52 protein-coding genes, 1 pseudogene and 1 riboswitch (1 of these 54 only partly in view) are annotated in these 56724 nt (G+C 62.5%); of the genes and pseudogenes, 29 read left to right on the plus strand and 24 right to left on the minus strand.

Annotated elements, in window-relative coordinates; all coding sequences use genetic code 11:
• Positions 1-436: IS630 family transposase (locus A3722_RS22155; protein ID WP_150120580.1), on the plus strand; the 436-nt coding region annotated here is incomplete at its 5' end.
• Positions 437-451: 15 nt separating this feature from the next.
• On the opposite strand, the pseudogene A3722_RS22160 reads toward A3722_RS22155, so the two are convergent.
• From A3722_RS22160 to cobU, 3 genes and pseudogenes are all read right to left on the minus strand, one after another.
• Positions 452-667, minus strand: a pseudogene (locus tag A3722_RS22160) (glutathione S-transferase N-terminal domain-containing protein); the annotation flags it as partial.
• A 57-nt stretch (positions 668-724) separates the two neighbouring features.
• Positions 725-1306, minus strand: a complete 582-nt coding sequence (locus A3722_RS22165) for a histidine phosphatase family protein (protein WP_067626283.1) — start codon at positions 1304-1306, stop codon at positions 725-727.
• Positions 1303-1824: a bifunctional adenosylcobinamide kinase/adenosylcobinamide-phosphate guanylyltransferase gene (gene cobU / locus A3722_RS22170; RefSeq protein WP_067626288.1), complete on the minus strand. Its 522-nt coding sequence runs from the start codon at positions 1822-1824 to the stop codon at positions 1303-1305. Before cobU ends, A3722_RS22165 begins: the two co-directional genes overlap by 4 nt.
• Positions 1825-1922: 98 nt before the next feature.
• On the opposite strand from cobU, the gene A3722_RS22175 reads away from it, so the two are divergent.
• The 5 genes from A3722_RS22175 to A3722_RS22195 all read left to right on the plus strand — a co-directional run bounded on the left by A3722_RS22175 (position 1923) and on the right by A3722_RS22195 (position 7636).
• Positions 1923-2801 (plus strand): RNA polymerase factor sigma-32, encoded by an 879-nt coding sequence (locus A3722_RS22175; RefSeq protein WP_067626281.1) that lies wholly within the window; start codon positions 1923-1925, stop codon positions 2799-2801.
• An 81-nt stretch (positions 2802-2882) separates the two neighbouring features.
• A complete protein-coding gene (coaBC, locus tag A3722_RS22180) occupies positions 2883-4076 on the plus strand; it encodes a bifunctional phosphopantothenoylcysteine decarboxylase/phosphopantothenate--cysteine ligase CoaBC (RefSeq protein ID WP_067626279.1) in 1194 nt (397 codons plus the stop codon).
• 9 nt (positions 4077-4085) lie between these two features.
• The gene (gene dut / locus A3722_RS22185; RefSeq protein ID WP_067624570.1) at positions 4086-4538 is read left to right on the plus strand and encodes a dUTP diphosphatase; all 453 of its coding nucleotides are present in this window, start codon (positions 4086-4088) and stop codon (positions 4536-4538) included.
• Complete coding sequence (locus A3722_RS22190) at positions 4538-5575, plus strand: HesA/MoeB/ThiF family protein (RefSeq protein WP_067624567.1); 1038 nt, start codon at positions 4538-4540, stop codon at positions 5573-5575. Before dut ends, A3722_RS22190 begins: the two co-directional genes overlap by 1 nt.
• A gap of 48 nt (positions 5576-5623) precedes the next feature.
• Positions 5624-7636, plus strand: coding sequence for a M3 family metallopeptidase (locus A3722_RS22195; protein WP_067624564.1), 2013 nt, complete (start codon positions 5624-5626; stop codon positions 7634-7636).
• 19 nt (positions 7637-7655) lie between these two features.
• Here the strand turns inward: A3722_RS22195 and A3722_RS22200 are convergent, their stop codons facing one another.
• The 6 genes from A3722_RS22200 to A3722_RS22225 all read right to left on the minus strand — a co-directional run bounded on the left by A3722_RS22200 (position 7656) and on the right by A3722_RS22225 (position 14255).
• On the minus strand, positions 7656-8594 hold the full coding sequence (locus A3722_RS22200; protein ID WP_067624561.1) for a 2-hydroxyacid dehydrogenase: 939 nt from the start codon (positions 8592-8594) through the stop codon (positions 7656-7658).
• Positions 8595-8597: 3 nt separating this feature from the next.
• Positions 8598-9737, minus strand: a complete 1140-nt coding sequence (gene rodA / locus A3722_RS22205) for a rod shape-determining protein RodA (protein WP_067916467.1) — start codon at positions 9735-9737, stop codon at positions 8598-8600.
• Positions 9734-11683 (minus strand): penicillin-binding protein 2, encoded by a 1950-nt coding sequence (gene mrdA, locus A3722_RS22210; RefSeq protein ID WP_067916470.1) that lies wholly within the window; start codon positions 11681-11683, stop codon positions 9734-9736. The genes rodA and mrdA overlap by 4 nt, the downstream gene beginning before the upstream one ends.
• 15 nt (positions 11684-11698) lie before the next feature.
• Positions 11699-12238 (minus strand): rod shape-determining protein MreD, encoded by a 540-nt coding sequence (locus A3722_RS22215; RefSeq protein ID WP_067916472.1) that lies wholly within the window; start codon positions 12236-12238, stop codon positions 11699-11701.
• A complete protein-coding gene (gene mreC, locus A3722_RS22220) occupies positions 12235-13137 on the minus strand; it encodes a rod shape-determining protein MreC (RefSeq protein WP_067623318.1) in 903 nt (300 codons plus the stop codon). The genes A3722_RS22215 and mreC overlap by 4 nt, the downstream gene beginning before the upstream one ends.
• A 71-nt stretch (positions 13138-13208) precedes the next feature.
• On the minus strand, positions 13209-14255 hold the full coding sequence (locus A3722_RS22225) for a rod shape-determining protein (protein WP_067623410.1): 1047 nt from the start codon (positions 14253-14255) through the stop codon (positions 13209-13211).
• A 190-nt stretch (positions 14256-14445) separates the two neighbouring features.
• Between A3722_RS22225 and A3722_RS22230 the strand changes: the two genes are divergently transcribed.
• Entirely contained in the window at positions 14446-15027 is a 582-nt protein-coding gene (locus tag A3722_RS22230) for a VOC family protein (protein WP_067623321.1), read from the plus strand.
• A gap of 279 nt (positions 15028-15306) precedes the next feature.
• On the opposite strand, the gene A3722_RS22235 is transcribed toward A3722_RS22230, so the two are convergent.
• Positions 15307-16875, minus strand: coding sequence for a 2-isopropylmalate synthase (locus A3722_RS22235; protein WP_067623324.1), 1569 nt, complete (start codon positions 16873-16875; stop codon positions 15307-15309).
• 299 nt (positions 16876-17174) lie between these two features.
• Here A3722_RS22235 and A3722_RS22240 point away from each other — a divergent pair, with 299 nt between their 5' ends.
• Both A3722_RS22240 and A3722_RS22245 read left to right on the plus strand, forming a co-directional pair.
• Positions 17175-17843 (plus strand): SDR family NAD(P)-dependent oxidoreductase, encoded by a 669-nt coding sequence (locus tag A3722_RS22240; RefSeq protein WP_067623327.1) that lies wholly within the window; start codon positions 17175-17177, stop codon positions 17841-17843.
• On the plus strand, positions 17840-19366 hold the full coding sequence (locus tag A3722_RS22245) for a cryptochrome/photolyase family protein (protein WP_201722094.1): 1527 nt from the start codon (positions 17840-17842) through the stop codon (positions 19364-19366). Before A3722_RS22240 ends, A3722_RS22245 begins: the two co-directional genes overlap by 4 nt.
• 6 nt (positions 19367-19372) lie before the next feature.
• Here A3722_RS22245 and A3722_RS22250 read toward each other — a convergent pair whose 3' ends face one another.
• The 3 genes from A3722_RS22250 to A3722_RS22260 form a co-directional block, all read right to left on the minus strand.
• On the minus strand, positions 19373-19738 hold the full coding sequence (locus A3722_RS22250) for an antibiotic biosynthesis monooxygenase family protein (protein ID WP_067623334.1): 366 nt from the start codon (positions 19736-19738) through the stop codon (positions 19373-19375).
• A 127-nt stretch (positions 19739-19865) separates the two neighbouring features.
• Positions 19866-20546: a DUF1236 domain-containing protein gene (locus A3722_RS22255; protein WP_067623340.1), complete on the minus strand. Its 681-nt coding sequence runs from the start codon at positions 20544-20546 to the stop codon at positions 19866-19868.
• A gap of 229 nt (positions 20547-20775) precedes the next feature.
• Positions 20776-22266, minus strand: coding sequence for a nitrilase-related carbon-nitrogen hydrolase (locus A3722_RS22260; RefSeq protein WP_067623343.1), 1491 nt, complete (start codon positions 22264-22266; stop codon positions 20776-20778).
• Positions 22267-22470: 204 nt separating this feature from the next.
• On the opposite strand from A3722_RS22260, the gene A3722_RS22265 reads away from it, so the two are divergent.
• Together A3722_RS22265 and gltX are read left to right on the plus strand one after the other, a co-directional pair.
• Complete coding sequence (locus A3722_RS22265; RefSeq protein WP_067623345.1) at positions 22471-24069, plus strand: MORN repeat-containing protein; 1599 nt, start codon at positions 22471-22473, stop codon at positions 24067-24069.
• A 65-nt stretch (positions 24070-24134) separates the two neighbouring features.
• The gene (gltX, locus tag A3722_RS22270) at positions 24135-25472 is read left to right on the plus strand and encodes a glutamate--tRNA ligase (RefSeq protein ID WP_067623348.1); all 1338 of its coding nucleotides are present in this window, start codon (positions 24135-24137) and stop codon (positions 25470-25472) included.
• A gap of 73 nt (positions 25473-25545) precedes the next feature.
• On the opposite strand, the gene A3722_RS22275 is transcribed toward gltX, so the two are convergent.
• The gene (locus tag A3722_RS22275) at positions 25546-26136 is read right to left on the minus strand and encodes a gamma-glutamylcyclotransferase family protein (protein WP_067623350.1); all 591 of its coding nucleotides are present in this window, start codon (positions 26134-26136) and stop codon (positions 25546-25548) included.
• Between the two features lie 98 nt (positions 26137-26234).
• Positions 26235-26321, plus strand: a riboswitch (glycine riboswitch).
• Positions 26322-26470: 149 nt separating this feature from the next.
• On the opposite strand from A3722_RS22275, the gene gcvT reads away from it, so the two are divergent.
• The 3 genes from gcvT (at position 26471) to gcvP (ending at position 30944) form a co-directional block, all read left to right on the plus strand.
• Positions 26471-27604: a glycine cleavage system aminomethyltransferase GcvT gene (gene gcvT, locus A3722_RS22280; protein ID WP_067623353.1), complete on the plus strand. Its 1134-nt coding sequence runs from the start codon at positions 26471-26473 to the stop codon at positions 27602-27604.
• Between the two features lie 21 nt (positions 27605-27625).
• Positions 27626-27985 (plus strand): glycine cleavage system protein GcvH, encoded by a 360-nt coding sequence (gcvH, locus tag A3722_RS22285; RefSeq protein ID WP_067623356.1) that lies wholly within the window; start codon positions 27626-27628, stop codon positions 27983-27985.
• 112 nt (positions 27986-28097) lie between these two features.
• Complete coding sequence (gcvP, locus tag A3722_RS22290; protein WP_067623413.1) at positions 28098-30944, plus strand: aminomethyl-transferring glycine dehydrogenase; 2847 nt, start codon at positions 28098-28100, stop codon at positions 30942-30944.
• Positions 30945-30976: 32 nt separating this feature from the next.
• Here gcvP and A3722_RS22295 read toward each other — a convergent pair whose 3' ends face one another.
• Both A3722_RS22295 and A3722_RS22300 read right to left on the minus strand, forming a co-directional pair.
• Entirely contained in the window at positions 30977-33508 is a 2532-nt protein-coding gene (locus A3722_RS22295; protein ID WP_067623359.1) for an ABC transporter permease, read from the minus strand.
• Positions 33505-34173, minus strand: a complete 669-nt coding sequence (locus A3722_RS22300; protein WP_067623362.1) for an ABC transporter ATP-binding protein — start codon at positions 34171-34173, stop codon at positions 33505-33507. The genes A3722_RS22295 and A3722_RS22300 overlap by 4 nt, the downstream gene beginning before the upstream one ends.
• Positions 34174-34222: 49 nt before the next feature.
• On the opposite strand from A3722_RS22300, the gene A3722_RS22305 reads away from it, so the two are divergent.
• Positions 34223-34879, plus strand: a complete 657-nt coding sequence (locus A3722_RS22305) for an arylesterase (protein WP_067623365.1) — start codon at positions 34223-34225, stop codon at positions 34877-34879.
• Positions 34880-34929: 50 nt separating this feature from the next.
• Here the strand turns inward: A3722_RS22305 and A3722_RS22310 are convergent, their stop codons facing one another.
• Complete coding sequence (locus A3722_RS22310; protein WP_067623368.1) at positions 34930-35136, minus strand: cold-shock protein; 207 nt, start codon at positions 35134-35136, stop codon at positions 34930-34932.
• Positions 35137-35467: 331 nt separating this feature from the next.
• On the opposite strand from A3722_RS22310, the gene A3722_RS22315 reads away from it, so the two are divergent.
• Positions 35468-36799, plus strand: a complete 1332-nt coding sequence (locus A3722_RS22315) for an NAD(P)-dependent oxidoreductase (protein WP_067623371.1) — start codon at positions 35468-35470, stop codon at positions 36797-36799.
• A gap of 25 nt (positions 36800-36824) precedes the next feature.
• A complete protein-coding gene (preA, locus tag A3722_RS22320; protein WP_067623374.1) occupies positions 36825-38138 on the plus strand; it encodes an NAD-dependent dihydropyrimidine dehydrogenase subunit PreA in 1314 nt (437 codons plus the stop codon).
• A gap of 21 nt (positions 38139-38159) precedes the next feature.
• Here the strand turns inward: preA and A3722_RS22325 are convergent, their stop codons facing one another.
• Both A3722_RS22325 and A3722_RS22330 read right to left on the minus strand, forming a co-directional pair.
• A complete protein-coding gene (locus A3722_RS22325) occupies positions 38160-38375 on the minus strand; it encodes a hypothetical protein (RefSeq protein WP_067623378.1) in 216 nt (71 codons plus the stop codon).
• A gap of 97 nt (positions 38376-38472) precedes the next feature.
• Entirely contained in the window at positions 38473-39111 is a 639-nt protein-coding gene (locus A3722_RS22330) for a TetR family transcriptional regulator C-terminal domain-containing protein (protein ID WP_067623381.1), read from the minus strand.
• A 156-nt stretch (positions 39112-39267) separates the two neighbouring features.
• Here A3722_RS22330 and A3722_RS22335 point away from each other — a divergent pair, with 156 nt between their 5' ends.
• The 6 genes from A3722_RS22335 to A3722_RS22360 all read left to right on the plus strand — a co-directional run bounded on the left by A3722_RS22335 (position 39268) and on the right by A3722_RS22360 (position 45619).
• On the plus strand, positions 39268-40518 hold the full coding sequence (locus tag A3722_RS22335) for a Zn-dependent hydrolase (protein ID WP_067623384.1): 1251 nt from the start codon (positions 39268-39270) through the stop codon (positions 40516-40518).
• Between the two features lie 73 nt (positions 40519-40591).
• Positions 40592-42052 carry a dihydropyrimidinase gene (hydA, locus tag A3722_RS22340; protein WP_067623387.1) on the plus strand — a complete coding sequence of 487 codons (1461 nt, stop codon included), beginning with the start codon at positions 40592-40594 and terminating at the stop codon, positions 42050-42052.
• A 74-nt stretch (positions 42053-42126) separates the two neighbouring features.
• Entirely contained in the window at positions 42127-42912 is a 786-nt protein-coding gene (locus tag A3722_RS22345) for an ABC transporter ATP-binding protein (RefSeq protein WP_067623392.1), read from the plus strand.
• Positions 42912-43772, plus strand: a complete 861-nt coding sequence (locus A3722_RS22350; protein WP_201722095.1) for an ABC transporter permease — start codon at positions 42912-42914, stop codon at positions 43770-43772. The genes A3722_RS22345 and A3722_RS22350 overlap by 1 nt, the downstream gene beginning before the upstream one ends.
• On the plus strand, positions 43772-44611 hold the full coding sequence (locus A3722_RS22355; RefSeq protein ID WP_067623417.1) for an ABC transporter permease: 840 nt from the start codon (positions 43772-43774) through the stop codon (positions 44609-44611). Before A3722_RS22350 ends, A3722_RS22355 begins: the two co-directional genes overlap by 1 nt.
• Positions 44612-44638: 27 nt before the next feature.
• The gene (locus A3722_RS22360; protein ID WP_067623398.1) at positions 44639-45619 is read left to right on the plus strand and encodes an ABC transporter substrate-binding protein; all 981 of its coding nucleotides are present in this window, start codon (positions 44639-44641) and stop codon (positions 45617-45619) included.
• A gap of 314 nt (positions 45620-45933) precedes the next feature.
• On the opposite strand, the gene A3722_RS22365 is transcribed toward A3722_RS22360, so the two are convergent.
• Together A3722_RS22365 and A3722_RS22370 are read right to left on the minus strand one after the other, a co-directional pair.
• A complete protein-coding gene (locus tag A3722_RS22365; protein WP_067623420.1) occupies positions 45934-46485 on the minus strand; it encodes a L,D-transpeptidase in 552 nt (183 codons plus the stop codon).
• 142 nt (positions 46486-46627) lie between these two features.
• On the minus strand, positions 46628-46834 hold the full coding sequence (locus A3722_RS22370) for a cold-shock protein (RefSeq protein WP_067265226.1): 207 nt from the start codon (positions 46832-46834) through the stop codon (positions 46628-46630).
• A 376-nt stretch (positions 46835-47210) separates the two neighbouring features.
• On the opposite strand from A3722_RS22370, the gene A3722_RS22375 reads away from it, so the two are divergent.
• Positions 47211-48188 carry a response regulator gene (locus A3722_RS22375; protein ID WP_236627510.1) on the plus strand — a complete coding sequence of 326 codons (978 nt, stop codon included), beginning with the start codon at positions 47211-47213 and terminating at the stop codon, positions 48186-48188.
• 170 nt (positions 48189-48358) lie between these two features.
• Here the strand turns inward: A3722_RS22375 and ettA are convergent, their stop codons facing one another.
• Entirely contained in the window at positions 48359-50014 is a 1656-nt protein-coding gene (gene ettA / locus A3722_RS22380; protein WP_067623402.1) for an energy-dependent translational throttle protein EttA, read from the minus strand.
• A 356-nt stretch (positions 50015-50370) separates the two neighbouring features.
• Here ettA and A3722_RS22385 point away from each other — a divergent pair, with 356 nt between their 5' ends.
• The 3 genes from A3722_RS22385 (at position 50371) to A3722_RS22395 (ending at position 53043) form a co-directional block, all read left to right on the plus strand.
• A complete protein-coding gene (locus A3722_RS22385; RefSeq protein ID WP_067623405.1) occupies positions 50371-50808 on the plus strand; it encodes a universal stress protein in 438 nt (145 codons plus the stop codon).
• Between the two features lie 11 nt (positions 50809-50819).
• On the plus strand, positions 50820-52367 hold the full coding sequence (locus A3722_RS22390) for an alanine/glycine:cation symporter family protein (RefSeq protein WP_067623408.1): 1548 nt from the start codon (positions 50820-50822) through the stop codon (positions 52365-52367).
• Between the two features lie 82 nt (positions 52368-52449).
• Positions 52450-53043, plus strand: a complete 594-nt coding sequence (locus A3722_RS22395; RefSeq protein ID WP_067623426.1) for a nicotinate-nucleotide adenylyltransferase — start codon at positions 52450-52452, stop codon at positions 53041-53043.
• On the opposite strand, the gene A3722_RS22400 is transcribed toward A3722_RS22395, so the two are convergent.
• Positions 53035-53868, minus strand: coding sequence for a DMT family transporter (locus A3722_RS22400; protein WP_067916474.1), 834 nt, complete (start codon positions 53866-53868; stop codon positions 53035-53037). The genes A3722_RS22395 and A3722_RS22400 overlap by 9 nt on opposite strands.
• A gap of 100 nt (positions 53869-53968) precedes the next feature.
• Between A3722_RS22400 and dacB the strand changes: the two genes are divergently transcribed.
• The gene (gene dacB, locus A3722_RS22405; RefSeq protein ID WP_236627511.1) at positions 53969-55564 is read left to right on the plus strand and encodes a D-alanyl-D-alanine carboxypeptidase/D-alanyl-D-alanine endopeptidase; all 1596 of its coding nucleotides are present in this window, start codon (positions 53969-53971) and stop codon (positions 55562-55564) included.
• Positions 55565-55571: 7 nt separating this feature from the next.
• Here the strand turns inward: dacB and A3722_RS22410 are convergent, their stop codons facing one another.
• Positions 55572-55994, minus strand: a complete 423-nt coding sequence (locus A3722_RS22410; RefSeq protein ID WP_067622015.1) for a tellurite resistance TerB family protein — start codon at positions 55992-55994, stop codon at positions 55572-55574.
• A 122-nt stretch (positions 55995-56116) separates the two neighbouring features.
• On the opposite strand from A3722_RS22410, the gene A3722_RS22415 reads away from it, so the two are divergent.
• Positions 56117-56724, plus strand: partial view of a lysine--tRNA ligase gene (locus tag A3722_RS22415; RefSeq protein WP_067622018.1) — the start only. The gene runs 973 nt beyond the window's last position; only the first 608 of its 1581 coding nucleotides appear in the window; its start codon is at positions 56117-56119; its stop codon lies off the right edge, out of view.

The following is a 56724-nucleotide window of genomic DNA, read 5'->3' on the forward strand; positions in this document are numbered from 1 at the left end:
TGTGAAATCAGGCACCGTCATTGGCGATTGCATGCCACGCCATCGTGCGCAGGAGTTCCTGAAATTCCTCCGACAGATCGACAAGGCTGTGCCCACGCGGCGCGATGTGCATCTGGTGCTCGACAACTACGCCACCCACAAGACGCCTGAGGTAAAGGCCTGGCTCGAAAAGCATCCGCGCTTCAAGCTGCACTTCACGCCCACCAGCGCGTCATGGCTGAACCTGGTGGAGCGCTTCTTTGCCGAGATCACATCAAGGCGCATCCGGCGCGGCAGCTATTCCAGCGTCGATGATCTTGAGGCCGCGATCTACGACTATCTGGCCCACCACAACGAGAAGCCAAGGCCCTTCAAATGGACCAAAACCGCAGAGGATATCCTCACCCGGGAACGTCGCGCGCTGGACAAGCTCGATGAAACTCGCGGAAACAGGTAGGAAGTGTCAGACTCAGAGCACTAGCGTCTCTCCCACCACAGTGCCGTCGGGCAGACGCAAGGCAGGCACCAACCGCGCCGGGGCGAGGGGGGCAAGGTCTTGGGCCATGGTCCCACTGTAGAGGCCGACCAGATGCGCGCGGTAAGGAAGATCAAACTTCTCAAGCATCAGCCACCCCCTGAGGGACCAGCTGGAGAAGGTGCGATCGCCGATATAAAGATCATATGTCATAGGCGAAATTAGGCAGAAGCGGGCCGCCAAGCAAAGCCCTTTGTGCGGCGGTGCAGGCTAGGGCGTGTGATTAATGCCGTTGATCCGCCAAGTGCCGCTTTCATGTACCAAATGCGTGACCGAGAGATTGTCGATCTTATGGGCCATTGCCTCAAGCGGGCCGCCGCCTTGGGCCTGTTGGACCTGCGTGAGGATCACCCCGAAATGCGCCACGGCGATCACATGGGCGTTGGGGTGGGCCGCGTTGATCCGTGCCACCACTCGGTCGACGCGGGCCTTGGTCTGGTTCCAGCTTTCCCCTTCGGGGGCCGCGACATCGCCGGGCGTCTCCCAATAGGCGCGGCTGAGGTCGGGGTCACGCGCGGCAACCTCGGAAAAATGCAGCCCGTCCCAAGCGCCGAAATGCAGTTCGCGCAGCCCGTGTTCATGGGGCAAGCGGCGGCGCTTGGGCTGGGCGAGCGCATCCGCCGTATCCACCGCGCGCATCAGGTCCGATGAGAAAAGCAGCGCGTCGTCAGGCAGGTGCAGGTTCAAACGTGCCAGACGGGGGGCATCGGAAAGGTCAGCCGGGACATCGCGCCAGCCGACAAAATTTTTCTCATGGGTCGGGCCATGGCGCACCCAGTGCCAGATGGTCACGGCATCTCCCCTTTCAGCAGTTGCGGCAGGCCCACGACGACCTGCACCACGGTATCCGCCTCGGCGGCCAAGGCCATGTTGAGCCGCCCCTGCGCCTCGCGGAATTGCCGCGCCATAGCGTTCTCGGGCACGATGCCTTGGCCGACCTCGTTCGAGACGATGACCCAATGCGCGGCACAGGCGCGCAGAGCCGTCAAAAGCTGTGCCTGCGCGGCCATTAGATCGCTGTTTTCCATCAGGTGATTGCTAAGCCACATGGTCGCGCAGTCGATCAGCACAATTTCGCCTGCGGGCAATTTTGCCAGCGGTTCGGTCAGATCGAGCGGGCATTCAACGGTGCGCCATCCCGCATCACGTCTTGCTTGATGCTTTTTCACGCGTTCTTGAACTTCGTCATCCCAAATGCGTCCGGTGGCAAGGTAAGTCTTTGGCAGGCCGCTGGAATTTACGAGGCTCTCAGCCCATTCCGACTTGCCCGAGGCCGCCCCGCCTAGGGCAAAGGTAGTTCTAGGCAACATCTTCTCACCAAATATTTGAACCAAATGGCATGTCTCTGCGTATCTCCACCAACGGCCCATCACAAGGTGCGCCACGCATTTCTCAAGGGGGATACCAAATGTCATTGCAGACCGCTCGCGAATTTTCACTCACCCGCACCGCAATGAAGGCCGAATTGCTCGACGCCGAGACAGAGTTGGAATTGGCCTATGCGTGGCGTGATCAGCGGGATGAGGCCGCTCTGCATCGTTTGATCACCGCCTACATGCGTTTGGCGATCTCAATGGCGGGCAAATTCAAGCGTTACGGCGCGCCGATGAACGACCTGATCCAGGAGGCCGGTCTGGGTCTGATGAAAGCTGCCGACAAATTCGACCCCGACCGCGGCGTGCGGTTCTCGACCTATGCGGTCTGGTGGATCAAGGCGAGCATTCAGGACCATGTGATGCGCAACTGGTCGATGGTACGGACCGGTTCGACCTCCTCGCAGAAATCCCTGTTTTTCAACATGCGCCGCGTGCAGGCCCGGTTGGAGCGCGAAGCCACGGCCATGGGCGAGACATTGGACAAGCACCAGTTGCGCCAGATGATCTCGACCGAGATCGGCGTGCCGTTGCATGATGTCGAGATGATGGAAGGGCGTCTGTCGGGCTCTGACTATTCGCTGAACGCCACGCAATCGGCTGAGGACGAGGGCCGCGAGTGGATCGAAGCGCTGGCCGACGAAAGCGCGCAGGCCGCGGAACGTGTCGAAGAAAGCCACGACACCGCGCAACTGCGCAACTGGCTGCTGACGGCGATGCAGGGGTTGTCCGAACGGGAGCAGTTCATCGTGCGCGAGCGCAAATTGCGCGACCCTGCCCGCACCTTGGAAAGCCTCGGGGATGAGCTGAGCCTCAGCAAAGAGCGGGTGCGCCAGCTTGAGGCCGCGGCCTTTGGCAAAATGCGCAAGTCGCTTGAACTGCAATCGCGCGAGGTTTTTGCCTTTCTCGCCTGACCCCCTTCAGCGATGCCCACCGGGGCTGGCAGATTTCGCCGCCCCGGATTAAGGTCTCCCGAACGCAAACGGGGGGCCTTTATGCTGTCGGGCAAACATATTCTGCTGATCATCGGCGGTGGCATTGCCGCCTATAAATCCCTCGATCTGATCCGCCGCCTGCGCGAACGCGGGGCCAAGGTGACCCCGGTTTTGACCCGCGCAGGCGAAGAGTTCGTCACCCCGCTTTCCGTCTCTGCCCTGACCGGGGTGAAGGTGTTTCGCGATCTTTTCGATCTGGGGGATGAGGCCGAGATGGGCCATATTCAACTTAGCCGCGCGGCAGACCTGCTGGTGGTCGCCCCCGCGACGGCCGATCTGATGTCCAAGATGGCGCAGGGTGCGGCGAATGATCTGGCCTCGACCCTGCTGTTGGCCACTGACACGCCCGTATTGCTGGCACCTGCGATGAATGTGCGCATGTGGCAGCACCCCGCGACACAGCGCAACATCGCCACGTTGCGCGGCGATGGCATCACCATGGTGGGCCCGAATGACGGTGACATGGCCTGCGGCGAATTTGGACCGGGGCGCATGGCCGAACCGCTTGAGATTGTCGCCGCTGTTGAGGCGCAGCTTGGTAACGGACCCCTCATGGGCAAACGAATCCTCGTTACCTCCGGCCCGACCCATGAGCCGATCGACCCGGTGCGCTACATCGCCAACCGCTCTTCCGGTGCGCAGGGCACGGCCATCGCGCGCGCGCTGAGGGCTTTGGGGGCAGAGGTGACCTTTGTCACCGGCCCGGCAGAGGTTGCGCCGCCCGAGGGGGTCAAGGTGGTGCCCGTGCAAACAGCGCAAGAGATGATGCAGGCGGTAGACGCCGCACTGCCCGCCGATGCCGCCGTCTTTGCCGCTGCGGTGGCCGATTGGCACGTGCAGGGGGCAGGGGACCGCAAGCTGAAGAAATCCAAAGACGGGCTGCCCAGTCTCAAATTCGCGGAAAATCCCGACATCTTGAAAACCATCAGCCAGCGCAGCGAAGGCCGCCCCGCGCTCGTCGTGGGCTTCGCGGCAGAGACCGACGATGTGCTGGCCCATGCCACCGCGAAACGCGCGCGCAAGGGCTGTGACTGGATCGTCGCCAACGACGTTTCCCCCGCCACCGGCATCATGGGCGGGCGCGAGAATGCCGTGACGCTGATCACCGACGCGGGCGCAGAGGACTGGCCGCGCATGGGCAAGGATGCCGTGGCCGCCCGTCTGGCCGAACGCATCGCCGCAGCACTTGCCTAAGGGGAAGCTATGACCACGATCAAACTCTGCTGGGCCGATGGCGCGGACCGCAGCCTGCCACTGCCCGCCTATGAAAGCGCAGGCGCGGCCGGCGCGGACCTGCGGGCCAACCTGCCCGAAGGTCCGGTCACGCTGGCCCCCGGCGCGCGGGCGCTGATCTCGACTGGATTGCATATGGCGATCCCGCAGGGATTCGAGGTGCAGGTCCGCCCGCGCTCGGGGTTGGCGCTGAAATATGGGATCACCTTGATCAACAGCCCCGGCACCATCGACAGCGATTATCGTGGTGTGGTTGGGGTGATCCTTGGCAATACCGGAGAGGCGCCGTTTACCGTCGAACACGGCATGCGCATCGCGCAGATGGTCGTGGCCCCGGTGATGCAGGCGGGGTTCGATCTGGCCGACAGCCTTGACGAAACCCCGCGCGGCGCGGGCGGTTTCGGCTCGACGGGGGCGCTCTGATGCTGGCGGTTTTAATCATCGCTGCCGCTCTTTGGTTTGGCGGCGGGTTTCTCGGCCTGCCGCGCGGGCTACGTGCGGGGCTGGTTGCGGTTATGTATCTGGCTTTGGTGGGGCTGCATCTGGTCTTTCCGGCCACGCACCCGCTGCGGCTGGCCACCGGGGGCAGCGCCGCGCCTTGGCTGCTGCTGGGCGGCTTCGTTGTGCTGGTGATGCTCTACCGGCAGGGGCTGGCAACCCTGCGCGCCCGCGCCACACCGCGCGAACCGGCAGAGGTCCAGACCTCGGGCCGTTTCTCGGACAGTGAACTCAGCCGTTATGCCCGCCATATCGTACTACGCGAGGTCGGCGGGGCCGGGCAAAAGGCGTTGAAAAACGCCAAGGTGCTTGTCGTGGGGGCGGGTGGCCTCGGCGCGCCGGCGCTGCAATATCTCGCGGCGGCGGGCGTTGGCACCATCGGGGTGATCGACGACGACACGGTCGAGAACGCGAACCTGCAACGGCAGGTAATCCACAAAGACGCGGCCATCGGCACGCCCAAGGTCTTTTCGGCCCAAGCCGAGATGCTGGCGCAAAACCCCCATATCACCGTGCGCCCCTACCACCGTCGCCTCAGCGACGAGATCGCCGCCGAACTGGTGGCCGACTATGACCTCGTGCTCGACGGGACTGATAATTTCGACACCCGTTACCGGGTCAATGCCGCCTGTGTCGCGGCTGGTAAGCCACTGATTTCAGGCGCGCTCAGCCAGTGGGAGGGGCAGCTCAGCATCTTTGATCCCGCGCGCGGTGCGCCCTGCTATCGCTGCATTTTTCCGCAAGCGCCTGCCGCGGGGCTGGCACCCTCCTGTGCCGAGGCCGGGGTGATCGGGCCGCTGCCCGGCGTGATCGGCACGATGATGGCGCTTGAGGCGGTGAAGCTGATCACCGGCGCGGGCAGCGTGCTGCGCGGCGAGATGATGATCTATGACGGGCTTTACGGTGAGACCCGCAAGATCGGGCTCAAGCGGCGGGCGGGCTGCGAAACCTGCGGCGGGTGATTGCAAGTCTCCGCCCCGCGCCCCATCTAGAGCGCAAAGGAGATTTACATGACAAATCCGCTGCTCGCTGACTGGAACACGCCCTTCGGCATCGCCCCCTTTGACCGCATTTCAGACGATGATTTCGCCCCCGCGCTTGAGGAGGCATTGACCGCCCACCGGGCCGAGATCGACGCCATCGCAGAGAACCCCGCGGCGCCCAGCTTTGCCAATACGATCGAGGCGCTCGAAGCATCCGGCGACGCGCTCGACAAGGTGCTGAGCGTGTTCTTTACCGTCGCGGGGGCCGACAGCAACGGCGCGCGCGAGGCGTTGCAGCGCGATTTCTCGCCCAAGCTCGCCGCGCATCAATCGGCGATCTCGGGCAACACCAAGCTCTTTGCCCGCATCGCTGCCATCTGGGAGGCCCGCGACACGCTCGATCTGACCGAGGAGCAGGCCCGCGTGCTGATGCTGACACATCGCGGCTTCGTCCGCTCTGGCGCGGCGTTGACCGGGGCGGCCGCCGAGCGGATGAAAGAGATTAAGGCGCGGCTGGCGGTGCTGGGCACGCAGTTCACGCAAAATCTGCTGGCCGATGAGCGGGATTGGTTCATGCCGCTGTCGGAGGGCGATCTGACCGGCTTGCCGGATTTCGCGCTCGACGCCGCCCGCGCGGCGGGCAAGGAGAAGGGCGCGGATGGCCCGGTGGTCACGCTCTCGCGGTCGCTGATCACACCCTTCCTGCAATTCTCAGACCGTCGCGACCTGCGCGAAAAGGCGTTTCGTGCGTGGGAAGCACGCGGTGCGAATGGCGGGGAAACCGACAACCGCGACATCGCTGCCGAAACGCTGGCCCTGCGCAAGGAGCGGGCGGAACTTCTGGGCTATGAAAATTTCGCCGCTTACAAGCTGGAAACCGAAATGGCCAAGACGCCGGATGCCGTGCGCGACTTGCTGATGTCGGTTTGGAAACCTGCCAAGGCGCAGGCCGACGCCGATGCCGAGGTGCTGACCGCGCTGATGCGCGAGGACGGCGTGGACGGGGCGTTGGAGCCATGGGATTGGCGCTACTACGCCGAAAAGCGCCGTGCGGCAGAGCATGACCTCGATGAGGCGGCGCTGAAGCCCTATTTCCAGCTCGATCGGATGATCGACGCGGCCTTCGACTGCGCCAACCGGTTGTTCGGGCTGGCGTTCGCGCCGCTCGACGTGCCGCTGTACCATCCCGATTGCCGGGCGTGGGAAGTGACGCGGGACGGCCAGCATGTGGCGGTCTTTATCGGCGATTACTTCGCGCGCGGCTCGAAACGTTCGGGCGCATGGTGTTCGGCTATGCGGAGCCAAGCGAAGTTCCCCCGCGCGCAGGCGCCGGTGGTGATCAACGTCTGCAATTTCGCCAAGGGCGACCCGGCGCTGCTGTCCTATGACGACGCGCGCACGCTGTTTCACGAATTCGGCCATGCGCTGCACCAGATGCTGTCGGACGTGACCTACGAAAGCGTCAGCGGCACCTCGGTGGCGCGGGACTTTGTGGAATTGCCCAGCCAACTTTATGAGCATTGGCTGGACCAGCCGGAGGTCTTGCAGAAATTCGCGACCCATGCCCGCACGGGCGAGCCGATGCCGCGTGAGATGTTGGACAAGGTGCTGGCGGCGTCGACCTTCGACATGGGGTTCCAGACGGTGGAATATATCGCCTCGGCCCTCGTCGATCTAGAGTTCCACGACGGTAGCCCGCCCGCCGATCCGATGGTGAAACAGGCCGAGGTGCTCAGCAGCATCGGCATGCCTCAGGCGATCCGGATGCGCCACGCCACGCCGCAATTCGCGCATGTCTTCTCGGGTGACGGATATTCCAGCGCCTATTACAGCTACATGTGGTCCGAGGTGATGGACGCCGACGCTTTCGCCGCCTTCGAAGAAGCGGGCGGCGCATTTGACGCGGAGCGCGCCGAAGCGTTGGAGACCCACATCCTGTCGACCGGCGGCAGCCGCGATCCGGCAGAGCTTTATACCGCGTTCCGGGGGCGACTGCCGGGGGTGGAGGCGCTGCTCAAAGGGCGCGGGCTGGCGGCCTGAGCCTTGACGCGGCCGGGGGTTAGTACCCCCGGTCGCGGTCTACCAGATGTAGCAGAGGCTCTCCGGCCTCACTGCGGCGGATGTTCTCGGCGATGACTTCCGAGGCGGTCTCATTGCGCGTGGCCGCCGCGAGATGCGGGGTCACGGTGACGCGCGGATGCGCCCAGTAGGGGTGATCCTCAGGCAGCGGTTCCACGCGGAAGACATCCAGCGTAGCATGGGCGATCTGCCCGCTGTCGAGTGCGGCAAGCAGGGCGTCATCATCGATCAGCGGGCCACGTCCGGGGTTGATGATAAACGCGCCTTTGGGCATCTGCGCCAGTGTCTCGGCATTTAGCACGTCTCGCGTGGCGGGGGTGTCGGGCATCAGCAGCACGGCGATCTCGGCCCGTTTCAGCGTTTCTGTCAGGCCCGCATCGCCATGCAGGCAGCGCACGCCCTCGATCTGCTTTTCGCTCCGCGACCAGCCGGTCACGTCGAAGCCCAGACCCACCAACGCCGCGGCCACCGCTTGGCCGAGCGCACCGACGCCCAGCACCGCCACGCCCCGCTCGCGTGCCAGTGGCGGGGTGCGCGGCTCCCATTTAGCGTCCTCGCGCAGAATGTCCGCATCCATCCCTAGATGATGGCGCAGCACATGGCCCGTGACCCATTCGACCATGCCGTGGGTCAGGCCGAAATCGACCATCCGTGTCAGCGGGATATTCAAGGTCTCATTGCCGGTGATCGCCTCCACCCCGGCCCAGAGGTTCAGCACCGCTTTGGCGCGGGTGTAGGGGGTGAAATCCTGCAAGTCGCTGTTGGGGGCATAGACGATATAATCGACCTCTTCGGGCGGCAGGTCGGTGGCCAGTGTGAAATCCCGCCCCGGCAGGGCCATGCGCAGCGCGTCGTTCAGCGGTTTTTCGTAGCCGTCCCAGCGTTCGGCTTTGGCGGCGAAGAGAATATTGATCGTCATGAATTACCTCGGTCTATGAACATGTGCCGATTGCACCAGCCCAAAGGCCAGCAGCAGCACCAGCATGGCCGAGCCGCCATAGCTCACCATCGGCAGCGGCACGCCAACCACAGGGGCCAGCCCCATGACCATCGACATGTTAACGGCGAAAAAGAGAAAGAAGTTAAGCGCGATACCCAGTGTCAGCAGGCTGGAGAACCGGTCTTTGTTCTTCACCGCCGAGGCCACGCAGAACAGGATGATCAGCGCATAAAGCCCCAGCAGAGAGACGCCGCCGACGAAGCCGAACTCTTCGGCCAGCGTGGTAAAGATAAAGTCGGTGTGTTTCTCGGGCAGGAAGTTCAGCCGCGACTGGGTGCCTTGCATGTAGCCACGCCCAGACCAGCCGCCCGAGCCGAGCGCGATCTTGGATTGGGTGATGTGGTAGCCCGCGCCAAGCGGGTCTTGGCTGGGGTCGAGAAAAGTGTCGATGCGGCGGTATTGGTAATCTTTGAGCAGTTGCCACGGGGTGCCGCGCGATTGGAAGACGGCAGTGACCAGCCCGATGGCGGCGGTGATGACGGCGGCGAAATAGGCCCAATGCACACCTGCAAGGAACATCAGCCCGCCCCCGGCGGTCAAAAGCAGGATCGAGGTGCCCAAGTCGGGCTGTTTCAGGACCAAAGCGGTGGGGACCACGATGATCAGGATCGGGAGCAGGACCCAAAAGGGGCGCGAGACCTTTTTGACCGGCAGCCAGTCGTAATAGGCGGCCAGAAACAGCACCAGCGTGATCTTCATCAACTCCGACGGTTGCAGCCGCATGAAGCCAATGTCGATCCAACGCTGCGCGCCCATGCCGACAGAGCCAAAGAGTTCGACCGCGACCAGTAGCACCAAGGTCGCCCCATAGGCCACGCCCGACAGGTTGCGCCAGAGCCAGATCGGCACCATCGCCACGGTGAACATGATCGCAATGCCCATGCCGAAACGCTTCATCTGCGGTTCGGCCCAAGGAGAGAATGACCCGCCCGCGACCGAGTAGAGCATCAAGAAACCCACGCCCGCGACGCTGGTCAACAGGATCGCCAGCGGCCAGTTCATGAAAAGGATCTTGCGCAGCCCCGTGGGGACGGATTTTACCGTATGCTCCAGATAACTCATGCCTGATCGTCTCCCGCTACGCTGGCCGAGGTTTCCGGCGCGGTGTCGCGTAGTTCTTCTTGTTGGGTGGCGATGCGGCCCCGGTCGGACTTGGGGTAGGCTTCGAGCGGCGGCTCGCCCCCGGCCATGGCCTGCAACATCACGTCGCGCGCAATCGGGGCGGCGGCGGTTGATCCGCCCCCCCCGTGTTCCACCAGCACGCAGGCCGCGTATTTGGGTTTGTCGTAGGGCGCGAAGCACACGAACAGAGCGTGGTCGCGGCGCTCCCACGGCAGGTCGGCGTTGCTGGTCACACCACGGGCGCGTTCGGCGGCGGTGATGTTGCGCACCTGACTGGTGCCGGTCTTGCCCGCCATGCGCATCGTGTCGTCGATGATGCGGCTGCGATAGCCGGTGCCGCGGCGGTCGTTGACCACGTCGTACATCGCTTTGCGCAATTGGCGCAGGTTGTTTTCGTTCAGGCCCATCGGCTCGCCCGCGCCGCTGGGTTGCTCCACCCCGTCGATGGATTTAATCAGCCGCGGCGCCACCGCGCGCCCGGTGGCGATCCGCGCGCTCATCACCGCCAGCTGCAGTGGGGAGGACAGGGTAAAACCCTGCCCAATGGAGGCGTTGACCGTGTCGCCCACGACCCAATCCTCGCCCCGGGCCGAGCGTTTCCACTGTTTGGTCGGCGCAAGCCCGCCCGCGACCGAAGACAGCGCCAGATCGTGTTTGATGCCAAGGCCAAAGCGGTTCGACATGGCGGTGATCTTTTCGATGCCCACCTTCACGGCCAGATCATAGTAGTAAACATCGCAGGATTGCTTGAGCGAATCCTGAAGGTTGACCCATCCATGGCCCGCGCGTTTCCAACAGTGGAACCGCCGGCCCGCGACCTCCAGATGGCCGGGGCAATAGACGGTCTCATCGGGGGCGACGATGCCCTCTTCGATGGCGGCAAGTGCCACGATCATCTTGAAGGTCGAGCCGGGCGGGTAGGTGCCCTGTACGGGTTTGTTCACCAGCCGGCGGTATTTGGAGTTTAGCAGCGGGTTATAGTCCGCCGAAGAGATGCCGCCGATAAAGAGGTTCGGGTCATAGCTGGGCGAAGAGGCCAATGCGGCCAGATCGCCATTCTCGCAGTCAATAATGACCACGGCGGCGCTTTCGTCTCCCAGACGGGCCTGCACATAGCGTTGCAGATTGGCATCCACGGTCAGCTGCAGGTCGGCCCCGGCCTGACCTTCGCGCCGCTCCAACTCGCGCATCACGCGGCCTGTGGCGTTCACCTCTACATGTTTGGTGCCCGCCGCACCGCGCAGCAGGTTCTCGGCGCGGGCTTCGACGTTGATCTTGCCGATTTGAAAGCGCGGGATGCGCAGCACCTGATCGGGGTTTTCCAGCGCGTCGAGGTCGGCTTGGCTCACCCGGCCCACGCGGCCCACCACATGGGCGAAATCCGCGCCGCGCGGGTAGACGCGAGTCAGGCCTACTTCGGGGGTGACGCCGGGCAGGGCAGGGGCGTTGACGCTGACCTTGCTCACGACCTCCCAACTGACGTCATCGACGATGGTGACGGGCAGGAAGGGCGCGGAGCGAGCCATCTCGGTCATGGCGCGTTCGCGGGTTTCGTCATCAATTTCGATAACTTGGGCCAAACGTTCCATCACCGCCGCCACGTCGCCCGCGTCTTCGCGCACCATGACGATCCGGTAGGAGGGGACGTTGTCGGCAAGCTGTACGCCGTTGCGGTCGAAAATCTCACCGCGGGAGGGCGGGATCAGGCGGATGTTGATGCGGTTCTCTTCGGCGAGCAGGCGAAATTGGTCGGCCTGATCGACCTGCAGATAGCGCATCCGCGCGGCCAGACCGCCCATGAACAGCAGTTGCGCCCCGCCCAAAAGCGCGGCGCGCCGGGTCAGGCGCGTGTGGTTTGCATCGTTGTCGGCGCGGCTACGTCTCATCTCATCGCTCCCCGATCACACCCGTTTGCCAAGCGCGTCCAGATCGCCCGGCGCGGTCTTGCGCACGCCCATGATACCATGGGTCACCGCCACGATCAGCGGATAAGCGAGCATCGTCAGTGCCAATTCCGTGAGGTTCAGCGTCATGGCGGGCGTGGGCACCAGTGCAAGGCTCAGCAAAATGCGGTTGGCAAAGATCACTATGGTCAGGATCACCGCCACGGTCAGCCATTCGGCGGCAAAGCTCGCATCCCGCAGATGCCGCCCCCGCGACTTGAGGTTCTCGACCCCGATCAAGGCCAGCACCGCCCAAAGGCCGGGCGGGCGTTGCAGCAACAGATCCGCCAGCAGAAAGACCAAGGCCAGAAAAAGCGCGGGCACATATTCAGGCCGTCTGAGACCCCAAGCGCAGGCAAAGCCCAGTAGCAGGTCCGGCCCGGCCCAAGCGCGCGGGGTCGTCTCAAGCGGAAGCAGGTGGAAGAACAAGATCACCAGCGCCAGCGCGACAAAGCTCAGGCGCATGACCCACAGGCGGCTGCGCGACAGATCGGTCATGGCTGCACCCCAACCGGCGCCGCCGGGTTGGCCAAGGGGCCATCGGAGGTGATGACATGGGCGGTGTCCGGCACGGTTTCATTGCCATGGTGGCGCAGCACGCGCAGGAACTCCAACCGCTCGTAATCCGCCGCCAGCCTGACGCGAAGACGCCCGCCTGGATCGGCGGCGACTTGACCGATGAGGATGCCCGCCGGGAACACCCCGCCATCGCCCGAGCTGATCACCCGGTCACCGGGGCGGACCAGCTCGCGGTTCTCGATGAAATCAAGCGGCGGCGCGGCGCTGTTGTCGCCCGCCACGATGGCCCGCTGGCCAGAAGGCTGGATCGTCGCCGGAATGCGGCTGGAAGCGTCGGTGAGCAGGATCACGCGCGCGGTGTTCTTGCCCACGCCTGCAATGCGGCCTACAAGGCCGATGCCGTCCATCGTGGCCCAACCTTCAACCAGCCCATCACGCGCGCCGACGTTCAGCAGCACCGATTGGCGGTAGGGCGATCCGCTGTCGGCCAGAACGGTGCCGGTGATGAATGTGAGGCGCGGGTCAAGCCGCACGTTGTTTAGATCCAGCAGGCGGGCGTTCTCTTGCTCTAGCTGAAGGGCCGCTTCTTTCCACGCCTGCATCTGCCGCAGTTCCGAACGCAGTTCGCGGTTCTGTTCGCTCAGACGTTGGTAGCTCTGGAAATCGCGCAGAAGGTTAATGGTGCCTGTCACCGGGGCCATGGCCCAATCAAGGTTCGGCACGAAACGGTCGGTCACCTGCGCGCGGAAGCGTTCAACGCGGGGGCTGTCGATGCGCCAGAGCAGGAAAATCCCGACCAGCGCCAACACCAGCACAGCCAGCAGCAACCGGCGCAGGGGGCCGGTGAAATCGCTGGAACTGGAACGGTCTTTGGGCATCTGTGCCGAAACTCCCACCCGGTCAGGCGGGGCGGTGTCGCCGCGTGCCGGGTCTGGCTAATCTGCCAGTGTTAACTGTCGTAGTCGATCGCGTGGCGCAGTTGTTTCTCGTATTCCAGCGCTTTGCCGGTGCCGAGGGCCACGCAATTGAGCGGCTCATCCGCGACCGAGATCGCAAGGCCGGTCTGCTCGCGCAGCGCCAGATCAAGATCGCCCAGCAGTGCACCGCCACCTGTCAGCATCACGCCGCGGTCGACGATGTCGGCGGCAAGATCGGGCGGGGTGGTTTCCAGCGCGGTCATCACCGCTTCGCAGATTTGCTGTACCGGCTCGGCCAGCGCTTCGGCGATCTGCGCTTGGGTCACTTCGATTTCTTTCGGCACACCATTCAGCAGGTCACGGCCCCGGATCTGCATTGAGGTGCCGCGCCCGTCGTCGGGCATCCGCGCCGTACCGATGGAGGTCTTGACCCGCTCGGCAGTCGTCTCACCGATCAGCAGGTTCTGCTGGCGGCGCAGGTAGCTGATGATGCCTTCGTCCATGCGGTCACCGCCGATGCGGACAGAGCGTGCGTAAACGATGTCGCCCAGCGACAGCACCGCAACCTCGGTCGTACCGCCGCCGATATCGACGACCATGTTACCCGTGGGATCGGTGATCGGCATGCCCGCACCGATGGCCGCAGCGATGGGTTCCGCAATCAGCCCGGCGCGGCGCGCACCAGCGCTCAGCACCGACTGGCGGATCGCGCGCTTCTCAACCGGGGTCGCCCCATGCGGAACGCAGACGATGATCTTGGGTTTGGAGAAGGTCGAACGCTTGTGCACCTTGCGGATGAAGTGCTTGATCATTTCCTCGGCGGTGTCGAAGTCGGCGATGACCCCTTCACGCATCGGGCGGATCGCTTCAATGCTGCCGGGCGTCCGGCCCAGCATCAGCTTGGCGTCTTCGCCAACGGCGAGCACTTTCTTGACGCCGTCTTTGACGTGATAGGCCACCACCGAAGGTTCGCTGAGAACGATGCCCTTACCCTTGACGTAAACCAGCGTATTCGCGGTGCCGAGGTCGATCGCCATATCGGAGGAGAACAGGCCGCGGAATTGATCGAGGATGGACATAACAGTAGCGGAGCCTTGCAAATATTCGGACAGGCCCGCCAGCATGGGACCACGCGCGGGCTATTGGCTCTTATAGGGCGCACGGGGTCAGGGTGAAAGGGGCAAGACCGCAAAGGTGGCGCGATATTGCCGCCGCGCTATCATAGAGCGGTATATTTAGAGCGCAGCACAGGCGGAGGTCGGCGATACCATGCAAAAGATACAGACACTTGGGGTGCATCACATCACCCTCACCGGGGCCGACCGGCAAAGCTCGATCGACTTCTGGGAGGGGGTTTTGGGGATGCCTTTCATCTTTGACCAGCCCAATTTGGATGACCCGGATGAAGGGCATCTTTATTTCGATCCGGGCGATGGGCGGCTGATTACGATTTTCACCAATGAGACCCGCAAGCGGGTGCATAACCGCACGCCGATGGATCCGGGCTGCGTGCATCATCTGGCCTTTGAGGTAGACCGCGCGATGTTTGACCAAATCCCCGAGCGGTTAGAGGCGCGGGGCATCGGGCATTCGGGTGTGAAGGATCGAGGCTTTATGCATTCGATCTATTTCAAGGATCCGCTGGGTCTGTTGATTGAACTGGCCTGCTACACCTTCATCCCGCCGCGTGGGTCGAGCCATGCTGAGGTGATGCTTGAGGCGCATAAGCTGCGGGTTGCGGCGGGAGATGATCATATCCAGCGGCAACATCTGGCGGATGCGGTGGTGATGATTGTGGAGCGGGGGCAGGCGTCGCTGAGTGCGGATCGCGGGGCGAAGAATCCTTATTGAGATTGGTTCTCCGTTGGCGACTGCCGCCCGGCCCGGGACAAGCCGCAGGCGCCGGGCCATCGCCTGCCCGCTCCGTCACGCCGGAGGCGTGCCGGAATGAACTGAGCGCACCTTTGGTGCGACCGGGTAGGCGATTTGGTGAGGCTGGGTGGGACCTAGAAAACGCACACCACGGCTGCACCATAAAGTGGCACCAACTTAGCCTTGGATCGCCAACCCGCGGGCAGGCGCTGGCCCTCCCCGCAAATAAAAAGGGCGGGGTTTCCCCCGCCCTCCGCATCAACTCACATCTTTATAATTGATCTCGCGCTTATCCGTGCCGCCCTTCTCACGCCGCACCAACAGCCGGTTCAGCGCATGGATATAAGCCCGCACACTTGCCACCACAGTATCGGTATCCGCCGACTGACCGGTCACGATGCGGCCCTCTTCCTCCATCCGCACGGAAACCGTCGCCTGCGCGTCGGTGCCTTCGGTCACGGCATGCACTTGGTAAAGCTGCAAGCGCGCGGTGTGCGGCACCAGCGCCTTGATGCAGTTGAACGCCGCATCGACGGGGCCATCGCCGGTTTGGTTGGTGGACTGCTCAGCACCATCCACATCCAGCACCATATTGGCGGTCTGCGGGCCATCGGTGCCGCACACGACCTTCATCGATTTGAGGCGAATGCGGTCTTCCTCGGGATCGGTCGCGGTGCGCATCAACGCAATCAGGTCATCCTCGTAGATTTCCTTTTTACGATCGGCCAATTCCTTGAACCGGACAAAGACATCCTTGAGCTGGTTGTCGCCCAGTTCAAACCCGAGGTCTTCGAGCTTGGACCGCAGCGCGGCGCGGCCTGAATGCTTGCCCATGACGATGTTGGTCTCGGTGAGACCCACGTCCTCGGGGCGCATGATCTCGAAGGTCTCAGCATTCTTGAGCATGCCGTCTTGGTGGATGCCACTTTCATGCGCGAAGGCGTTCTTGCCCACAATCGCCTTGTTGAACTGCACCGCAAAACCCGAGACCGTCGCAACACGGCGCGAGATGTTCATGATCTTGGTGCTGTCGATGCGCGTCTCGTAAGGCATGATGTCATTACGCACCTTCAGCGCCATGACGACCTCTTCCAATGCGGTATTGCCCGCGCGTTCGCCCAGACCGTTGATGGTGCATTCGACCTGCCGCGCGCCGGCTTCCACGGCGGCAAGGCTGTTGGCCGTCGCCATGCCCAGATCGTTGTGGCAGTGCGTGGCAAAGATGATCTCATCCGCGCCGGGCACGTTTTCGAGCAGTTTGGCGATCAGATCGGCGCTTTCGCGTGGGGCGGTGTAGCCCACGGTGTCGGGGATGTTGATCGTGGTGGCCCCGGCTTTGATGGCGATCTCAACAACGCGGTAGAGGTAATCAAGCTCGGTCCGCGTGGCATCCATCGGCGACCATTGCACGTTGTCGCAGAGGTTGCGCGCGTGGGTCACGGTCTCATGGATACGGTCGGCCATCTCATCCTGTGTCAGGTTCGGAATGGCGCGGTGCAGGGGCGAGGTGCCGATGAAGGTATGGATGCGCGGCTGGCGGGCGTGTTTCACGGCCTCCCAACAGCGGTCGATATCGCCCAGTTGCGCGCGGGCAAGGCCACAGATCACGGCGTTTTGGCTTTGGCGGGCGATCTCGCTCACCGCGTTAAAGTCGCCTTCGGAGGCGATGGGAAAACCCGCTTCGATGATGTCGACGCCCATCTCATCCAAAAGCTGCGCAATCTCCAGCTTTTCGGCATGGGTCATCGTCGCCCCGGGGGACTGTTCGCCATCCCGCAAGGTGGTGTCAAAAATCAGCACACGGTCCTGTTTCGTCATATCGGTCATCCTGGGTTCTTTCTTTGCTGGTATCCTTGGCGCGCGACACATCCCTCTGAGCGGGCGCGCCGAAGGGCACGCTCAGAGGCGAATTAGGTGCAGCAAGTTGGCACACAGCAGGCCCGCGCGGTTGCGCGGCAGGGTCGGGATATGGACGGCCTGTGTCATGCGGATAGTTATACGCACCCGTTTTCAAATGGAAAGGGGGTGTTTCGGGTTTTGTTTGCCCCCGCGACAGCACCACCTATCTGCCTATAAGCAAGGGAGTTCAGGATGCAGTACAAAGCGATACCGCAGGACGCGGCGGCGTGAGTGCGCGGGTGCTTGTGATCGGGGCCAGCGGCGGGATCGGCGCGGCGCTGAGCGAGGCGTTGCGCGCGCGTGGCAGTTCGGTGACGCCTTTGTCCCGCGCGGGCGAGGGGCTGGACCTGATGGACGAGGCTTCGGTTAATGCGGCGCTGGAGGGGCTTACCGGCCCCTTCGACGCGGTGATCGTCGCCACAGGCGCTTTGGAGATCGACGGGGCAGCCCCGGAAAAGTCACTGCACGCCGTCACGCAAAAGGCGATGCTGGATCAATTCGCGCTGAACGCGGTCGGCCCGGCGCTGGTGCTGCGCCACGCGGCAAGGCTTTTGCCCCGCGACAGGCGGGCGGTTTTCGCCGTGCTTTCGGCGCGGGTCGGCTCTATCGAGGATAACCGTCTGGGCGGTTGGATCAGCTACCGCAGCGCCAAGGCGGCGGTGAACCAAATCGTGCACACCGCCGCGATCGAGCTCAGCCGCTCCCATCCGCAAAGCATCTGCGTGGCGCTGCACCCCGGCACCGTCGAAACACCCTTTACCGAAAAATATCTGGGCCGCCATCCGGCGGTGCCGCCGGGGGAGGCCGCGGACAATCTGCTGCGGGTGATCGACGGGCTGACCTCGGAGGAGAGCGGCGGGTTCTTCGACTGGGCCGGAAAGGCGGTGCCGTGGTGAGCCGTTTGATCTTGGTCTTGGGCGATCAACTTTCCCTAAACCTGTCATCGCTGCGCGAGGCCGACAAGACGCGCGATGTGGTGGTCATGGCCGAGGTCGCGCAGGAGGCGGAATATGTCCGTCACCACCCCAAGAAAATCGCGCTTGTCTTCGCCGCAATGCGCAAATTTGCCCGCCAGTTGGAGGATGACGGCTGGAGCTTGCGCTATACCCGGCTGGATGACCCCGAAAACGCAGGCTCTCTCGTCGGCGAGCTGCTCCGCCGGGCGGAGGAGACCGGCGCGGGCGAAATAATCGCGACCGAGCCGGGGGAATGGCGTCTGATCAACAAGCTGACCCGTGCGCCGATCCCTACACGCCTCTTGTCGGATGACCGTTTCATCGCCAGCCGTAAACGGTTCGAAGATTGGGCCGAGGGGCGCAAGGCGCTGCGGATGGAGTATTTCTACCGCGAGATGCGCCGCGAGACCGGCCTGTTGATGGAGGGCGACGATCCCGCAGGGGGCAAATGGAATTTCGACCACGACAACCGCAAGCCCCCGAAGGAGGGGCTGGAGTTCCCCCAGCCGCTCAGCTTTGCGCCTGATGCTGAGACCCAAGCGGTGCTTGACCTTGTGGAGACGCGCTATGGGGACAACTTCGGTGATCTGCACCCCTTTGACTTTGCCACCACGCGCGCGGAGGCCCTGCAGGTCTTGGCGCATTTCATCACCAACGCCCTGCCGCGATTTGGCGATTATCAGGACGCGATGCTGGAAGGGGAGCCCTATCTTTTTCACGCGCTGATCTCTCCCTATCTGAACCTTGGGTTGCTCGACCCGATGGAGGTCTGCCGGGCCGCCGAAAAGGCGTGGCAGCAGGGGGACGTGCCGATCAACGCCGCCGAAGGGTTCATCCGCCAAATCCTTGGATGGCGCGAATATGTGCGGGGCATCTATTTCCTTGAAGGGCCGGAGTATGTGGCGCGCAACGTGCTGCGACACGACCGCGACTTGCCTGCCTTTTACTGGGGTGCCGACACGCAGATGAATTGCCTGCGGCAAGCCATCGGGCAAACGCAGAAATACGCTTATGCGCATCACATCCAGCGGCTGATGGTGACGGGCAATTTCGCCCTGCTGGCCGGGATCTATCCGCATCAGGTGCATGAATGGTATCTCGAGGTATACGCCGACGCCTATGAGTGGGTCGAAGCGCCCAATACGGTCGGCATGAGCCAGTTCGCCGACGGCGGGGTCATCGCCTCGAAACCCTATGTCTCGTCCGGGGCTTACATCAATCGCATGTCGGACTACTGCAAAGGATGCAGCTACAGCGTCACTGCGAAGGCGGGGCAGAAAGCCTGCCCGTTCAACCTGCTTTACTGGCACTTTCTTGACCGGCACCGAGAGCGGTTTCAGAGCAATGCGCGTATGAGAAACATGTATGCCACGTGGGACCGCATGGATGCCGACCGCCGCGAGGCGGTCTTGCGCGATGCGGGCAACTGGTTGCAGCGGTTAGAGGCCGGGGAGACGGTCTAGGCCCGGTTAGCCCTCGGGTACAGGCCGCGGCGGGTGGATGTCCTGACTGTCCCGTGGTGCCTCTGCGCGGTCGAACATGCCATAGTCGCGGATCACATGGGCGATGCGCAGGTGGTAATCGGTAAAGATTCCCTCGCGCCCTGCTGCCTGCGCGCCGCGGTGCGCGGTCAGCTTGCGCCAGCTCTGCACTGCCTCTTCATCGCGGAAGAAAGAGAGCGAAAGCAGCTTTTCGGGGTTGGTCAGGCTTTGGAACCGTTCGACAGAGATGAAGCCGTCGATATCATCCAGAAGCGGACGCATCTTGGCCGCGACATCGAGGTATTCCTCGCGGCGGTCGGGGTGGGGGAAGACTTCGAAAATAACGGCGATCATGGTGGCTCCCTGCGGTTGCTGCCCCCATGCTAGCCCTAGTTTTCGGGCAAAGAAAAGGCCCGGAGATCACCCTCCGAGCCTTCTTTGTCCAAGTCTATGGTGGCTTAGCGCAGCACGTTATTGCAGCTTAGCGCACAACGTCGACGATCAGGTTCGTCTCGTTGTCAACGATCACTGTCGCGCCGTTGATGTTGACATAGCGGTATGTGGTTTCCGGGACCTCATAGGTGGTCACGGTCGTGGGGATGCCCGCGCCGACAACCACTTCACCGTCGAGGTACACGGTATCAACCGGGTTCTCACGGACGTAGGTGATGGTGGATTCTTCGGGCTCAGCCGCGGCGGAACCTGCGGCACCACCTGCGATGCCACCAGCGATGATGCCACCAATCGGGCCACCAACGGCATAGGCGGTCAGCGCACCCAGGGTCGCACCGGCAGCAGCGCCTGCGGTCTCATTCTCGGCGGTGCCATCGGGGTCTTCATAGGTCACGGTCCCCACTTCGACGGTCGCGGGGCGGGTGGTCAGGGCCACGGCCTGCTCTTCGACGTCAACGGCGAGGTAATCGGAATAGGACCAGCCCATCGTGTCGCCGAAATTGACCCGGCACCAGGATTGGCCGTCAAGGCAGCCTTCCACCATAGTGGCTTCGCCACCGGGGATGACACCGACGATGTCGTACTGCGGGCCGGGGCCCGAACGGATGTTGAGATCGGTTGCGGCATAGGCTTCGGCCGATTGTGCATAGACAGGTGCAGCGGCACCCAAAGCGATGGCAGATACCATTCCAAGTTTAACGATATTCATGTCTTAACCCTTTCTGTTCGGCGGGGGTGCCCTGCGGGAAATCCAGCGCCGTTGTTGGTCGTGTTTGGACAACTATGAAGGGAAGATTTCGTTCCCCATGGAGCCCGGAGCGCCCGGTTTTTGGCTCCCGGCGCTCGATAATTGGGCGGTAACCTGCTGGCAGGTGGCGGCAAATCGCTTGCCTCTCGCGCTCAAGGAAAGATGGGAAACCAAAGGAGTGATCTAGGCGTTATGAGCCGTTGCGCCACTGGGCGGGGTAGGGGTGCTTGGGCTGCGATGCCGTGACGCGCGGGCCGGGGGCAGAGCGATTTTTCCGCGGCGGGTTGCTGAGAAGGCGCGCCGCGACTTCTTGGGCGGTCTGCTGGTCAAAGCCCGCCGCTACGCAGTCCCCCACACTGCCGTTCCTTTCTTGCAAGATGCACAGGATGTCGTCCACTGCGCTATCTTCTTGAGCGCTATCTTCTCGAGAATTTTCCCGCTGCGGAAACGCCGCAGAGGCTGGGCCTCGCATCCAAACGCGGTGGGTGGTGTTGCGCCATTGGCAAAGGGCCAGCACCTCGGTCTGGTACAGGTCTTTGACCGGATTGAAATCGCCCGGCACCGCGCTCTGCCCCATGGCGGCCGCGGATTTGTTCTGTGCCGTGAGCAGCATCTCCCCCGCGTCCTGCGCCAAAGCGTGGAGCATCAGGCCGCGCAGGGGGAGGGCGAGGGTATCGGCGCCGACCGCCGCGCCAAGCCCTGCGAGGCGGCCGTGCAGTGTGGACTGTAAATCACCCCCCACCGGGACCGCGATCTGGCGCACATTCTCGGGCCCCAAAGCGTCTCCTGCGATCGTCGCGGCCAGCGCGGCATCACGCCCCTCGGTCTGTTCGACCAGCACCTTAGAGGCTCCGGCTTTGGCGACATAATCCCGCAGGCCGACAACCAAAGCGCGGTAATCCCGTTCCAGTGCGCTTGGCTGCGGTGCGAGGTCTCCGGCCACGATCTGCCAACCCTCCGGTGCCCGTTCCAGATCGACATGGGCAATGGCCCTGTCAAAGGCAGGCAGGTGCAGCGCCAGCTTGCCACCGGGGTTCAGTGCGAAGGACGCGCCGTCAAAGACCGCCTCATCCTGCCCTCCGACCATATTGAGGCTGATCAGCGGCAACTCCGTCTCGATCACCCGCGCGACCATATGATTCAGCCGCCGGTCCATTGCGCCGCGTTGATGTGGGGCCGCATTAGGGATCAAAAGGAATTCGGCCCCCGTTTCGGCCTGCGTCTCGGCCACATCGCCAGTCCAGCCATCCGCCCCGATGGGGGAACCGATGCGCAGCCCCTCAACAGCATAGGGGCCACTGATCGGACCTGCATTAAAGCGAGAGTGCCGCGCGGGGCTGTGTTGAAGCACCCGCTGGGCGATCCTGCCACCCTGCAGGATGAGGTAGGCGTTATGACGTTTCGCCCCCTCGACCCAAGGCGCGCCAAGCGCCAAGGCGGGGCCGTGGGCGCAATGGGCGGCGAGCGCCTCAAGATGGGTCACGACATCGCGTTGAAAGGCCGGGTTATGCAGCAGCGCTTTCGCATCATGCCCGGTCAGGAACAGTTCGGGCAGGGCGACCAATTGCGCGCCCGCGTCGCGCCCGGCCTGCCAAGCCTCGCGCGCCAGTGCCGCGTTCCCCGGCAGGTCGCCGACGGTCGGGTTCAATTGCCCGAGGGTGAGGCGAAAACGGTCTGACATGCAAAGGCTCCGGGCTGGCTGGTGTGGGTTGGATGTAGCAGATCGGGCTGAGGGCGAAACCCCTGCGCGCAGGCTGGCCCGCCGCGCCGGGTGCGCGGGATCCGCCGAAACCGGCGTGCCTGTCCTGCAAACACGTTGCCTCTGTCCTCTATCACCCGTAACCTCAGGGCAAATGACACCTAACGAGATCGGGAAATTCCGCCCATGTTGCACCGCAGCTTGCCCCTCTGTCTGATCGCTCTTCTGGCCACGCCGCTTGCGGCGCAGGACGGGCAGGTGCTGACCAAGGAATATGACGACGGCGGCATCTATGAGGGCACGTTTCAAGGCGGCCTTCAGCATGGTGCCGGCACCTATAAGCTGCCCAACGGCTATGAATATTCCGGCGAATGGGTCGAGGGTGAGATCAAGGGCGAAGGCGTCGCGCGCTTTCCCAATGGCTCGGTCTATGAGGGTAATTTCGCCAAGGGCAAACCGGACGGATTGGGCAAGATCACCTTTGCCGATGGCGGCACCTATGAGGGCGAATGGGAAGCGGGCGCGATCATGGGCCAAGGCGTGGCGATCTATGCCAATGGCGTGCGCTATGAGGGTGAGTTCCGCAATGCCAAGCACCACGGCAAGGGCGTGATGCAAAGCCCCGGCGGCTATGAGTACAAGGGCGACTGGATTGATGGCGTCAAACAGGGCGTCGGCACGATCACCTACCCCGATGGCGCGGTCTATGAAGGTGAAATCGAAGGCGGCAAACGCAGTGGCGAGGGCACGCTGACCATGCCCGACGGGTTGGTCTATGTGGGCTTGTGGAAAGACGGCCAGATCGACGGGACCGGCACGCTGACCCAGCCCAATGGCGATGTTTACGAAGGCACCTTGGTCGCGGGCCGCCGTGAAGGCAAAGGCGAGGTCACCTATGAGAATGGCGATGTTTATGAGGGCGACTTCAAAGACGACCGCCGCGACGGGCAGGGCACTTTCACCGGCACCGATGGCTATGTCTACACCGGCTCTTGGGTGGCCGGGCAGATTGAGGGCGAAGGTCAGGTGACCTATCCCGACGGGTCCGTTTACGTTGGCACCTTTCGCAATGATCTGGCCGATGGCACGGGCAAGATCACCTATCCCGATGGATCGACCTATGAGGGCGCTTGGGTGGCAGGCGTGATCGAAGGCGAAGGCATCGCCACCTATACCAATGGCGTGGTCTATGAGGGCGAATTCAAAGACGCCCGCAACCACGGCCAAGGGGTGATGACCTATGCCGATGGCTACCGCTATGAGGGCGGCTGGCAGGATGGTCAGCGCCATGGGCAGGGCAAGGCGACCTATCCCGACGGCACGGTCTATGAAGGCGCGTTCAGGAATGGGCAGCGTCACGGTCAGGGCAAGATCACCATGGCCAGCGGTTTCGTCTACGAAGGCGAGTGGACCGAGGGAGAGATCGAAGGGCAGGGCGTGGCGACCTATGCCAATGGCGATGTCTATGAGGGCACGTTCAAAGCGGGCAAGCGGCAGGGCAGCGGCACCATGCGCTATGCCAGCGGCGAAGAAGCCTCGGGCGATTGGGAGAACGGCGCGTTGAGCGATGGGACCGCCGGGGCGGCTTCTGACACCGCAGCCGATCCCGCAGCCGGCACCGCCTCTGGCGCCGCGGCGGAGACTCCTGCGGACGAAGCACAGCCTGCAGATGCGGCACCGGCAGCGGCAGACGCCCCCGATGAGGGCGTGTCAGACGACGGCACCGACGCCGACACCTCAGAGGTTGTGCCCCCCCCGACTGGCACCGCGGCAGACGGCGGCTGACCCCCGCCTTTGCTGGACAACGCCCGCGCCCTGTGGCAAGCCCGCGCGCAACAGGAGTACGCCAGATGTCCAACCCAACGATCACCCGTTTCGCCCCGTCCCCCACTGGCTATATCCACGTGGGCAACCTGCGCACCGCGCTGATGAACTACCTCATCGCGCGCAAGGCGGGCGGCACTTTCATCCTGCGCATCGACGACACCGATCCCGAGCGAAGCCGCGAAGAATACGTCGACGGCATCAAGCAAGACCTTGAATGGTTGGGGCTGGAATGGGACCGGGTCGAGCGTCAGTCGGAACGTCTGGACCGCTATCATGCCGCCGCCGAAGATCTGCGCGAAAAGGGCCGTTTCTACGAGGCGTTCGAGACGCCGACAGAGCTGGACCTCAAGCGCAAGAAACAGCTCAACATGGGCAAGCCGCCGGTCTATGACCGCGCCGCGCTGAACCTCTCCGACGATGAGAAAGCCGCGCTGCGTGCCGAGCGTGGCGATGGCGTTTGGCGGTTCAAGCTCGATCACCAGCGGATCGAATGGGATGACGGTATCTTGGGCGATATTTCCATCGACGCGGCCTCGGTTAGTGACCCCGTACTCATTCGTGGCGATGGGCAGATCCTTTATACCTTGGCGAGCGTCGTGGATGACACCGAAATGGGCGTGACCCATGTGGTGCGCGGGTCGGACCATGTGACCAACACCGCGACCCAGATCCAGATCATGCAGGCGCTTGGCAATGGGGCGGTGCCCTCGTTCGCGCACCACTCGCTGCTGACCGGCCCGCAGGGCGAGGCGCTGAGCAAGCGCCTTGGCACGCTGGCCCTGCGTGATCTGCGTGAGCAGGGGGTTCAGCCCTTTGCGTTGCTGAGCCTGATGGCGCGGTTGGGGTCGTCGGATCCGGTGGAACTGCGCACGGATATGGCGGAGTTGATCGAGGGTTTCGACATCAACCGCTTCGGCTCGGCGCCGACCAAGTTCGATGTGCAGGATCTGTTCCCGCTGACCGGGCGCTACCTGCAGCAACTGCCGCTTGAGGCGGTGAAAGACGATATCATCGCCCTTGGCGTGCCGGAAGACAAAGCCGCGCAGTTCTGGGCGGTCACGCGCGAAAATATCTCGACGCTGAAGGATTTGGGGCCATGGTGGGCCATGTTCCGTGACGGGGCCGAGCCGGTGATTGCCGAGGAAGACCGTGAATTCGTGGCTCAGGCCATGCTGCTGCTGCCGGAGATGCCCTTTGATGAAACCACGTGGTCAAGCTGGACCGCCGCGGTTAAAGAAGCCACCGGGCGCAAGGGACGTGGGTTGTTCCGGCCCCTGCGTTTGGCGCTGACGGGGCAGGAACACGGGCCAGAGATGGCGCAGGTTCTGCCGTTGCTCCAGACCGTCAAAGCACGCGGCTAAGGCAGGCCAAGGGCATTCGGGGGCGCTGCCCCCGGACCCCCGAGGGTATTTGAAAAAGGATGAACTGGAGCGGTTAGAAGTTCTTCTTTGTGAAGGGGACTTCGTCGCGTGATTTCACCTGTAGCGACAAGCGGTCAATGTGGTGATCGACCACGGCCGTTTCTTCTGGCGTTAGGGTCTGGTGGCGCGGGTAGAGGGGCGCTGCGCGGTCGTTCAGGATAGGTGTGTCCCAGCCTTCGGTGGTGTCGAAGAAGCGCGCGGCGCCATCGGTGCCGAACTCGCGCAGGAAGCCTTGGACCACAACATCAAGATAGCTCAGCAGGATCACGTGATCGCCGTGGTCGACCGCGATTTCGAGCGGGATGGCGTAATGGGCGATGTCGGGTGCGGGGACCAGATCATGGACCACGGCGCCGCCTGAGGCGTGGCGTTCGTAGCTGTATTCACGCTGGTCCAGCGCCGCCCAATCCGCGCCCGGCACGGCGGCGATGAGCCCGTCGATGCGGGTGCTTTGGTCTTGCACCACGGAGAGGTAGACGATGTCGCGCCCTTCGGCGTGGACCCATTTGCGCCGCCAGCCGTCGAGCCGGGCGGGCCGGGCGTCGGGGTAGCTGTGGGTGTTGCGATTCACGAGGCTGCCGTAGCCGAAAAAATAGGGGGTCATGCGCGAAAGGTCCTGTATTTGTCGCGCGCACCAAAACATGTGTCGTATCCGGCCACAAGCATGCTTGACGCAGAGGTATGCGGCGGCATACGAAAGGCCCAATCGTCACGGGAGAATCGGTTAACGCCGATGCCGAAGGAGCAACCGCCCCGGAAACTCTCAGGCCCCAGGACCGTGACGTGACCAAGACTCTGGAGAGATGCGCGGATGCGCACGCCGAAGGGATAACGATCTCAGGCGGAAGGACAGAGGGGGCATCATGCGCAGCGTTAGCGGCGCTAAGGTGCCGGCATGGTCAAAAGGTCATCCGGAAGGGACAGGAAAGGCGAACCGGATGAGCGATCTCAAGCAGACGGCATTGCATGATTTGCATGTGGAACTGGGGGCCAAGATGGTGCCCTTTGCGGGCTATTCAATGCCCGTGCAATACCCTCTTGGCGTGATGAAAGAACATCTGCACACCCGCGCCGCCGCCGGGTTGTTTGATGTGAGCCACATGGGGCAGGTCGTGCTGCGGGCCAAGTCTGGCAGCTATGAGGATGTGGCCTTGGCGATGGAGAGCCTCGTGCCGGTTGATGTGCTGGGGCTTGCCGAGATGCGCCAGCGTTATGCGATGTTCACGGATGCCACGGGTGGTATCTTGGACGATCTGATGTTGACCAATCTGGGCGATCATCTGTTCGTTGTTGTGAATGCCGGGTGCAAGGATGATGACATTGCCCTGATGAAAGAGGCGCTGTCGGATCGTTGTGATATCGAAGTTTTGGATGACCGTGCGCTTCTGGCCCTTCAGGGGCCGCAGGCCGCAGCGGCGCTGGCCCGCTTGCAGCCCTTGGTGGCGGATATGAAATTTATGGATGTTGCCAAGGATGTCGACATTGACGGGATCACCGTCACCCTGTCGCGCTCGGGCTATACGGGCGAGGATGGCTACGAGATTTCGGTCGCGAATGACGATGCCGTGGCTTTGGCGCGCAAGCTCTTGGCGCTGGAAAAGGTCGAGCCCATCGGTCTGGGCGCGCGTGACAGTCTGCGGTTGGAGGGCGGGTTGTGCCTTTATGGTCATGACATCGACACCACCACCACGCCGGTTGAGGCGGCGCTGAACTGGGCGATCCAGAAGGTACGGCGCAATGATGGCGAGCGTGCGGGCGGTTTCCCCGGTGCCGGCGTGATCTTGCAACAACTGGCCGACGGCGCGCCGCGCAAGCGGGTCGGGCTGCTGCCCGAGGGCCGGGCGCCAATGCGTGAGGGTGTGGCGATTTTCGATGCAGCCGAGGGCGGTAATGAGGTTGGCACAGTGACTTCTGGCGGCTTTGGTCCGACGGTTGGCGGCCCCGTTGCCATGGGCTATGTCACCGCCGAGCATGCAAAGGTCGACACGCCGCTTTGGGGCGAGGTGCGCGGCAAGCGCTTGCCACTGACTGTCACGAAAATGCCGTTCGTCGCGGCGAACTTCAAACGCTGAATCTACACAGGGAAATCCGATATGAAATTTACCGAAGAACATGAATGGCTGCGCGTCGAGGGTGACGAAGTGGTCGTGGGCATCACCACACACGCCGCCGAGCAGTTGGGCGATGTGGTATTCGTGGAACTGCCCGACGAAGGCACCACCGTCAGCAAGGATGACGAGGTTGTGGTGATCGAATCCGTCAAGGCGGCGTCGGACATCCTCGCCCCGATCGACGGTGAGATCACCGAGGTGAACAGCACGCTCACGGACAACCCCAGTATGGTCAACGACGACCCGCAGGGCGATGCGTGGTTCTTCAAGATGAAGTTCACCGATGCCAGCCAGATGGACGACTTCATGGACGAAGCCGCTTACCAGAAATTCATCGGCTAAACCGCTGCGCGTGCCGGGGGACCGGCGCGCTGCTGATCACCTGCGTCGCCCGCTTTGGGCGGCGCGCCATAAACAGGGGGCGCCGCTGCCGCGCCGTGACGAGGAACCCGACATGAGCTTCAAGCCCACCGATTATTTGCCCTATGATTTCGCCAACCGGCGTCACATTGGCCCGTCCCCTTCCGAAATGTCGCAGATGCTCGACACCGTGGGCGCCGAAAGCCTTGATGCGCTGATCGACGACACCTTGCCCAAGGCGATCCGTGCGAAACAGCCACTTGATTTCGGCAAGGCGATGAGCGAGCGCGAGGTACTTGAGCACATGCGCAAGGTTGCGGGCAAGAACAAGGTGCTCACCAGCCTGATCGGGCAGGGCTATCACGGCACCGTCACGCCTCCGGCGATCCAGCGGAATATTCTTGAGAACCCCGCGTGGTACACCGCTTACACGCCCTATCAGCCCGAGATTTCGCAGGGCCGCCTGGAAGCGTTGCTCAATTTCCAGACCATGGTGAGCGACCTTACCGGGTTGGAAATCGCCAATGCGTCGCTTCTGGATGAGGCTACCGCCTGCGCCGAAGCGATGACCATGGCGCTGCGCAGCTCGAAATCGAAGGCCAAGGGCTTCTTCATCGACGCCAACTGCCACCCGCAGAACATCGCCGTGATGAAGACTCGGGCCGAGCCTTTGGGCATTGAAGTCATCGTCGGTGAACCCGAAGAGATGGAGGCCGAGAAGGTATTCGGCGCGATTTTCCAATATCCCGGCACCTACGGCCATGTGCGCGACTTCACCGATCACATGGCGGCCCTGCACGAGGCCAAGGCCGTGGGCATCGTTACTGCCGACCCGTTGTCGCTGACCCTGCTGAAAGAGCCGGGCGCGATGGGGGCCGACATCGCCGTGGGCAGCACGCAGCGTTTTGGCGTGCCCGAGGGCTATGGCGGCCCGCATGCTGCTTATATGGCCTGCAAGGATTCCATGAAGCGCGCCATGCCGGGGCGGATTGTTGGGGTGTCAATCGACGCCCATGGCAACCGCGCCTACCGCCTGTCGCTGCAAACCCGCGAGCAACACATCCGCCGCGAGAAGGCGACCTCGAACGTCTGCACCGCGCAGGCGCTGCTGGCCGTCATGGCGTCGATGTATGCCGTGTTCCACGGGCCGGAAGGCTTGAAGGCCATCGCGCAGCGCATCCACCGCAAGACAGTGCGTCTGGCGAAGGGCCTGGAGGCCGCGGGCTTTGACGTGCAGCCCGAGAGCTATTTCGACACGGTCACCGTTGAGGTCGGCCCCTTGCAGGCCGCGGTGATGAAATCCGCCGTGGACGAAGGCATCAACCTGCGCCGTGTGGGCGGGACCAAAGTGGGCATCACGCTGGACGAGCGCACCCGCCCCGACACCATCGAAGCGGTCTGGCGCGCCTTTGGCATCCGTCAGGCGGATGATGATTTCACGCCTGAGTACCGTCTGCCCGACGCGATGGTCCGCACGAGCGACTACCTCACCCACCCGATTTTCCACATGAACCGGGCCGAGACCGAGATGATGCGCTACATGCGCCGCTTGGCCGACCGTGATCTGGCGCTGGACCGGGCGATGATCCCGCTGGGGTCTTGCACGATGAAGTTGAACTCGGCGGCTGAGATGATGCCGGTGACCTGGCGGGAATTCTCGCTCATCCACCCCTTCGTGCCCGCCGATCAGGCGCTTGGCTATCAGGAGATGATCGACGATCTGTCGGACAAGCTCTGCGAGATCACCGGCTATGACGCGATTTCGATGCAGCCAAACTCGGGCGCGCAGGGCGAATATGCGGGGCTTTTGACCATTGCCGCCTATCACCGCGCCAAGGGCGAAGGGCATCGCAACATCTGCCTTATTCCGATGAGCGCCCATGGCACCAACCCGGCCTCCGCGCAGATGGTGGGCTGGAAGGTCGTGGTCATCAAGACGGCGGCCAATGGTGACATCGACCTTGACGATTTCCGCGCCAAGGCCGAGCAGCACAGCGAAAACCTTGCCGGTTGCATGATCACTTACCCGTCGACCCACGGCGTGTTCGAGGAAACCGTGCATGAGGTGACCAAGATCACCCATGACCACGGCGGCCAAGTCTATATCGACGGCGCCAATATGAACGCGATGGTGGGCCTGTCGCGCCCCGGCGATCTGGGCGGCGACGTGAGCCACCTCAACCTGCACAAGACTTTCTGCATCCCGCATGGCGGCGGCGGCCCCGGCATGGGTCCGATCGGTGTGAAATCGCATCTGATCGCGCATCTGCCGGGCCACCCGAACGAAGAGGGGGCCGCGGTCTCGGCGGCGCCTTACGGCTCGCCCTCGCTGTTGCCGATCTCTTGGTCTTACTGCCTGATGATGGGCGGTGACGGTCTGACGCAGGCGACCCGCGCCGCGATCCTCAATGCCAACTACATCGCCAAGCGTCTCGAAGGGGCCTATGATGTGCTCTATAAAGGGCCGAGCGGTCGGGTGGCGCATGAGTGCATCATCGACGTGCGCCCCTATGAGGAAACCGCGGGCATCACCAACGAGGATGTCGCCAAACGTCTGGTCGATTGCGGCTTCCACGCGCCGACGATGTCTTGGCCGGTGGCGGGCACGCTGATGGTGGAGCCGACGGAGTCTGAGACCAAGGCCGAGCTGGACCGTTTCTGCGACGCCATGCTGGCGATCCGCGAGGAAATCCGCGAGATCGAAGAGGGCCGGATGGACCGGGCCAACAACCCGCTGAAAAACGCACCGCATACGGTGGAGGATCTGGTGGTGGAATGGGGCGACCGGCCTTACAGCCGCGAACAGGGCTGCTTCCCTCCCGGTGCCTTCCGGGTCGACAAATACTGGCCGCCGGTCAACCGCGTCGACAACGTGCACGGCGACCGCAACCTGATCTGCACCTGCCCACCGCTGGAGGACTACGCCGAAGCGGCGGAGTGATCAGACCACCAAGACAGCCAAAGGGCGCGGGATCATTCCTGCGCCCTTAGCATATCCGCAGGCCGGGCGTTCAGCGCCTTTAGCGCAAAGCCCAAGCCCGCGAGAACCGTCGCCAGCACCCCGCCTGCGATGATCATCAGCGCATTGGACCAGATCACGGTGAAATCGGTCTCCATCACGTAATAGCTCACCGCCCAGCCACCCGCGATGCCTGCCATTAGCGCGACGCCCCCGGCAAAGAGACCCAGCAGGGCTGCGCGCAGTACAAAGCTGCTGGCAATGGTGCGTCGCGAAGCGCCCATGGTTTTTAGCAAGGCCGCCTCATAGCTGCGCGCTCCCGTGCCTGCGGCTGCCGCGCCGATCAACACCATGAAGCCGGTTGCCAGCGTCGCCAGCGCCCCGAACGAAATCGCCGAGGCCAGCCCCGCCAGCACCGCCGCCACCCGGTCGATCGCATCGCGCACCCGGATCGCGGTGATGTTGGGGTAGGCTTCGGCCAAATCGCGCAGGATCGCGGTTTCGGCCTCGGGTTCGGCATAGACGGTTGAGATGAAACTATGCGGCGCGCCGGCCAGTGCAGCGGGGTTCATCGTCAGCACAAAGCCGATCCCGGCGGTGGAGAAATCAACCTCGCGGAAGCTGGTGATCTCGCCTGTGATGGCGCGGCCCAGCACGTTGAGGGTCAGGCTGTCGCCAAGGCTCAACCCCAGTTCCTCGGCCTCTTCGGCGGCAAAGCTGATCTGCGGCGGGCCGGTGTAGTCTTCGGCCCACCAGTCGCCCGCCGTGATCCGCGTGTCTTCCCCCGGCTTTGCGGCATAGGTGATGCCCCGGTCGCCGCGCACCACCCAGTGATCGCCCGCCACCTCTTGGGCCGGCTGGCCATTGATCTCGGTTACCACGCCGCGCAGCATCGGGGCGCTTTCAACCCGGCCGACTGCCGCGTCGCTGTTGAGCCTTTCGGTGAAACCGTCGATCTGGTCCTTCTGGATGTCGACAAAGAAATAAGACGGCGCCACATCCGGCAGATTGCCCGAAATCGCACGGCGCAGATTGCCGTCGATCTGGCCCACTGCTGCCAAGACCGACAGGCCCAGCCCAAGCGCCAGCACCACCGCCGTGGCCCCTTCGCCCGGCCCGCCAATCGCCGCGAGCGCCCACCGCAGGCGCGGATGCCCCCGCACGCGCTTGGCTGCGGCCCGCGCGATCAGCCGTAACACGGTTGCCGCCAGCGCCAGCACCGCCAGTGTCGACGCCAAACCGCCAAGCGTCCAAAGCGTGAGCGACCACGATCCGTTAAACCAGCCCGCCAGCGCCAAGAGCGCGGCCAAGAGCAGCGCCATCGCCACAAGGTAGGGCGCGCCGGGCAGAGGCGATTGGCGCTGCCAGTCATCGCGAAACAGGGTGGCGGCACGCACGTCAGCGCTTCGGGCCAGCGGCCAAAGGGTGAAGAGCGCGGCCGTGAGCAACCCGTATAGCGCGGCCTCGGCCAGCGGAGCGGGATAAATCGCAAAACGGGCGGGAAGGGGCAGTTGCGCTTCGATCAGCGGGGAAAGCACCAGCGGCAGCCCGGCACCGATCAGCAGGCCAAGCGCCACGCCCATCACGGCCAGCAGCCCGACCTGAATGAAGTAGGTCTGGAAGATCGTCGCCCGCGTCGCGCCCATGGCGCGGAAGGTGGCGATCACGGCGGTCTTGCGTTGCAGATAGGCCCGCACCGCTGCCGCCACGCCAACCCCGCCCACCGCGAGGCCCGACAGCCCCACCAGCACCAGAAAGGCGCTGAGCCGTTCGACGAAACGCGCCACGCCGGGCGCGCCGTTGCGGGCATCGGTCCAGCGCATCCCGGCGTCGGCAAACCGCGCCTCGGCCTCGGATTTCAACGGGTCAAGCGCGGTGCCTTCGGGCAGATCGAACCGATATTTGCTGTTAAAGAGCGTCCCCGGTGCGAGCAGGCCCGAGCCATCCAGCGCGGCGCGCCGCACCAGCGTGCGAGGACCGAGCGAGAAGCCACTGGCGGCGGAATCCGGTTCGCGTTCAATCAGGGCCGTCAGGCGAAATTCGGTTTCGCCGAGGGCAAAAACATCCCCCGGGGCAAGGCCGAGCCTGTCCGACAAGGCACGTTCCATCACGGCACCGGGCCGTCCTTCGGGCCCGATCTCAAGCGCCTGCTCTAGCGGCAGGGCAGGGTCTAATACCATCTCACCGATCAATGGATAGAGGTCGTCCACCGCCTTGACCTGCGTCAGTGCGCGTTCTGATGTGTCCCCCGCGCCGACCACCGCCATAGAGCGGAACTCAACAATTTCGGATACACGTTCGGCCCGCTCGGCCATCCACGCTTGCTCATCAGGGCTGGCGGAGCGATAGGTGAAATCAAGCTCGGCATCGCCGCCCAAAAGTGCGGCACCCTCGGCTTCCAGCCCCGCTTCAATCGCAGCGCGGACCGAGCCTACGGCGGCCAAAGCGGCCACGCCGAGCGCGAGGCAGGCCAGCAGCAGACGAAAACCGCGCAATCCGCCGCGCATCTCACGGCGGGCGAAACGGGCCGCGAGGGACAGGCTCATGCGAGACGCCCGTCGGCCAATTGCACCACCCGGTCACAACGCGCGGCCAGATCGTCGGCATGGGTCACCAGCACCAGCGTCGCGCCATGGCGGTCGCGCAGTTCAAACAGCAGGTCCATGATCGCTGCGCCATTGCGGCTGTCGAGGCTGCCTGTCGGCTCATCCGCCAGCAGGATCGCCGGGCGCGGGGCGGCGGCGCGGGCGAGGGCCACGCGCTGCTGCTCGCCGCCTGACATCTGCGCAGGGTATTGATCAATCCGGTGGCCAAGACCGACGGCCTCCAACTCGCTGCGCGCGCGGTCAAAGGCGTCCTCCGCCCCCGAAAGCTCCAGCGGGGTGGCGACATTTTCCAGCGCGGTCATGGTGGGAATGAGGTGGAAGGACTGAAACACAATCCCCATGCGGCCTTGGCGAAACTGGGCCAACCCATCCTCGCGCAGCGCGCTGAGATCATGGCCAAGGGCCATGACCTTGCCGCCCGTGGCACGCTCCAGCCCGCCCATGACCATCAGCAGCGAAGATTTGCCCGATCCCGACGCCCCGGTCAGCGCGATGCTTTCCCCTTGCTGGACCTGCAGCGAAATGCCGCGCAGAATATCGACGGTTCCGGCATTGCCCTTGAGGCTTAGCGTGACATCTTGAAGGTCATAGACTGGGTCGCTCATCGGGCCGCCTTTGTTCTGAGTATCAGTTGGATATGGAGGTCCGTGAAGGATGCGCAAGGTATTGATCTGTTTTGCCTTTATTTTAGGCAGCGCGGCACAGGCCGAAGAGGTGGTGATCGCCGCCCTTGGCGACAGTCTGACCCAAGGCTATGGCCTGCCCGCCGAAGAGGGATTCGTGCCGCAATTGCAGGCGTGGCTGGATGCCGAAGGCGTTGAGGCGAAAATCGTCAATGCGGGTGTTTCGGGCGATACGACCGCAGGCGGCCGGGCGCGCGTGGATTGGACCCTGACGCCCGAAGTCGACGCGATGATCGTGACGCTCGGGGGTAATGACATGCTGCGCGGGCTGGACCCGGCGCAGGCGCGCGGCAACATTGGTGACATTCTTGCGGCGGCAAAGCGCGCCGAGGTTGAGGTGCTGCTGGTCGGCATGTCGGCACCGGGCAATTACGGCGCGGGGTATAAGGCCGATTTCGAAGCGCTCTATCCCGACTTGGCCGCAGCCCATGGAACGCAGTTCTACCCGGATTTCTTTACCGGACTTCTGGCCGAGGAAAAGGGCGCGGCCAGCGCGCGGAGCGAGACGGTGCAGCGCTATTTTCAAGGGGATGGTATCCATCCCAATGCCGAAGGCGTGGCGCTGATCGTGGAGGATATTGGCCCGGCGGTGGCCAAGCTTGCCGCACAGGCCGCAGAGACCCGCTAACAAAAAACGGACGCCGCAGCGTCCGTTTCGATCATCGAAATGTGGCCCGGTCAGGCCAGCGCGATGTTGCTCGCGCTTTCGCGGCCATCACGGCCTGCTTCGACATCAAAGGTAACCTTTTGATTGTCGGCAAGCCCGGTCAGGCCTGCGCGCTCTACTGCGGAAATATGGACAAAGATGTCTTTGCCGCCGCTGTCCGGCGCGATGAAGCCGTAGCCTTTTGTCGTGTTGAACCATTTGACGGTGCCAGTAGCCATGACCCGTGTCTCCCTCTGTCTGATCTGCCCGCAACATGCGGCAGCGCGGCTCGGTCGAATTCGTGATCGCTGGAGCCTTAGGGCAGCCGGGTCGAAAAGTCTTCGCGTCGCAGTTGTGATATTGGAATCTCTATTTTTAAAATCAAGGATTTTTACGGGGCGGCATGGGGCAAGCAAGGAAGCGCCCATGAAATATAACCTGCCTGTTACAAAACTGGCAGGTGTCACGGGTTTCTCGGGAAGTCGCGCTTTTCAAAAATTTACCAGTTGATAAAAAAATGATTCCGTGTGAGCATTTTCAAAACACCAAGAAAACGACAGGGATTTTGATATGGCACGAGATGTCTTTGAGCCGGGGATCGTTCCGGGGCGGTTAGAGCCGCAGAACTACGCAGAGGGGTTTTCGGATCTCCATCCACCCTTGGATGAACATGAGGCTCTGGTCGCGGCGGACCGCTGTTACTTCTGCCATGACGCACCTTGCATGACGGCCTGTCCGACCGACATCGACATTCCGCTGTTCATTCGCCAGATCGCCACCGGCACGCCCGATGCGGCGGCCAAGACGATCCTCAGCCAGAACATCCTTGGCGGCATGTGTGCGCGGGTCTGCCCGACCGAAACGCTCTGCGAGGAGGTCTGTGTGCGCGAGGTGGCCGAGGGCAAGCCGGTGTTGATCGGCCAGTTGCAGCGCTATGCGACGGACCATCTGCAGGCCCAAGATGTGCATCCTTTTGAGCGTGCGGCCGTGACGGGCAAACGTGTCGCTGTGGTTGGTGCGGGTCCGGCGGGTCTGTCCTGCGCCCACCGTCTGGCGATGCTGGGCCATGAGGTCGAAATCCTTGATGCACGGCCCAAGCCCGGCGGGCTCAACGAATATGGCATCGCTGCTTACAAAACGCCGAACGGCTTTGCGCAGGCTGAGGTGGATTGGCTGATGCAAATCGGTGGGATTTCCTTCCGCCATGAGGTCGCCGTGGGGCGGGATGTCACGCTTGAGGAATTGAAGACCGACTATGACGCGGTTTTCCTCGGCATGGGGCTGGTGGGCGTCAATGCGCTTGGGGCCGAAGGCGAGGATAAGGCCGGGGTCGCCAATGCGGTCGATTTCATCTCTGAACTGCGCCAGTCGGGCGACATGTCAGGCGTGCCGATTGGCCGCGACGTGGTGGTCATCGGCGGCGGCATGACGGCAGTCGATGCCGCGGTGCAGGCGAAACTGCTGGGCGCGCTGAACGTGACACTGGTCTACCGCCGTGGGCGGGACCGGATGAACGCGAGTGTGTTCGAGCAAGACCTCGCGGCCTCCAAAGGGGTGCGGATCGTGACCCATGCGGTGCCGATCGCGGTCCATGGCAATGGCTCGGTGCGCGAGATCGAGTTTGAATATGTCGACGATGCGATGAAGGGCACCGGCCAAACCCTGCGTCTGCAGGCGGATCAGGTGTTCAAGGCCATCGGTCAGACGCTGTTGGGCGACGGGCTGCCCGAACTCGACGGGCGCAAGATCAAGGTCGACGGCACCGGGCGCACCAGTCTGGATGGCGTTTGGGCCGGGGGCGATTGCGCCAGCGGTGGTGATGACCTCACCGTGACCGCCGTGGCCGAGGGCCGCGACGCGGCGATGGACATTCACACCACATTGATGGGGGCGGCGGGCTGAGGCCGCGCCGAGAGGGAGACATAACATGGCAGATCTGAGAAGCGAATTCATCGGGATCAAATCCCCCAACCCGTTCTGGCTGGCCTCGGCGCCGCCGACGGACAAGGAATACAACGTGCGCCGCGCCTATGAGGCGGGCTGGGGCGGGGTGGTCTGGAAGACCCTCGGCATGGAAGGCCCGCCCGTGGTTAACGTCAATGGCCCGCGCTACGGCGCGATCTATGGCGCGGATCGGCGGCTGCTGGGGCTGAACAACATCGAGTTGATCACCGACCGCCCGCTGGAAGTGAACCTGCGCGAGATGAAGGCGGTGAAACGCGACTACCCGGATCGGGCGCTGATTGCCTCGATCATGGTGCCTTGCGAGGAGGAAGCGTGGAAAGCGATCCTGCCGCATGTGGAAGAAACCGGGGCCGACGGGATTGAGCTGAACTTCGGTTGCCCCCATGGCATGGCCGAGCGCGGCATGGGGTCCGCCGTGGGGCAGGTGCCGGAATATATCGAGATGGTCACCCGCTGGTGCAAGATGTACACGCGGATGCCGGTGATCGTGAAGCTGACGCCGAACATCACCAATGTGCTCTACCCCGCCGAGGCCGCCAAGCGCGGTGGCGCGGATGCGGTGAGCCTGATCAACACGATCAATTCGATCACCTCGGTCGATCTGGACCTCTTTGCGCCAGAACCGATGATCGACGGCAAGGGCACCCATGGCGGCTATTGCGGCCCGGCGGTGAAGCCGATCGCGCTCAACATGGTGGCCGAGATTGCGCGTAATCCTGAGACCCACGGCCTGCCGATCAGCGGCATCGGTGGCGTCACCACATGGCGCGACGCGGCGGAGTTTCTGGCCCTCGGCGCGGGCAACGTGCAGGTCTGCACGGCGGCGATGACCTATGGCTTCAAGGTGGTCCAAGAGATGATCTCGGGCCTGTCGGAGTATATGGACGAGAAGGGCATGACCTCGGTCGATGAGCTTGTGGGCCGCGCGGTGCCGAATGTTACCGACTGGAACCAGTTGAACCTGAACTATGTCGCCAAGGCGAAGATCGATCAGGATTTGTGCATCTCTTGTGGCCGCTGTTTTGCCGCCTGCGAGGATACCAGCCACCAAGCCATCGCCATGTCCGAGGACCGCACCTTTACCGTGATCGAAGAAGAATGCGTGGCCTGTAACCTTTGCGTCAATGTGTGTCCTGTCGAAGACTGTATCTCAATGGAAGAATTGGCCGTGGGTGCCACCGACCTGCGCACTGGCAAGACGGTGACGCCGGACTACGCCAACTGGACCACGCACCCCAACAACCCCTCTGCCAAAGCGGTTGAACCGGCAGAGTAAGTCAAGGCCGCCGCCCCGCGTTCAGGAGTTTCTCCGCGACGGGGCGGCGGTTTCGGCAGATGGCTGCGGGACCGTCCGTGCCAGATCGCGCCGCGCTGCAATCACTGCCATGGCCGCATCCCGCGCCATCTCTTCGCGCGGGATCGGTCGCGTGATCGCCGCTTCATCAGACCCCTTTGCATTCAGTCCCTTCGCATTCCGCGCAGCCCCTGCGCCGTTAAAATCGCCTACATTCATCACTGCCCCTCTAACTACTAAGGAGCCCACACCCGCAGGCAGATTGCGGCGGAAATGTTAATGGGGGATTAAACGCGGTCCATCTCTGGCGGTATGGTTAACCGTTTGCCGATGGCTCCGGCAGGTCCAAAAGCGCGCCAAACATCGCCTGAAGATGCGCCTGCGCGCGGGGGCGGGGATCGGTCTCGGGTCCGAGCAGAATTTGCGCCTGCGCCTCGAAATCCGCGTAGTGCTGCGTTGTGGCCCAGATGGAGAAAATCAGATGTTGCGGGTCCAGCGGGGGCAGTTTACCCGCTGCCACCCATCCCGCGATCACGGCGCATTTCTCGTCGAACAGGGGTTTGAGGTGGCGCTTCAACTCTGGCTCGATCCGCGGCGCGCCTTGCAGGATTTCATTGGCGAAAAGACGGCTCTCGCGCGGCAGTTCGCGCGACATGGTCAGCTTGCGTTCGACATAGTCCAAAATCTCGCGCCGGGGGTCGCCTTCGGGGTCCAGTTCCACCAGTGGGTCGAGCCATGTTTCCATCAGCTGCGACAGCAAAGTGACGTGAATGTCTTCTTTGCCATTGAAGTAATAGAGAATATTCGGTTTGCTCAGCCCAGCCTCGGCGGCGATCTGATCCAGCGTGGCACCCCGGTAGCCATGTTTGGAAAAGACTTCGAGCGCGGCATCCAGAATCACCCGGCGGTTGCGTCTTTGGATGCGGCTGGGTTTTTTGGCGGTGCTTTCGGGCAAGGCAATGATCCTTGGTGCTGCTAAAAAAGGCGTTTGCCGGGTCGGCGGTGGGTTGTTTCAAACCAGTTCTTGACAGAGCCTAACCTAATCGCAATCGTGGATTTACCAAATGGTAAAAAAACAACACGGCCCAAGCCGATGACAGAGGAGTGACCTATGCCCGCGCCCGGAGAGAACCTCAAGATTGATCCCGACCGTCTGTGGGATTCCTTGATGGAAATGGCCAAGATCGGCCCCGGCGTGGCGGGGGGGAATAACCGTCAGACGCTGACCGACGAAGATGCCGAAGGCCGCGCCCTGTTCCAGAAGTGGTGCGAAGATGCGGGCTGCACCATGGGGCTCGACCAGATGGGCAATATGTTCGCCCAGCGGGAGGGCACCGATCCCGATGCGCTGCCGGTCTATGTGGGCAGCCACCTCGACACCCAGCCCACGGGCGGGAAATACGATGGCATCCTTGGCGTGCTCGGCGGGTTGGAGATCATCCGCACGATGAACGATCTGGGGATCAAGACCAAACACCCGATCGTCGTGACCAACTTCACCAACGAAGAAGGCACCCGTTACGCCCCCGCGATGCTGTCGTCGGGGGTTTTTGCTGGCATTCACACGCAGGACTGGGCTTACGCGCGCACCGACGCCGAGGGTAAGAGCTTTGGCGATGAGTTGCAGCGCATCGGCTGGAAGGGCGACGAGGAAGTGGGCGCGCGCAAGATGCATGCCTTCTTCGAATTGCACATCGAACAGGGCCCGATCCTAGAGGCCGAGGGCAAGGATATCGGCGTTGTGACCCACGGTCAGGGCCTGAGCTGGACGCAGGTGACGATCACCGGCAAGGATAGCCACACCGGCTCCACCCCGATGCCGATGCGCCGGGATGCCGGTCTTGGAATGGCGCGGGTGTTGGAGAAGGTGAACGAGATCGCGCTCAGCCACGCGCCCCATGCAGTGGGGGCGGCAGGCCATATCGAAGTCTACCCGAACTCGCGCAACGTGATTCCGGGCAAGACGGTCTTTACCGTCGATTTCCGGTCGCCCGAACTGGCCGTGATCGAGGATATGGAGGCCCGTCTGCGCGACGAGGGCCAAAAGATCGCCGATGATATGGACATGCAGATCGAGTTTGAAAAGGTCGGCGGTTTCGACCCCGTGGCCTTTGATGATGGCTGTGTCACGGCTGTGCGCAATGCCGCCGAGCGGTTGGGCTATAGCCATATGAACTTGATTTCGGGCGCGGGGCATGACGCCTGCTGGATCAACCGGGTGGCGCCCACGGCGATGGTGATGTGCCCCTGTGTCGATGGTCTGAGCCACAACGAGGCTGAAGAGATCACCAAGGATTGGGCCAAGGCGGGGGCGGATGTGCTGCTCCATGCGGTGCTGGAGACAGCGGAAATAGAGGGCTGAACACGCGGGCGGAGGTCTGGGGTGCTGCCCCGGCCCCCCGACGTGAATTGCCAGAAAAGATGGGGAGAAGAAGATGAGCAAGGTAATCAAGGGTGGCATGGTTTGCACGGCGGACCGGACATGGAAAGCCGATGTCCTGATTGAGGGCGAGAAGATCAAGCAGATCGGTGAAGACCTGAAGGGCGACGAATATATCGATGCCGAGGGCGCCTATGTGATCCCCGGCGGGATCGACCCGCATACGCATCTGGAGATGCCCTTTATGGGCACTACGGCGGCTGAGACCTTTGAGAGCGGCACATGGGCCGCGGCGGTGGGCGGCACCACGATGGTAGTGGACTTCTGTCTGCCCGGCGCCGATGGCAGCATCAAGAACGCGATCAACGAGTGGCACCGCAAATCCGCGCCGCAGATCTGCAGCGACATCGGCTATCACATGGCGATCACCGGCTGGGACGAAAACGTCTTTAACGAGATGAAAGACGCGGTCGACATGGGGGTGAACAGCTTTAAGCACTTCATGGCCTACAAAGGCGCGTTGATGATCGAAGATGACGAAATGTTCGCCTCCTTCAAGCGCTGTGCGGAACTCGGCGCGCTGCCGATGGTCCATGCCGAGAACGGCGATCTGGTGGCCGAGCTGCAGCAGAAGTATTTCGATCAAGGCATCACCGGGCCAGAAGGCCACGCCTATTCCCGTCCGCCTGAGTTGGAAGGCGAAGCAGCAAACCGCGCGATCACCATCGCTGATACCGCCGGCGTGCCCCTGTATATCGTGCACGTCTCTTGCGAGCAGACCCATGAGGCGATCCGCCGTGCGCGGCAAAAGGGGATGCGGGTTTATGGCGAGCCGCTGATCCAGTTCCTGACGCTGGATGAGTCCGAGTATTTCAACAAAGATTGGGACCACGCCGCGCGGCGCGTCATGTCGCCGCCGTTCCGCTCGAAAGACCACCAAGACAGCCTTTGGGCCGGCTTGCAGGCGGGCAGTTTGCAGGTGGTGGCGACGGATCACGCGGCGTTCAGCACCGAGCAGAAGCGTGCAGGCCGCGATGATTTCCGGATCATTCCCAACGGCTCAAACGGACTGGAAGAGCGTCTGGCCGTGCTTTGGACCGAAGGGGTAGAGACGGGGCGGCTTACGCCCAACGAATTCGTCGCTGCGACCTCGACCAATATCGCCAAGATCCTCAATATCTATCCGCAGAAGGGTGCGATCGTCGAAGGGGCGGATGCCGATATCGTGGTCTGGGATCCGAAGATCACCAAGACGATCAGCCCTGCGAACCACCACTCCATCCTTGATTACAACGTCTTTGAAGGGTTCGAGGTCAAGGCGCAGAGCCGCTATACCCTCAGCCGCGGTGAGGTGATCTGGGCTTGGGGTCAAAACAGCCAGCCGCAGCCGGGACGTGGGCGTTTCGTGCCGCGCCCAGCCTTCCCAAGCGCCAATGTCGCGCTCAGCAAGTGGAAGGAGATCAACAGCCCCAAGATGATCAAGCGCGATCCGCTGAACATTCCGGCGGGGATCTGAGCGATGTAAAGCCGCCACGACAATCAGGTAAAGTGCCGCGCTAAAAGCGGCCGACCAACAGGGAAGTAAAATTTGTGAATGACAGCCAGAGCGTGATCAGCGCCAGCAATCTAGATCTGACCTTTCAAACCAACGACGGGCCGGTTCATGCGTTGAAAGACGTGAACCTTGATATCCACAAGGGGGATTTCGTCAGCTTTATCGGCCCCTCGGGCTGCGGGAAGACGACCTTCTTGCGGGTGATGGCCGACCTTGAGCAGCCCACGGGCGGCACCGTGACCATCAACGGTGTCTCGCCCGAGGAGGCGCGCAAATCGCGGGCCTACGGCTACGTCTTTCAGGCGGCGGGGCTCTATCCGTGGCGCACCATCGGCGGCAATATCCGGCTGCCGCTTGAGATCATGGGCATTCCCCGTGCTGAGCAGGCCGAACGGGTGCAGCGCGTGCTGGAACTGGTGGAACTCAGCGGGTTTGAAAAGAAATTCCCTTGGCAATTGTCGGGCGGGATGCAACAGCGCGCTTCCATCGCGCGGGCGCTGTCGTTCGACGCCGATATCTTGCTGATGGACGAACCCTTTGGCGCGTTGGATGAGATCGTGCGTGACCACCTCAACGAGCAACTGCTGAAGCTCTGGGCCCGGACGGAAAAGACCATTGCCTTCGTCACCCACTCGATCCCTGAGGCGGTCTATCTCAGCACCAAGATCGTGGTGATGAGCCCGCGGCCCGGTAGGATCGCGGATGTGATCGAAAGCCCGCTGCCGCGTGAACGCCCCTTGGAAATCCGCGAGACGCCAGAGTTCCTTGAGATCGCGCATCGCGTCCGTGAGGGGCTGCGCGCCGGGCATGGGGACGATTGATGCGTAACATTATCCCCGTTCTTACGGTCGTGGGGCTGTTGATTGTCGTTTGGTATGGCGCTGCTGTCGCGCTTAACGCGCAATGGGCGCGGGATGTGGCGGCGCGGGCGGACAAGACGCTGACATTCTCGGAATTGGTGGCCGATACGTGGTCGCAGGACAAGCCCAAGCTGCCCGCACCGCATCAGGTGGGGGCCGAACTGTGGGAGACCACGGTGATGAAGAAGGTCACGTCGAAACGCTCGCTTGTCTATCACACATGGGTCACCTTCAGCGCGACCTTCCTTGGCTTTGTCATGGGCACAGCGCTTGGCACGCTGTTGGCGGTGGGGATCGTGTTTAACCGCACGATGGACATGTCGGTGATGCCTTGGGTGATTGCCAGTCAGACCATTCCGATTCTCGCCATCGCGCCAATGATCATCGTGGTTTTGAATGCTGTGGGCCTCTCGGGCCTGCTGCCCAAGGCGATCATCAGCATGTATCTGTCGTTCTTCCCGGTGGTCGTGGGCATGGTCAAAGGACTCCGCAGCCCGGATCAGATGCAGTTGGACCAGATGCGGACATGGAACGCGAGCGGGTGGCAGACCTTTTGGAAATTGCGGTTACCGTCTTCGATGCCGTATTTCTTCACCTCGCTGAAAGTCGGTGTCGCGGCATCGCTGGTGGGGGCGATCGTGGGTGAGATGCCAACGGGCGCTGTGGCAGGCCTCGGCGCGCGTCTGCTGGCGGGCAGCTACTACGGCCAGACGGTGCAAATCTGGAGCGCGCTTCTTATGGCGGCGGCCTTGGCGGCGGTGATGGTTGGGCTGATCGGACTGATCCAGAGGCTTACGCTGAAACGGATGGGAATGGCATGATGGGCTGGGTTCTTTTCGCCATCGTCGCTTGGCTGGTCGGTCTGTCAATTAACGTCTGGCTGGCGCGGCAAAAACCGTCCCGCTGGGCGGCGCTCGCTTCGCCGGTTGTCTTCGGTCTGACGCTCATCGCTGTCTGGGAAGGCGTGGTGCGGGGCTTTGACATCAACCAAGTCCTGCTGCCTGCACCTTCGGTGATTGCTGCGCGGTTTGCAACGTCGCTGGACATCCTCTGGGTCGACTTTGTGCAGACCGTTATCAAAGGCGCGCTGAGCGGTTATATCATCGGCTGCGGCGCGGCGTTCCTGACGGCGCTGGCGATCGACCGCTTCCCTTTTCTGCAACGCGGGCTTTTGCCGGTGGGCAACTTCGTGGCCGCGCTGCCGATCATCGGCATGGCGCCGATCATGGTGATGTGGTTCGGTTTTGGCTGGCAGTCCAAGGCGGCGATTGTCGTGGTCATGGTGTTCTTTCCGATGCTGGTGAACACGGTGCAGGGCTTGCAAGCCAGTGACGCCATGCAGCGCGACTTGATGCGGACCTATGCCGCCGGTTATTGGCGCACGCTTTTGAAACTGCGGCTGCCTGCGGCGATGCCTTTTGTCTTCAACGGGTTAAAGATCGGCACCACCCTTGCCCTGATCGGCGCCATCGTTGCTGAATTCTTCGGCTCTCCGGTGCTGGGCATGGGCTTTCGCATCTCCACCTCGGTTGGGCAGCTTGCGCTTGATCTGGTCTGGGCCGAGATTGTTGTCGCGGCAATAGCCGGATCGGCGTTCTATGGTATCATGGCCCTTATCGAAGGACGGGTGACCTTTTGGCACCCCAGCCAGAGGAACTAAAGACGACCAACCAACAGGGAGATAAAAATGAAAACCATCACGAAGATCGCAGCCGGGGCCGCCTTGGGCCTTTGGGGGGGCGTGGCGCAGGCCGCCGACGACCTGACGCTGCAGCTCAAATGGGTCACGCAGGCCCAGTTCGCGGGCTATTACGTCGCCAAGGACAAGGGCTTTTACGAGGAAGAGGGGCTGGACGTCACGATCAAGCCCGGCGGGCCGGACATCGCGCCGGTGCAGGTGCTTCTGGGCGGTGGGGCCGACGTGATGGTCGACTGGCTGCCCTCGGCGCTGGCCGCGCGCGAAAAGGGCGCGCCGATTGTGAACATCGCCCAGCCTTTCGCGAAATCCGGCCTGATGCTGACCTGTCTCAAAGAGCATGGCATCGAAAGCCCCGAGGATTTCCCCGGCAATACACTCGGCACATGGTTCTTCGGGAACGAGATTCCGCTGATGAGCTGGATGGGCAAGCTGGGCTATGCCACCGATGGTTCCGACGGTGGGGTGACGATCCAAAAGATCAACTTCAACGTCGACCCGCTGCTGCAAAAGCAGGTCGAATGCGCCACCACAATGACCTACAACGAATATTGGCAGGTGATCGACGCGGGGCTGACGCCCGAGGATCTGGTGGTCTTCAAATATGAGGATGAAGGCATTTCGACGCTGGAAGACGGGCTATATACCACCGAGGAAAACCTTGCGGATCCTGAGATGGTCGACAAGCTGGCGCGTTTCGTGCGGGCCTCAATGAAAGGCTGGAAATACGCCGAGGAGAATGTCGAGGAAGCCGCCGACATCGTGCTGGAAAACGACCAGACCGGCGCCCAGACCGAGAAGCACCAGACCCGCATGATGGGCGAGATCGCCAAACTGACCGAGGGCAGCGATGGCCGCTTGGACGAAGCCGCGTTTGACCGCAGTGCGGAGATTACCATGGAAGGTGGTATGATCACCAAAGCGCCCGAGGGGGCTTGGACCCATGACATTACGGATAAAGCGCTTCAGTAAGCTTTGACGTCTACGATGAGGGGAGGGGCTGGCGCTGCGCTGGCCCTTTTTCGTTTGTGCGACGTTCCCAAGTGGCCCCACGGCCCGGCATCAAGCCGCAGGCGCCGGGCCATCGCCTGCCCGTCCCGGCGGGTAGGCGATTTGGCGAGCGTTACTCTGCGCTTTCCGCCGCACATCAAATCTGCGCCATAAAGTGGCATTGCCTGCTGTTGTGATCGCCTCCCCACGGGCAGACGTTGGCCCTTGGAACCGGGGCCGATGGGGGCGGTAAAGGCCAGCGCAAGGCTCAGCCCTTATTCTCCTCTAGGCTGGCCTTAGAGCACCGTGACCTTCGTCCCAATCGGCACACGCTGATAGAGATCGATCACATGTTCGTTTAGCATCCGAATGCAGCCGTTAGAAACCGACCGTCCGATGGAGTTCGGCTGCGTGGTGCCGTGAATGCGGAAAAAGGTGTCTCGCCCGTTCTGGAACAGGTAGAGCGCCCGCGCGCCCAAGGGGTTGCCGGGGCCGCCGGGCTGGGCGTCGGTGTTGCCGATGAAACGTTTGTAGGTCTGCGGCTCGCGTTCGATCATCTCATTGGTCGGGCGCCATGTGGGCCATTCTTTTTTGACGTCGATGGTGGCGGTGCCGGTGAATTCCAAACCCGCTTTGCCGACGCCCACGCCATAGCGCATCGCTTGGCCCGGGGCGGTTACGAAATAGAGGTAATGACTGCGCGGCAGGATCAGCAATTGACCGGGCGCATATTGCGCTTTCATCGGCACCATCTGCGGGGCGGCACTGTAGGCGGCGGTGCGCGCCTGCGCCATCAGGGGGAGGGCGGCTGCGGCCACGGTGCTGGTCAGAAAACTACGGCGGCGCATGGCAGGCTCCATCAATCTATTGCTGTTTCGCTCTGCATTTTGCCACGGGGGCGCATTTTAGCAAGGCTGGACATAAAAAAACCGACCTGCCGGTATCAGCAGGTCGGTCAAATTCTTGCATCAGGGCCGAGGCCCCCGGCCATTAGGCCAGCGCGAGGTTGGTCGCGGATTCACGGCCGTCACGGCCTGCTTCGATGTCGAAGGTCACTTTCTGGTTGTCGGCCAGGCCGGTCAGGCCAGCGCGCTCAACAGCGGAAATGTGCACGAAAACGTCTTTGCTGCCGCCATCGGGAGCAATGAAGCCGAAGCCTTTAGTTGTGTTGAACCATTTTACGGTGCCAGTGGCCATATCCGTAGTCTCCATATTTATGCCATCCGCGTTGGTGCGATGGCCCGGCGTGGTTGGTCTGGATCGATAGACTGAGCGCCGTATGAGGGAGACAGTGGGTCGAAAAAGATAACGTCTGCACCGTCTATATTGCATCAGGAGGGGATTCGTTCAAGGGGCATCGCATTTTGGGGCCACAACAGGTCTGCGCTGTAGCGGATTTCGGCAAATTATCGCCACGAAGTTTCGTGTTCCCCATATTTTGCGGGGAGCGGCCCCGAATGCGCTGTCCCGAGTTTGCCTAAAACTGGTCTCATTACTGCCCGGCATAGGTGGTTTTTTGTGAGAAAGCCCCAAGTGCGCCTGCCAGCGCCCCCCTCATGTGGAGTAATGAGACATGATGCGTATCCTTGCCGTAGACGATGACCCGGTCATTCTTGACCTGCTTACAGGTTGCCTGACCGAGAATGACAATTACGAGCTGACCTGTTGCGAAAGCTCGGAAGAGGCGCTTGAGATCATGCAGGAATCGAACCAACCGTTCGATTCCTTCCTGCTTGATATCATGATGCCCGGCATCAACGGGATCAGCCTGTGTGAGATGATCCGCGATGTGCCTTTCTACCGCGCCGTGCCGATAATCATGATCACCGCCAGCAAAGAACCTGCGATGATGCAGCGGGCCTTTGATGCGGGGGCCACCGATTTCCTCTGCAAGCCTTTGGATGGTGTTGAGCTCAGCGCGCGGATCAATGCCGCCAGCATGCTCAATGCCTCGCTGCTGCGCGAACGTGAGGCGCAGCATACGCTGAGCGAGTTGACGCAGATGATGCAGATCCGCTTTGACGAGGATTTCGATCTCGATGTCTCGGCCTGTAGCAACGTCTCCGAGCTTGAGAATTACCTGCTGCGCCTGCCGAGCGGCTGTTTTTCGATGAGCCTCTTTTCGATCTCAGTCGAGGGTGCGCGCGGCATTTATCGCGCGGTCAAAGCCCCTGCCTTCCGTCGCCAGATGGAGCAGGTGGCCCGCGCCTCGGTGCATTCGCTGGAGGGCATGCGCTTTCATTTGGCCTATGCAGGCAGTGGGCGTTTCATCGGGGTGGTGATGAGCCGCGCCCGGTTGAACACCGCCTCGATGGCCGATCGCACGCGCGAGCATCTGGAAAAGAATTGGGACGGCAAAGGTATGAACGGCGGGCTGGCCCCGTCCTTGCAAGTGCATTCGGTCACCGAGCAGCGCCTCTGGTCGGGTCTTTCGGCCAGCAACAAGCTGCGTGAGTATCTGCAAAGCTGGGATCCGCTGCACGGTCTGGCGCGGCATGATGAGGACAACCTCTTTGCCCAGCTGGAAACGGCGATCGACGAAGAACGCTGAGGGCTCTGCTCGTCCTCAGCTTTGTGACGCGCCCGTTCTACCGAGAGGTGGGGCGGGCGTTTCGCGTTCTGGCGATGCCCCGCGTGTCACCGGGCGGGACCGATTCTGCGCTGTGCAAAAGAAAAGGGCGCCGGCAATCCGACGCCCTCCAAATCGCTAATCCGCAATGCTTACCGCGCGAATTTCTTGTGCTTCAGGCGCTTCGGCTCAAGCGCATCAGCACCCAAACGGCGTTTCTTATCTTCTTCGTAGTCTTCAAAGTTGCCTTCGAACCATTCCACATGCGCTTCGCCTTCAAAGGCAAGGATGTGGGTACAGATACGGTCGAGGAAGAAACGGTCGTGCGAGATGACCACGGCACAGCCCGCGAAATCCACCAGCGCGTCTTCGAGCGCGCGGAGGGTTTCCACGTCCAAGTCGTTGGTCGGTTCATCGAGCAGCAGCACATTGCCGCCCTCTTTGAGCAGCCGCGCCATGTGCACGCGGTTGCGTTCACCGCCCGACAGGAGGCCCACTTTCTTCTGCTGGTCGCCGCCCTTGAAGTTGAACGACGAGCAATAGGCACGACTGTTCACTTCGGCATCGCCGAGTTTAATCACCTCGGCTCCGCCGGTGATTGCCTGCCAGACGGTGTCGTCATGGTTCAGGTCGTCGCGGGACTGATCGACATAGGATAGCTCGACTGTGTCGCCGTACTCAATGGAGCCTGCATCGGGCGTTTCATGGCCGGTGAGCATCTTGAACAGCGTGGATTTACCCGCGCCGTTGGGGCCGATCACACCAACGATACCACCCGGCGGCAGCGAGAAGTCGAGCCCGTCGATCAGCTGCTTGTCGCCCATGTGCTTTTTCAGGCCTTCGACCTCGATCACCTTGTTGCCAAGGCGCGGGCCGTTGGGGATGACGATCTGGGCGCGGCTGAGTTTTTCGCGCTCGGAGGTTTCGGCCATCTCGTTATAGGCCGCGATCCGCGCTTTGGATTTGGCCTGACGTGCTTTGGCACCTTGGCGCATCCACTCAAGTTCGCGCTCAAGCGTCTTTTGCTTGGATTTGTCTTCGCGGGCCTCTTGGCTCAGGCGCTTGGCTTTCTGCTCCAGCCAATCGGAATAGTTGCCCTCGTAAGGGATGCCGCGGCCACGGTCCAATTCGAGGATCCAGCTGGTGATGTCATCAAGGAAATAACGGTCGTGGGTGACGGCAAGGATCGTGCCTTTGTAGTCGATCAGGTGCTGTTGCAGCCATGCGATGGTCTCGGCGTCGAGGTGGTTGGTCGGTTCGTCCAAGAGCAGCATGTCGGGCGCTTCGAGCAGCAGTTTGCACAGCGCCACGCGGCGCGCTTCACCGCCCGAGAGGTTTTCGGGCATCGCGTCATCGGGCGGGCAGCGCAGCGCTTCCATCGATACGTCGATCTGGCTGTCGAGATCCCAAAGGTCTTGGGCGTCGATGTCGTCTTGCAGCTTGGCCATCTCTTCAGCGGTCTCGTCGCTGTAGTTCATCGCCAGTTCATTGTAGCGGTCCAGAATGGCCTTTTTCCCGGCCACGCCCTCCATGACGTTCTCGCGCACGGTCTTGGTCGGGTCGAGCTTGGGTTCCTGCGGCAGGTAGCCGACCTTGGCGCCCTCGGCGGCCCATGCCTCGCCGGTGAAATCCTTGTCGAGCCCGGCCATGATCTTGAGCAGGGTGGATTTACCCGCGCCGTTGACGCCAACGACACCGATCTTCACGCCGGGCAGGAAGTTCAGGTGGATGTTTTCGAATGTCTTCTTGCCCCCGGGATAGGTCTTGGAGACGCCGGACATGTGATAGACGTATTGATAGGCAGCCATTTGGAGAATCCTCGAAACGCGATTTGGGGTTTGCAGTGCAATATCGCCCGGGCAGGGCAAGATCAAACACTCTATACGCCGCAGGGCTGTCGACCGCCGGTGTCGCAAGAGGCGCGTCTCGCGCCGCGTGCCTCAGGCGGGCGATGCGGGCTATTGGATGGTTTTACAACGGTTTGGCAGGCGATCTGTGCAGTTGGGAAGCGAAATGCGGTCGACTTTTCTGCGCTTTTCGCGCTAGGATTCTTGCAATCTACGATTGGGCGGCGATTTTCGGCCATCGTGGAGTAGGCAGGCTGAAAGCGGTGCCCACCATTCGCGGTGCATCGACTGGCAGTCATAAAAACAGGGAAATACTCATGTCAAAATCCACAATCGTTGTGGGTCTGGACGGTTCGGAGGCCGGCGCGCGTGCTTTGGCCTTCGCTCAGGCTCAGGCCAAACAGATCGGGGATTGTTCGATCACGGTTTGCTTCGTGATCGAATGGTCGCCTTTCACTTTTCAGACCAAGGAAGAGAACGAGCAGCGCCACATGCGGCGCGAGCAGGAGTTGCAGCGCGCGCATGATGTGGTGCTTGATCCGGCAGTGGCAGAGGCCAAAGCCTCGGGCGTGGAGGTCGAAGGGATCGTGCGGCACGGTGATGTGGCCGATATCCTTGAAGGTGTCGCCAAGAAGCGCGGTGCGCTTCAGATTGTTGTCGGTCGGGTCGGTGAGCGCGGGCTCAAGCGGCTCTTTGGTGGGGTGACAGGCCGATTGGTCGCAGGCTCCAGCGTGCCGGTCACGATCATTCCCTGAAAGGATAAGCCATGAACAAGTTATTTACCTATGTGATGGCGGTATTTGCGTCATTGCTGCCGAGCTTTGCCGCCGCGCAAGAGGCTGTCGGCTTCGACGAGCGTATCAACCAGATTTTCGCAGATTACACCGGTTGGTATGTCTCCTTCATCTTTGCCCCGCTGCCGGGCACGAATTTCTCTTGGATCGCGCTGTGGCTGGTCGTGGGGGCGGTGGTCTTTACCGTCTATTTCGGTGCCATTCAGGTCAAAGGCTTCTGGCATTCGATCCAACTGGTGCGGGGCGATTACTCTGATCCGGATGACGCGGGCGAGGTCAGCCACTTTCAGGCGCTTGCAACCGCGCTGTCGGGCACCGTGGGTCTGGGCAACATCGCGGGCGTGGCCGTGGCTGTCAGCATTGGCGGGCCGGGGGCGACATTCTGGATGGTGGTTGCGGGCCTTTTCGGCATGGCGACCAAGTTCACCGAATGTACGCTGGGCGTGAAATACCGTAATGAGTTTCCCGACGGCCATGTTTCAGGCGGGCCGATGTATTACATCGTCAAAGGCTTCGCCGAGCGCGGCCTGCCGCTGGGTGGGTTCATGGCGGTGCTGTTCTCGATCTTCACCATTCTGGGCGCGCTCGGCGGGGGCAATATGTTCCAGGCCAACCAAGCCCATGCGCAGCTTGCGGGCGTGCTGGGGGATTACCCGGGCTGGATCACCGGTGTGATCCTTGCCGGTGTGACCTTTGCCGTGATCGCAGGTGGTCTGAAGTCCATTGCGCGGGTGACCGAGAAGATCGTGCCCTTCATGGGTGTCTTCTATGTGCTGGTGTCGGTGCTGATCCTCATCATCAATTGGGATATGATCGGCTGGGCCTTTGGACAGATCTTCATGGGTGCCTTTACTGGTCTCGGCGTTGTCGGCGGCTTTACCGGCGCGCTGATCCAAGGCTTCCGCCGTGCGGCGTTCTCAAACGAAGCGGGCATCGGCTCGGCTGCCATTGCCCACTCCGCGGTGCGTACCAAAGAGCCGGTGACCGAGGGCTACGTCGCGCTGTTGGAGCCCTTCATCGACACGGTGGTGATCTGCACCATGACGGCTTTGGTCATCGTGATCAGCGGCGTGCTGAACCAAGACCCGGAAACCGGGCTCTACATCTGGAACGCCGAAGCGGGCCGGATCGCGACCGAAGGTGAAGTCAGCGGCGTGGCCCTGACCTCGGCGGCCTATGCGCGGGCCTTCTCGTGGTTCCCGGTTCTGCTGATGATCGCAGTGGTACTCTTTGCCTTCTCGACCATGATCAGCTGGTCCTACTACGGCCTCAAGGCTTGGACCTATCTGTTCGGCGAGGGGGCGGTGAAGGAGTTGATCTTTAAGATCATCTTCTGCGTCTTCATCGTGATCGGTGCGGCGGCGAGCCTTGGGCCGGTGATCGACTTTAGCGATGCGATGCTCTTCTCGATGGCGATCGTGAACATCATCGCGCTCTACTTCCTGATGCCGATCGTGAAGCGCGAGCTGAACAGCTATGTCGCGCGGCTGCGCTCGGGTGAGATCGTGAAGCACAAGTAAGCGCTTTGCATTGACAAAGGGCAGCAATGCCCCTCCTTTGGCCCCTGATTTCCGATCGGGGGCCATTTTCTTGCGCAATACCATGCCATTCGCTGCCAAGGGCCAAGTTATCGGCCTGTTGGGCGGGTCGTTTGATCCGGCGCATGAGGGGCATGCGCATATCACCCGCGAGGCGTTGAAACGGTTCGGGCTGGACCGCGTCTGGTGGCTGCTTAGCCCCGGCAACCCGCTGAAAGACCACGGGCCAGCGCCCATGGCGCAGCGCAAGGCGCGGGCGCAGGCGGTGATGGAACACCCGAGGGTCGAGATCACGGACATCGAAGCGCAGCTTGGCACCCGTTACACGGCTCAGACGCTGGCGGCGCTGCGGCGGCGCTATCCCGGCGTGCGGTTCGTCTGGCTAATGGGGGCCGATAACCTTGCGCAGTTTCATCTGTGGCAAGACTGGCGGCAGATCATGGAGACAGTGCCGGTCGGTGTGCTTGCCCGACCCGGCCAGCGCATCTCGGCCCGGATGAGCCGGGCGGCGGCGCTTTATGCGCCTTACCGGATCGCGGGGCGGAACAGCCAGCTTTTGGGCCATGCCACGGCGCCTGCGTGGTGTTTCGTGAATGTGCCGATGGTCGATGTGTCGTCAACCGCGCTGCGGGCCGCCGGGGGTTGGCGCTCAGCGTAGCCGGGCCGAGGTGATGCCAGCGGTGATGATCACCGCAAGCCCCGCCCATGTCAGCGCGTCGGGCAGGGTGCTAAACAGGAACAGACCCAGCAGCACCGCCGCGATCAGTTGGAAATAGACCAAAGGTGCCAGCCGCGTCGCAGGCGCGCGGCGATAGGCATAGAGCAGCAGCAGATTACCCAACATGGAAAACAGCGCGCTTGCGGTCGCCAGCCCCGCAACGGGCAGGGTGGCTTGGGGCAGGTTCATCAGGCCCAGGGGCAGCAGCATCACCGCGCTCATCGCCAGTTGGGTGAAGGTCAGCGCAAGGGGCGGTGCCAGATCAGAAAGCCAGCGCGACATGGTGAGAAAGACGCCGTAGAACAGCCCCGCCGCCACAGCGAAGAGCAGCCCCGGCCCGCCCGTGCCACCCCCCATGCCGGGGCGTACGACCAGCAGCACACCGAAAAACCCGAGTAAGATTAGCGCACTGCGTAGCAGGGTGATGCGTTCGCGCAAGAACAGTGCGGCCAATAGGTAGCTAACCATCGGTCCGATAAAGAAGGCGGCAAAGACATTGGCAATCGCCTCGGTCTGGAGCGCGGTTTGAATGCAGGTGATCCCCGCCGCCAGCGTCGCGGCGCGCAGCCAGAGCCGCCAGTCGCGCATCAGGCCCCAAGTGCCACGCGGCAGGAACGGCAGCACCATCAGCGCGCCGATGGCAAAGCGCGACCACGCCACAAAAACCGGTGCCACGCCCATCCCCGAGGTCAAAATCTTGCCCGCGCTGTCCCCTGCGGGGATCAGTGACATGGCGATAAACATGATCGGAATAGCGCGTTGCATGACGTCGGGGTAGCAGGTCGGCGGTTTTGTGCAACCGCGAAAGGCCCCCTGTTGTCAGACAGGTTGTGGCCGAACGCCGCATGGGGTTTATATCAAGCCCATGAGCCAGAGTTTTACACGACGCATTTTCCTTGGAACGGCTGCCGCTGCGATGGTGGCGGCCTCTGCTTGGGCCGAGTCCCCGACCACTTCGTTGCGCCCCATGGGGCGTAATGACGACCTGTATAAACAGGCCATTCCTAACGTTTCCGAGATCATCGCAGACAGCGGGATCAGCGGCACGGTAGCCTTTGCCGTGGTCGATGTCGAAACCGGCATCTGGCTGGAGGCGTCCAACGCCACCGATGGCATTCCGCCGGCCAGCAGCATTAAGGCGATCACCGCGCTTTATGCGCTGGACCAACTGGGCCCTGATCACGTTTTCGAGACGCGGTTGCTGGCGACCGGCGGTGTGGTCAATGGCGAGGTGCAGGGCGATCTGATCCTCGTTGGCGGGGGTGACCCGACACTCGACAGCGACGATCTGGGCCAGATGGCCGAAGAGTTGAAAGAGGCGGGCATCATTGGCGTAAAGGGCACGTTCAAGGTCTATGAGGGCGCATTTCCCGCGACCTTTGCGATTGACCCCGAACAGCCCGACCATGTGGGCTATAACCCCGGCGTTTCGGGCATCGCGCTGAATTACAACCGGGTGCATTTCGAATGGAAACGCAGTGGCGGTGGTTATGACGTGACGATGGAGGGCCGCGCGGGGCGTTATGCGCCTGCGGTGCGCGCCGCGACGATGGAAGTCGTCGATCGAAGCGGGCCGGTTTACACCTACGAGAACCGCCCCGACCGCGATGTCTGGACCGTGGCAAAGAGCGCCTTGGGCTCGGGCGGCGCGCGTTGGCTGCCGATCCGGCGGCCCGGCGTCTATGCGGGCGATATTTTCGCGACGATTGCCCGCAGCCACGGCATCAAGTTGGGCGATGCGGAACTGGCCGAAGCGCTGCCCGAAGGGGAGACCCTCGTCACCCATCGCAGCGCCAAGTTGCGGCCGATCCTGAAGGACATGCTGGAATACTCCACTAACCTCACGGCAGAGATGGTCGGCTTGGCCGCCAGCGCCAAGCGGCTGGGAACGGTGCCCAGCCTGCGTGCCTCGGCGGCAGAGATGAACAAATGGGCGGTCGAGGAACTGGGCATGGAAAACCCGGCGATGATCGACCACTCGGGCCTTGGCGATGACAGCAAGATGACCGTGCATGACATGGCCGGGGGGCTGGCGCGCATTCACGGCACCGGGCTGCGGCCTATTCTGAAGCCGGTCTATCTGCGCGATGACCGGGGCCGTCCAGAGCGGAACAATCCGATCAAGATCGACGCGAAGACCGGGACGCTGAACTTTGTTTCGGCGCTGGCTGGTTTTTTGACCACGCCCGAAGATCGGGTTCTGGCCTTTGCGATCCTGACCGCGAACACCGATGAACGCGCCAAGATCAGCCGGGCGGAACGGGAGCGTCCGCCGGGGGCGAGGACTTGGAACGGGCGGGCCAAACGTGTGCAGCGTGGCCTGCTGGAGCGTTGGGGGTTGCTGTATAACGTGGCCGTGAAACCTGAGCCGGAAGCCGCAGCCGAGCCTGAAACGCAGACGGCCCCCGAGCCTGACGCTGAGGGCGAGGCAGAGCAGGAAGCCGTGCTGGAAGAGTCCTAACCCGCGCTTAGGTCAGGTGCCGTGCCCGCGCGCCGCGCTCGATCGCGGCGGCGTGGAGCCGGTCAATGTTGAGCTCATAGCGGATTTCTTCGAGCAGGCGCAGTTCGGCTTCGTCGAGCGTGCCATCGGCGGCGGCCACGTCGCAGGCCAGCGCATAGGCCGTTTCATGCAGGCGTTCGGGCAGCGCTTCGCGGATCAGGCCAAAGAGGGCATCCAGCCCGTCTTCTTGTTCAAACAGGTCAAAGACCGTCTTGCTGATCGTCGCGACGCGGTCGTTGTCGTAGCCCGAGAACACCGGCAGCAGGTTCAGCGCGGATTCGATTTTGACCAGTTCGGCGGTGCGAATGTCTTCGTCCGAGGCCGAGACCGCGATCATCAGCGCGACAAGGCTGTCTTGGGCGCTGAGCGAGAGGGAAGATGTGTCGGGCATCGGGAAATCCTTTGAACAGGTATGTTGCAGCGCAGAATATTGACCCTCAGGGTGCGAAGCAATAGGAACGGGCGACCCCGTGCGCATTGGGCGCAGGGGCGCCAAAAGATGGATGATCTAACATGTCCGAGACCCGAGACGCGGCACTCAGCAGCAAAGCATGGCCATTTGAAGAAGCGCGCCGGGTGCTCAAACGTTACGCCAAGAAACCGCCAGAGAAGGGCTATGTGCTGTTCGAGACGGGCTATGGCCCCTCGGGCTTGCCGCATATCGGGACCTTTGGTGAGGTGCTGCGCACCACGATGATCAAGCGCGCCTTTGAAGAGATCAGCGATATTCCCACCAAGCTGGTGTGCTTCTCGGACGATCTGGATGGCATGCGCAAAGTGCCGGGCAACGTGCCGCAGCAGGACATGCTGAAAGAGCATATGCACAAACCGCTGACCGTGGTGCCGGATCCGTTCGGCACGCATGAGAGCTTTGGCCACCACAACAACGCCATGCTGCGCCGGTTCCTCGATACCTTTGGGTTCGAGTATGAGTTCTATTCCGCGCGCGAGTTCTATCGTTCTGGTCAATTCGATGAGGTGCTGCTGCGCGCCTGCGAGAAATACGATGAGATCATGGCGGTGATGCTGAAGTCGCTGCGCGAGGAGCGTCGTCAGACCTATTCGATCTTTCTGCCGATCCACCCCGAGACGGGCCGCGTGCTTTATGTGCCGATGAAAGA

Origin of the sequence: Sulfitobacter sp. HI0027, assembly GCF_001634775.1 — a bacterium.
GTDB lineage: Bacteria > Pseudomonadota > Alphaproteobacteria > Rhodobacterales > Rhodobacteraceae > Sulfitobacter.

Excerpts from the sequence above, each read along its gene's own strand:
- cobU (WP_067626288.1), bottom strand. The coding sequence starts at position 1,824 with ATGTTGCCTAGAACTACCTTTGCCCTAGGCGGGGCGGCCTCGGGCAAG.
- A3722_RS22175 (WP_067626281.1), top strand. The coding sequence starts at position 1,923 with ATGTCATTGCAGACCGCTCGCGAATTTTCACTCACCCGCACCGCAATG.
- coaBC (WP_067626279.1), top strand. The coding sequence starts at position 2,883 with ATGCTGTCGGGCAAACATATTCTGCTGATCATCGGCGGTGGCATTGCC.
- dut (WP_067624570.1), top strand. The coding sequence starts at position 4,086 with ATGACCACGATCAAACTCTGCTGGGCCGATGGCGCGGACCGCAGCCTG.
- A3722_RS22190 (WP_067624567.1), top strand. The coding sequence starts at position 4,538 with ATGCTGGCGGTTTTAATCATCGCTGCCGCTCTTTGGTTTGGCGGCGGG.
- A3722_RS22195 (WP_067624564.1), top strand. The coding sequence starts at position 5,624 with ATGACAAATCCGCTGCTCGCTGACTGGAACACGCCCTTCGGCATCGCC.
- A3722_RS22200 (WP_067624561.1), bottom strand. The coding sequence starts at position 8,594 with ATGACGATCAATATTCTCTTCGCCGCCAAAGCCGAACGCTGGGACGGC.
- rodA (WP_067916467.1), bottom strand. The coding sequence starts at position 9,737 with ATGAGTTATCTGGAGCATACGGTAAAATCCGTCCCCACGGGGCTGCGC.
- mrdA (WP_067916470.1), bottom strand. The coding sequence starts at position 11,683 with ATGAGACGTAGCCGCGCCGACAACGATGCAAACCACACGCGCCTGACC.
- A3722_RS22215 (WP_067916472.1), bottom strand. The coding sequence starts at position 12,238 with ATGACCGATCTGTCGCGCAGCCGCCTGTGGGTCATGCGCCTGAGCTTT.
- mreC (WP_067623318.1), bottom strand. The coding sequence starts at position 13,137 with ATGCCCAAAGACCGTTCCAGTTCCAGCGATTTCACCGGCCCCCTGCGC.
- A3722_RS22225 (WP_067623410.1), bottom strand. The coding sequence starts at position 14,255 with ATGTCCATCCTCGATCAATTCCGCGGCCTGTTCTCCTCCGATATGGCG.
- A3722_RS22230 (WP_067623321.1), top strand. The coding sequence starts at position 14,446 with ATGCAAAAGATACAGACACTTGGGGTGCATCACATCACCCTCACCGGG.
- A3722_RS22235 (WP_067623324.1), bottom strand. The coding sequence starts at position 16,875 with ATGACCGATATGACGAAACAGGACCGTGTGCTGATTTTTGACACCACC.
- A3722_RS22250 (WP_067623334.1), bottom strand. The coding sequence starts at position 19,738 with ATGATCGCCGTTATTTTCGAAGTCTTCCCCCACCCCGACCGCCGCGAG.
- A3722_RS22255 (WP_067623340.1), bottom strand. The coding sequence starts at position 20,546 with ATGAATATCGTTAAACTTGGAATGGTATCTGCCATCGCTTTGGGTGCC.
- A3722_RS22260 (WP_067623343.1), bottom strand. The coding sequence starts at position 22,266 with ATGTCAGACCGTTTTCGCCTCACCCTCGGGCAATTGAACCCGACCGTC.
- A3722_RS22265 (WP_067623345.1), top strand. The coding sequence starts at position 22,471 with ATGTTGCACCGCAGCTTGCCCCTCTGTCTGATCGCTCTTCTGGCCACG.
- gltX (WP_067623348.1), top strand. The coding sequence starts at position 24,135 with ATGTCCAACCCAACGATCACCCGTTTCGCCCCGTCCCCCACTGGCTAT.
- A3722_RS22275 (WP_067623350.1), bottom strand. The coding sequence starts at position 26,136 with ATGACCCCCTATTTTTTCGGCTACGGCAGCCTCGTGAATCGCAACACC.
- gcvT (WP_067623353.1), top strand. The coding sequence starts at position 26,471 with ATGAGCGATCTCAAGCAGACGGCATTGCATGATTTGCATGTGGAACTG.
- gcvH (WP_067623356.1), top strand. The coding sequence starts at position 27,626 with ATGAAATTTACCGAAGAACATGAATGGCTGCGCGTCGAGGGTGACGAA.
- gcvP (WP_067623413.1), top strand. The coding sequence starts at position 28,098 with ATGAGCTTCAAGCCCACCGATTATTTGCCCTATGATTTCGCCAACCGG.
- A3722_RS22295 (WP_067623359.1), bottom strand. The coding sequence starts at position 33,508 with ATGAGCCTGTCCCTCGCGGCCCGTTTCGCCCGCCGTGAGATGCGCGGC.
- A3722_RS22300 (WP_067623362.1), bottom strand. The coding sequence starts at position 34,173 with ATGAGCGACCCAGTCTATGACCTTCAAGATGTCACGCTAAGCCTCAAG.
- A3722_RS22305 (WP_067623365.1), top strand. The coding sequence starts at position 34,223 with ATGCGCAAGGTATTGATCTGTTTTGCCTTTATTTTAGGCAGCGCGGCA.
- A3722_RS22310 (WP_067623368.1), bottom strand. The coding sequence starts at position 35,136 with ATGGCTACTGGCACCGTCAAATGGTTCAACACGACAAAAGGCTACGGC.
- A3722_RS22315 (WP_067623371.1), top strand. The coding sequence starts at position 35,468 with ATGGCACGAGATGTCTTTGAGCCGGGGATCGTTCCGGGGCGGTTAGAG.
- preA (WP_067623374.1), top strand. The coding sequence starts at position 36,825 with ATGGCAGATCTGAGAAGCGAATTCATCGGGATCAAATCCCCCAACCCG.
- A3722_RS22325 (WP_067623378.1), bottom strand. The coding sequence starts at position 38,375 with ATGAATGTAGGCGATTTTAACGGCGCAGGGGCTGCGCGGAATGCGAAG.
- A3722_RS22335 (WP_067623384.1), top strand. The coding sequence starts at position 39,268 with ATGCCCGCGCCCGGAGAGAACCTCAAGATTGATCCCGACCGTCTGTGG.
- hydA (WP_067623387.1), top strand. The coding sequence starts at position 40,592 with ATGAGCAAGGTAATCAAGGGTGGCATGGTTTGCACGGCGGACCGGACA.
- A3722_RS22350 (WP_201722095.1), top strand. The coding sequence starts at position 42,912 with ATGCGTAACATTATCCCCGTTCTTACGGTCGTGGGGCTGTTGATTGTC.
- A3722_RS22355 (WP_067623417.1), top strand. The coding sequence starts at position 43,772 with ATGGGCTGGGTTCTTTTCGCCATCGTCGCTTGGCTGGTCGGTCTGTCA.
- A3722_RS22360 (WP_067623398.1), top strand. The coding sequence starts at position 44,639 with ATGAAAACCATCACGAAGATCGCAGCCGGGGCCGCCTTGGGCCTTTGG.
- A3722_RS22365 (WP_067623420.1), bottom strand. The coding sequence starts at position 46,485 with ATGCGCCGCCGTAGTTTTCTGACCAGCACCGTGGCCGCAGCCGCCCTC.
- A3722_RS22370 (WP_067265226.1), bottom strand. The coding sequence starts at position 46,834 with ATGGCCACTGGCACCGTAAAATGGTTCAACACAACTAAAGGCTTCGGC.
- A3722_RS22375 (WP_236627510.1), top strand. The coding sequence starts at position 47,211 with ATGATGCGTATCCTTGCCGTAGACGATGACCCGGTCATTCTTGACCTG.
- ettA (WP_067623402.1), bottom strand. The coding sequence starts at position 50,014 with ATGGCTGCCTATCAATACGTCTATCACATGTCCGGCGTCTCCAAGACC.
- A3722_RS22385 (WP_067623405.1), top strand. The coding sequence starts at position 50,371 with ATGTCAAAATCCACAATCGTTGTGGGTCTGGACGGTTCGGAGGCCGGC.
- A3722_RS22390 (WP_067623408.1), top strand. The coding sequence starts at position 50,820 with ATGAACAAGTTATTTACCTATGTGATGGCGGTATTTGCGTCATTGCTG.
- A3722_RS22395 (WP_067623426.1), top strand. The coding sequence starts at position 52,450 with ATGCCATTCGCTGCCAAGGGCCAAGTTATCGGCCTGTTGGGCGGGTCG.
- A3722_RS22400 (WP_067916474.1), bottom strand. The coding sequence starts at position 53,868 with ATGCAACGCGCTATTCCGATCATGTTTATCGCCATGTCACTGATCCCC.
- dacB (WP_236627511.1), top strand. The coding sequence starts at position 53,969 with ATGAGCCAGAGTTTTACACGACGCATTTTCCTTGGAACGGCTGCCGCT.
- A3722_RS22410 (WP_067622015.1), bottom strand. The coding sequence starts at position 55,994 with ATGCCCGACACATCTTCCCTCTCGCTCAGCGCCCAAGACAGCCTTGTC.